The 56,020-nt window shown below is 67.8% G+C and carries 56 protein-coding genes (2 of these 56 running past the window's edge); 1 reads left to right on the forward strand and 55 read right to left on the reverse strand.

Annotated elements, in window-relative coordinates:
- The 55 genes from ACYKG1_RS09840 to ACYKG1_RS10110 form a co-directional block, all read right to left on the reverse strand.
- A protein-coding gene (locus tag ACYKG1_RS09840) for a methyl-accepting chemotaxis protein (protein ID WP_478472560.1) crosses the window boundary here: on the reverse strand, positions 1-492 show its 5' portion. 1,758 nt of this gene lie to the left of the window's left edge; only the first 492 of its 2,250 coding nucleotides appear in the window; the start codon lies at positions 490-492; its stop codon lies off the left edge, out of view.
- A gap of 391 nt (positions 493-883) precedes the next feature.
- A complete protein-coding gene (locus tag ACYKG1_RS09845; protein WP_478472562.1) occupies positions 884-2,872 on the reverse strand; it encodes a chemotaxis protein CheA in 1,989 nt (662 codons plus the stop codon).
- Positions 2,873-2,917: 45 nt separating this feature from the next.
- Complete coding sequence (locus ACYKG1_RS09850) at positions 2,918-3,283, reverse strand: response regulator (RefSeq protein WP_005409521.1); 366 nt, start codon at positions 3,281-3,283, stop codon at positions 2,918-2,920.
- Positions 3,280-3,588: an STAS domain-containing protein gene (locus ACYKG1_RS09855; RefSeq protein ID WP_014647026.1), complete on the reverse strand. Its 309-nt coding sequence runs from the start codon at positions 3,586-3,588 to the stop codon at positions 3,280-3,282. The genes ACYKG1_RS09850 and ACYKG1_RS09855 overlap by 4 nt, the downstream gene beginning before the upstream one ends.
- Before the next feature lie 300 nt (positions 3,589-3,888).
- Positions 3,889-5,148: a chemotaxis protein CheW gene (locus tag ACYKG1_RS09860; RefSeq protein WP_478472564.1), complete on the reverse strand. Its 1,260-nt coding sequence runs from the start codon at positions 5,146-5,148 to the stop codon at positions 3,889-3,891.
- Positions 5,145-5,927, reverse strand: coding sequence for a ParA family protein (locus tag ACYKG1_RS09865; protein WP_014037094.1), 783 nt, complete (start codon positions 5,925-5,927; stop codon positions 5,145-5,147). The genes ACYKG1_RS09860 and ACYKG1_RS09865 overlap by 4 nt, the downstream gene beginning before the upstream one ends.
- A gap of 4 nt (positions 5,928-5,931) precedes the next feature.
- Entirely contained in the window at positions 5,932-6,948 is a 1,017-nt protein-coding gene (gene motD, locus ACYKG1_RS09870) for a flagellar motor protein MotD (RefSeq protein WP_100472187.1), read from the reverse strand.
- Between the two features lies 1 nt (position 6,949).
- Positions 6,950-7,690 carry a flagellar motor protein gene (locus ACYKG1_RS09875; RefSeq protein WP_005409527.1) on the reverse strand — a complete coding sequence of 247 codons (741 nt, stop codon included), beginning with the start codon at positions 7,688-7,690 and terminating at the stop codon, positions 6,950-6,952.
- 90 nt (positions 7,691-7,780) lie between these two features.
- Positions 7,781-9,631, reverse strand: a complete 1,851-nt coding sequence (locus ACYKG1_RS09880; protein ID WP_478472566.1) for a chemotaxis protein CheA — start codon at positions 9,629-9,631, stop codon at positions 7,781-7,783.
- 2 nt (positions 9,632-9,633) lie between these two features.
- Positions 9,634-10,239, reverse strand: coding sequence for a protein phosphatase CheZ (locus ACYKG1_RS09885; protein ID WP_478472567.1), 606 nt, complete (start codon positions 10,237-10,239; stop codon positions 9,634-9,636).
- Entirely contained in the window at positions 10,239-10,631 is a 393-nt protein-coding gene (cheY, locus tag ACYKG1_RS09890) for a chemotaxis response regulator CheY (RefSeq protein WP_019659592.1), read from the reverse strand. The genes ACYKG1_RS09885 and cheY overlap by 1 nt, the downstream gene beginning before the upstream one ends.
- 57 nt (positions 10,632-10,688) lie before the next feature.
- Positions 10,689-11,432: an RNA polymerase sigma factor FliA gene (locus ACYKG1_RS09895; RefSeq protein ID WP_058980011.1), complete on the reverse strand. Its 744-nt coding sequence runs from the start codon at positions 11,430-11,432 to the stop codon at positions 10,689-10,691.
- Positions 11,429-12,316 (reverse strand): MinD/ParA family ATP-binding protein, encoded by an 888-nt coding sequence (locus ACYKG1_RS09900; RefSeq protein ID WP_262226489.1) that lies wholly within the window; start codon positions 12,314-12,316, stop codon positions 11,429-11,431. Before ACYKG1_RS09900 ends, ACYKG1_RS09895 begins: the two co-directional genes overlap by 4 nt.
- Positions 12,303-13,925 (reverse strand): flagellar biosynthesis GTPase FlhF, encoded by a 1,623-nt coding sequence (flhF, locus tag ACYKG1_RS09905; RefSeq protein WP_100472189.1) that lies wholly within the window; start codon positions 13,923-13,925, stop codon positions 12,303-12,305. Before flhF ends, ACYKG1_RS09900 begins: the two co-directional genes overlap by 14 nt.
- 145 nt (positions 13,926-14,070) lie before the next feature.
- Positions 14,071-16,131 carry a flagellar biosynthesis protein FlhA gene (flhA, locus tag ACYKG1_RS09910; RefSeq protein ID WP_478472729.1) on the reverse strand — a complete coding sequence of 687 codons (2,061 nt, stop codon included), beginning with the start codon at positions 16,129-16,131 and terminating at the stop codon, positions 14,071-14,073.
- A gap of 44 nt (positions 16,132-16,175) precedes the next feature.
- On the reverse strand, positions 16,176-17,306 hold the full coding sequence (gene flhB, locus ACYKG1_RS09915; protein ID WP_100472191.1) for a flagellar biosynthesis protein FlhB: 1,131 nt from the start codon (positions 17,304-17,306) through the stop codon (positions 16,176-16,178).
- A gap of 87 nt (positions 17,307-17,393) precedes the next feature.
- On the reverse strand, positions 17,394-19,529 hold the full coding sequence (locus ACYKG1_RS09920) for a putative bifunctional diguanylate cyclase/phosphodiesterase (protein WP_100472192.1): 2,136 nt from the start codon (positions 19,527-19,529) through the stop codon (positions 17,394-17,396).
- Between the two features lie 164 nt (positions 19,530-19,693).
- Positions 19,694-20,485: a flagellar biosynthetic protein FliR gene (gene fliR / locus ACYKG1_RS09925; protein ID WP_049397365.1), complete on the reverse strand. Its 792-nt coding sequence runs from the start codon at positions 20,483-20,485 to the stop codon at positions 19,694-19,696.
- A 14-nt stretch (positions 20,486-20,499) separates the two neighbouring features.
- Entirely contained in the window at positions 20,500-20,769 is a 270-nt protein-coding gene (locus tag ACYKG1_RS09930) for a flagellar biosynthetic protein FliQ (protein WP_100472194.1), read from the reverse strand.
- Between the two features lie 76 nt (positions 20,770-20,845).
- Positions 20,846-21,625, reverse strand: a complete 780-nt coding sequence (fliP, locus tag ACYKG1_RS09935; protein WP_100472195.1) for a flagellar type III secretion system pore protein FliP — start codon at positions 21,623-21,625, stop codon at positions 20,846-20,848.
- A gap of 1 nt (position 21,626) precedes the next feature.
- Positions 21,627-22,025 (reverse strand): flagellar biosynthetic protein FliO, encoded by a 399-nt coding sequence (fliO, locus tag ACYKG1_RS09940; protein WP_171956126.1) that lies wholly within the window; start codon positions 22,023-22,025, stop codon positions 21,627-21,629.
- Between the two features lie 17 nt (positions 22,026-22,042).
- Positions 22,043-22,378: a flagellar motor switch protein FliN gene (gene fliN, locus ACYKG1_RS09945; RefSeq protein WP_005409543.1), complete on the reverse strand. Its 336-nt coding sequence runs from the start codon at positions 22,376-22,378 to the stop codon at positions 22,043-22,045.
- Positions 22,375-23,379 (reverse strand): flagellar motor switch protein FliM, encoded by a 1,005-nt coding sequence (gene fliM / locus ACYKG1_RS09950; protein ID WP_014037106.1) that lies wholly within the window; start codon positions 23,377-23,379, stop codon positions 22,375-22,377. Before fliM ends, fliN begins: the two co-directional genes overlap by 4 nt.
- A 10-nt stretch (positions 23,380-23,389) precedes the next feature.
- A complete protein-coding gene (locus ACYKG1_RS09955; RefSeq protein ID WP_005416435.1) occupies positions 23,390-23,905 on the reverse strand; it encodes a flagellar basal body-associated FliL family protein in 516 nt (171 codons plus the stop codon).
- Between the two features lie 223 nt (positions 23,906-24,128).
- Positions 24,129-25,304, reverse strand: a complete 1,176-nt coding sequence (locus ACYKG1_RS09960) for a flagellar hook-length control protein FliK (RefSeq protein WP_478472569.1) — start codon at positions 25,302-25,304, stop codon at positions 24,129-24,131.
- Positions 25,304-25,771: a flagellar export protein FliJ gene (fliJ, locus tag ACYKG1_RS09965; RefSeq protein ID WP_100472198.1), complete on the reverse strand. Its 468-nt coding sequence runs from the start codon at positions 25,769-25,771 to the stop codon at positions 25,304-25,306. The genes ACYKG1_RS09960 and fliJ overlap by 1 nt, the downstream gene beginning before the upstream one ends.
- A gap of 3 nt (positions 25,772-25,774) precedes the next feature.
- Positions 25,775-27,169: a FliI/YscN family ATPase gene (locus ACYKG1_RS09970; RefSeq protein ID WP_087922476.1), complete on the reverse strand. Its 1,395-nt coding sequence runs from the start codon at positions 27,167-27,169 to the stop codon at positions 25,775-25,777.
- A complete protein-coding gene (locus ACYKG1_RS09975; RefSeq protein ID WP_087922477.1) occupies positions 27,166-27,807 on the reverse strand; it encodes a FliH/SctL family protein in 642 nt (213 codons plus the stop codon). The genes ACYKG1_RS09970 and ACYKG1_RS09975 overlap by 4 nt, the downstream gene beginning before the upstream one ends.
- Positions 27,804-28,790: a flagellar motor switch protein FliG gene (gene fliG / locus ACYKG1_RS09980; RefSeq protein ID WP_024958226.1), complete on the reverse strand. Its 987-nt coding sequence runs from the start codon at positions 28,788-28,790 to the stop codon at positions 27,804-27,806. The genes ACYKG1_RS09975 and fliG overlap by 4 nt, the downstream gene beginning before the upstream one ends.
- Positions 28,791-28,797: 7 nt before the next feature.
- Positions 28,798-30,444, reverse strand: a complete 1,647-nt coding sequence (fliF, locus tag ACYKG1_RS09985; RefSeq protein WP_100472199.1) for a flagellar basal-body MS-ring/collar protein FliF — start codon at positions 30,442-30,444, stop codon at positions 28,798-28,800.
- Between the two features lie 13 nt (positions 30,445-30,457).
- Positions 30,458-30,823, reverse strand: a complete 366-nt coding sequence (fliE, locus tag ACYKG1_RS09990) for a flagellar hook-basal body complex protein FliE (protein ID WP_014037113.1) — start codon at positions 30,821-30,823, stop codon at positions 30,458-30,460.
- Positions 30,824-30,900: 77 nt separating this feature from the next.
- A complete protein-coding gene (locus ACYKG1_RS09995; RefSeq protein WP_478472572.1) occupies positions 30,901-31,629 on the reverse strand; it encodes a hypothetical protein in 729 nt (242 codons plus the stop codon).
- Positions 31,630-31,814: 185 nt separating this feature from the next.
- Positions 31,815-33,320: a sigma-54 dependent transcriptional regulator gene (locus tag ACYKG1_RS10000; RefSeq protein ID WP_478472574.1), complete on the reverse strand. Its 1,506-nt coding sequence runs from the start codon at positions 33,318-33,320 to the stop codon at positions 31,815-31,817.
- Positions 33,317-33,694 (reverse strand): response regulator, encoded by a 378-nt coding sequence (locus tag ACYKG1_RS10005; RefSeq protein ID WP_010485922.1) that lies wholly within the window; start codon positions 33,692-33,694, stop codon positions 33,317-33,319. The genes ACYKG1_RS10000 and ACYKG1_RS10005 overlap by 4 nt, the downstream gene beginning before the upstream one ends.
- Positions 33,695-33,708: 14 nt before the next feature.
- The gene (rpoN, locus tag ACYKG1_RS10010; RefSeq protein WP_478472575.1) at positions 33,709-35,118 is read right to left on the reverse strand and encodes an RNA polymerase factor sigma-54; all 1,410 of its coding nucleotides are present in this window, start codon (positions 35,116-35,118) and stop codon (positions 33,709-33,711) included.
- A gap of 321 nt (positions 35,119-35,439) precedes the next feature.
- Positions 35,440-36,072 carry a response regulator gene (locus ACYKG1_RS10015; RefSeq protein WP_005413261.1) on the reverse strand — a complete coding sequence of 211 codons (633 nt, stop codon included), beginning with the start codon at positions 36,070-36,072 and terminating at the stop codon, positions 35,440-35,442.
- Positions 36,073-36,164: 92 nt separating this feature from the next.
- Positions 36,165-36,743 (reverse strand): PilZ domain-containing protein, encoded by a 579-nt coding sequence (locus ACYKG1_RS10020; protein WP_478472577.1) that lies wholly within the window; start codon positions 36,741-36,743, stop codon positions 36,165-36,167.
- Positions 36,740-37,033 carry a hypothetical protein gene (locus ACYKG1_RS10025; RefSeq protein ID WP_100472204.1) on the reverse strand — a complete coding sequence of 98 codons (294 nt, stop codon included), beginning with the start codon at positions 37,031-37,033 and terminating at the stop codon, positions 36,740-36,742. The genes ACYKG1_RS10020 and ACYKG1_RS10025 overlap by 4 nt, the downstream gene beginning before the upstream one ends.
- On the reverse strand, positions 37,030-37,446 hold the full coding sequence (gene fliS / locus ACYKG1_RS10030) for a flagellar export chaperone FliS (protein ID WP_005416447.1): 417 nt from the start codon (positions 37,444-37,446) through the stop codon (positions 37,030-37,032). The genes ACYKG1_RS10025 and fliS overlap by 4 nt, the downstream gene beginning before the upstream one ends.
- A 127-nt stretch (positions 37,447-37,573) precedes the next feature.
- Entirely contained in the window at positions 37,574-38,992 is a 1,419-nt protein-coding gene (fliD, locus tag ACYKG1_RS10035; RefSeq protein WP_100472205.1) for a flagellar filament capping protein FliD, read from the reverse strand.
- Positions 38,993-39,432: 440 nt separating this feature from the next.
- Positions 39,433-40,611 (reverse strand): flagellin, encoded by a 1,179-nt coding sequence (locus tag ACYKG1_RS10040; RefSeq protein WP_100472206.1) that lies wholly within the window; start codon positions 40,609-40,611, stop codon positions 39,433-39,435.
- Positions 40,612-40,696: 85 nt separating this feature from the next.
- Positions 40,697-41,887: a flagellin gene (locus tag ACYKG1_RS10045; protein WP_100472207.1), complete on the reverse strand. Its 1,191-nt coding sequence runs from the start codon at positions 41,885-41,887 to the stop codon at positions 40,697-40,699.
- Positions 41,888-41,959: 72 nt separating this feature from the next.
- Positions 41,960-43,180: a flagellin gene (locus tag ACYKG1_RS10050; RefSeq protein WP_478472580.1), complete on the reverse strand. Its 1,221-nt coding sequence runs from the start codon at positions 43,178-43,180 to the stop codon at positions 41,960-41,962.
- 418 nt (positions 43,181-43,598) lie between these two features.
- Complete coding sequence (flgL, locus tag ACYKG1_RS10055; RefSeq protein WP_478472581.1) at positions 43,599-44,801, reverse strand: flagellar hook-associated protein FlgL; 1,203 nt, start codon at positions 44,799-44,801, stop codon at positions 43,599-43,601.
- A complete protein-coding gene (gene flgK, locus ACYKG1_RS10060) occupies positions 44,798-46,678 on the reverse strand; it encodes a flagellar hook-associated protein FlgK (protein ID WP_478472582.1) in 1,881 nt (626 codons plus the stop codon). The genes flgL and flgK overlap by 4 nt, the downstream gene beginning before the upstream one ends.
- An 8-nt stretch (positions 46,679-46,686) precedes the next feature.
- Positions 46,687-47,886, reverse strand: a complete 1,200-nt coding sequence (flgJ, locus tag ACYKG1_RS10065; RefSeq protein ID WP_478472583.1) for a flagellar assembly peptidoglycan hydrolase FlgJ — start codon at positions 47,884-47,886, stop codon at positions 46,687-46,689.
- A gap of 1 nt (position 47,887) precedes the next feature.
- Entirely contained in the window at positions 47,888-49,024 is a 1,137-nt protein-coding gene (locus ACYKG1_RS10070) for a flagellar basal body P-ring protein FlgI (protein ID WP_100472211.1), read from the reverse strand.
- 2 nt (positions 49,025-49,026) lie between these two features.
- The gene (gene flgH, locus ACYKG1_RS10075) at positions 49,027-49,719 is read right to left on the reverse strand and encodes a flagellar basal body L-ring protein FlgH (protein WP_087922490.1); all 693 of its coding nucleotides are present in this window, start codon (positions 49,717-49,719) and stop codon (positions 49,027-49,029) included.
- Positions 49,720-49,741: 22 nt separating this feature from the next.
- Entirely contained in the window at positions 49,742-50,527 is a 786-nt protein-coding gene (gene flgG / locus ACYKG1_RS10080; RefSeq protein WP_087922491.1) for a flagellar basal-body rod protein FlgG, read from the reverse strand.
- Positions 50,528-50,630: 103 nt separating this feature from the next.
- On the reverse strand, positions 50,631-51,380 hold the full coding sequence (locus ACYKG1_RS10085) for a flagellar basal body rod protein FlgF (protein WP_087922492.1): 750 nt from the start codon (positions 51,378-51,380) through the stop codon (positions 50,631-50,633).
- Positions 51,381-51,412: 32 nt separating this feature from the next.
- A complete protein-coding gene (flgE, locus tag ACYKG1_RS10090; protein WP_087922493.1) occupies positions 51,413-52,636 on the reverse strand; it encodes a flagellar hook protein FlgE in 1,224 nt (407 codons plus the stop codon).
- Between the two features lie 32 nt (positions 52,637-52,668).
- On the reverse strand, positions 52,669-53,352 hold the full coding sequence (locus ACYKG1_RS10095; protein ID WP_087922494.1) for a flagellar hook assembly protein FlgD: 684 nt from the start codon (positions 53,350-53,352) through the stop codon (positions 52,669-52,671).
- Between the two features lie 23 nt (positions 53,353-53,375).
- Positions 53,376-53,783, reverse strand: coding sequence for a flagellar basal body rod protein FlgC (gene flgC / locus ACYKG1_RS10100; RefSeq protein WP_478472584.1), 408 nt, complete (start codon positions 53,781-53,783; stop codon positions 53,376-53,378).
- Positions 53,784-53,786: 3 nt separating this feature from the next.
- Entirely contained in the window at positions 53,787-54,182 is a 396-nt protein-coding gene (flgB, locus tag ACYKG1_RS10105; protein WP_005409576.1) for a flagellar basal body rod protein FlgB, read from the reverse strand.
- A 150-nt stretch (positions 54,183-54,332) separates the two neighbouring features.
- Positions 54,333-55,277: a chemotaxis protein gene (locus tag ACYKG1_RS10110; RefSeq protein ID WP_014037130.1), complete on the reverse strand. Its 945-nt coding sequence runs from the start codon at positions 55,275-55,277 to the stop codon at positions 54,333-54,335.
- A 143-nt stretch (positions 55,278-55,420) separates the two neighbouring features.
- On the opposite strand from ACYKG1_RS10110, the gene flgA reads away from it, so the two are divergent.
- Positions 55,421-56,020, forward strand: partial view of a flagellar basal body P-ring formation chaperone FlgA gene (gene flgA / locus ACYKG1_RS10115; protein WP_478472585.1) — the 5' portion only. The gene runs 57 nt beyond the window's last position; 600 of the gene's 657 nt are visible here — the first part of the coding sequence; the start codon lies at positions 55,421-55,423; the stop codon falls past the right edge of the window.

Here is a 56,020-nt window from a genome sequence, read left to right on the forward strand (position 1 = left end):
GTCTTCAAAGGCCTTGCGGCGCAGCGGACGCGACTGGTCGTCGGAGATCTGGCGTGCGACGACGCCATCACCGGCGGTGGCCGCTTCGCGCAGCTTGGCATTGGCTGCAAAGTAGCCATCGATGTCGGCCTGCACGGCGCGGTAGAGCTCCCGCTCCTTGGCACCGGCCGGCAGTTTGGCGTACGCGGCCAGCTGCTCGCGCACGACGGCGGCAGTGTCGTCCATTCGCTTGTTGTAGTCGGCCACCTTCTCGGGTTGGTCCAGCATGCTCAGCTGGGCCAGCTCATAGGTGCGGAACTCACCCAGCTGCGAGCGGACTTCGCCGAGGTACTGCACGGACGGAATATCGTTGGACGCCATGGCACTGAGCTGCGCGTTGGCCTCGCTCAGGCGCAGCAGGGCGAATGCGCCCAGCACGACGGTCATCAGGGTGGTGAGAGTAAACCCCACGGCCAGCTTGCGGGCGATGGGCAGATCGTGGAACCACTTCATGCAGGGTGCTCCAGGTGGGCAGGGCGCCGGCGTCGTTGCGTCGGCTGGGGGTGGTTGCAGAGCGAACGGGGGTGCCCGGTGGGGTTCGGTGACGGCCGTCAAAGCGAAATAGCGGCGCGGTTCGGATGGACTTTATGGACGCAGTTCACATTCGGATGCGTAGGGAGTGCAGCGCGAAAGTGCTGCAATGGCGGGCTGTCCGCTTCGGTGGCGTGGTTGCGAACGAAACCAGCGCGGCGACGGAGATCACGGAATGGGTTCGGGCGCGGATTGGGGTCAGATCCCTTTTGAAAGAAAAGGGATCTGACCCCAGCCACACATGGCCGGAGGGCGCGCAAACAAAAACCGCCGCCCCGAAGGGCGGCGGTCCAGTGCACGCATGCAGCGTGGATCAGGCGGCCTGCGGCATCCGCAGCGAACGCACCAGCCCGCCGATGTCGACGATCAGGGCCACGCGGCCATCGCCGAGGATGGTGGCACCGGATACCCCGCCGATGCGGCGGTAGTTGTTCTCGATGTTCTTCACCACCACCTGCTGCTGGCCGACCAGCTCGTCCACTTCCAGCGCGATCTTCTGGCCATCGCCTTCGACCACCACCACCAGCGATTCGCTGCCGGGTGCGCGGATGCCGTAGCCGTAGTACTCGCTCAGCGACAGGATCGGCAGGTACTCGCCACGCACGCGCAGCACGCGGCCTTCGCCGGCCATGCTGCGGATGTCCTCGGCCTGCGGCTGCAGCGCCTCAAGCACATAAGCAAGCGGCAGGATCAGGGTTTCACCCGCCACCGCCACGGTCATGCCATCGAGGATGGCCAGGGTCAGTGGCAGGCGGATCAGCGTGCGGGTGCCGGCGCCGAGGCTGCTTTCGATCTGCACCTCGCCCCCCAGTGCCTGGATGTTGCGGCGGACCACGTCCATGCCGACGCCACGCCCGGACAGGTCGGTCACTGCATCGGCAGTGGAGAAGCCCGGCTGGAAGATCAGGTCCCAGACCTGCGAATCGGTCGGGTTGTCCGGCACCGCCAGGCCGCGTTCGTGGGCCTTGGCCAGGATCTTGCCGCGGTCCAGGCCGCGACCGTCGTCGCTGACTTCGATGACGATGTGGCCGCCCTGGTGCGAGGCCGCCAGGGTGATCGTGCCGGTTTCGTCCTTGCCCGCACCGCGACGCACGTCGGGCATTTCCAGGCCGTGGTCGATCGAGTTGCGCACCAGGTGCACCAGCGGATCGGCGATCTTCTCGATCAGGCCCTTGTCCAGTTCGGTGCCTTCGCCGACGGTGCGCAGGCGCACCTGCTTGCCGAGGCGGCTGGACAGGTCGCGGACCAGGCGCGGGAAGCGGCGGAACACTGCATCGACCGGCAGCATGCGCACGCCGATCACCGCTTCCTGCAGGTCGCGGGTGTTGCGTTCAAGCTGGTCCAGGCCGGCGAACAGGCTCTCGGCGTGGACCGGATCCAGCGCGTGCGAGACCTGCTTGAGCATGGCCTGGGTGATGACCAGCTCGCCGACCAGATTGATCAGCGCATCGACCTTGTCGACGCTGACGCGAATGGAGGTTTCCGCTTCCTGGGCGGCGCCACCGCTGGCGGCAGGCGCGGCGGGAGCCGGCGGTGCTGCTGCCGCCGGAGCGGGAGCTGCTGTGGCCGGGGCCTGGGTAGCCAGGCTCGGTGGCGCGGCCGGACGGATGTCCAGCTCGCAGTCGTCCAGCACCCAGGCGAACGTGTCTTCGATCTTGCTGCGCGGCACCTTGCCGACCAGGCCCAGGTCCCACGCCAGGTGGGCTTCGAGTGGATCGAGCTGGGCGAAGCCCGGCAGGCGTTCCATGCGCGCGGCGACCTGCAGCGAACCGAGGTGTTCCAGTTCGCGGATGATGCGCAGCGGGTCGTTGCCGCTCATGAACAATGACGGCGCCGGGGTGAAGCCGATCTGCCAGGCTTCCGGGGTGTCGTCCAGCTTGGCTGCGGCGGCGGTCGGGACGCTGGTGGCGGCCTGGCCGGAGAGCACGGCTTCCAGGCGGGCCTTCACCGCAGCGACTGCGGCGGGATCGGCGGCCTGGCCATGTTCGGCTTCGCGCAGCAGGGCACGCAGCACGTCCACCGAGGACAGCATGGCGTCGACGGCGTGGCCTTCCAGTGCCCGCTTACCGGCGCGCAGCTCATCGAGCAACGTCTCCAGTACGTGGGTCAGGCCGGCGATCGCGTCGAAGCCGAAGGTGCCGGCGCCGCCCTTGATCGAGTGGGCAGCGCGGAACACCGAATTGATGATCTCCGCGTCCTGCTGCCCCGATTCCAGGGCCAGCAGGCCAGCCTCCATCGCGTCGAGGCCTTCGCGGCTCTCCTCGAAGAAGGTGGCGTGGAAGCGTTGCAGGTCCATGCTCATGGCAGTGGTGGTCCGGAAGCGAAGAGGGGGAGCGGTGCCGGGCGATCAGCCCAGCACTTTCTGCACGGTGGCGACCAGCTGTTCGGGATTGAACGGCTTGACCAGCCAGCCGGTGGCGCCGGCGGCCTTGCCTTCGGACTTCTTGTCGGCGGCCGATTCGGTGGTCAGCATCAGCAGCGGAGTGAACTTGTAGTCCGGCAGCTGGCGCAGTTCGCGGATCAGCGCGATGCCGTCCATGTTCGGCATGTTGACGTCGGTGACCACCGCATTGAAGCGTTGGCCCTTGGCACGACCGAGCGCGACCGCGCCGTCTTCGGCTTCTTCGACGGCAAAACCGGCCGAGGTGAGGGCGAAGGACACCATCTGGCGCATCGACGCCGAATCGTCCACCACCAAGATACGTGCGCTCATGCAGCGTTCTCCACAGATTTCAGGTTGTCATGGGTTACGTCCAGGCCCAGGGCCTGGGTGACGCCCAGCAGGCGCGCGGCGTCACGGAAGGTTGCGGTGCAACCGTGGAAGCCGGTGCCCAGGCCTGCCTCGCGGCGCGCCTGCACGAACGCACACAGCACCTGCACGGCGGCGGTGTGGATGCGGGCCACCTGGCTGGCATCCAGGGTCAGCTCGCCTGCCTGCTCCACCAGTGGGGCGAGGCGGTTCTTGAGCTCGGTAGTGCTCTCGATGCCGAGATCCCCACCCAGTTCGACAGTGCTCATCGTTGCTCCGGACAAACGGTTCCGTGATCCATAACGGCACCCCGGTGGGGTTCTTTAGGGGAATCGACGCGGTGCGCCGATGCGGTGCTGTTCGGGTCGCCGTTGAAAAGGGGACGGAGGGGATTAAGTCGCAACTGGCTCGGCGCTTTGCGCCGACGCGGTGCCTGTCGGGGACGCAAGGAGTTGATCCGTTGGATCAACACCTTACGTCCCCACTGCGCGGTCGCCGTTGCCGAGGGGGCTGCAGTAGAGCCAGGTCGATTACGACTTAATCCCCTCCGTCCCCTTTTTCTTTGCGGCTCAGCTCAGCAGCCGGGTGGCGTCGAGCAGGATCATCGGGCGCTGGCTGACCCGGGCCACGCCACGGAACAGATCATTGGAGATCTGGCAGATGCGTGCGGTATCGGGCGGTTCGATCTGCGAATCGGTGAGGTTGGCGACGTCTTCCACTGCAGACACGCGCAGGCCGATGGTCTCGCCGTTTTCTTCCAGGACCACGATACGGGTCTGGGCGTCGTCCTCGGCAGCCGCCGCGCCCAGGTGCAGGCCCAGGTCCATCACCGGGACGACCTGGCCGCGCAGGTTCATGATGCCCAGCATGGCTGCGGCGGTGCCACGCAATGGCAGCAGTGGCACCGGCAGCACGACCTCCTGGACCTTCAGCAGTTCCAGGGCATAGGCCTGGGTGCCGCAGCGCAGGCGCAGCCAGCGCGACGTGCGTTCGCCGGCGCGACGGTTCTGCGGATGCGGGCTGCGGGCCGGTTGCTGGGCTTGCGCCTGCAGTTCCTGCCAGGTGCCGGGGCGGTTGCCTGCGGGGGCGTCGACGGCGACGCGCGGCGCCGGTGTGGCGGCGGCGCGTGCGGCCGGGGCCGGTGCAGGACGTGCCGCCGGTGGTGCCACCGGCGCTGCGACCACGGCAGGCGGCGGCGTGGGGACGTCTTCGCCGCCGGCAGCCGCCTCGAACGCGGCCTGCAGCCCGGGGCTGTCGGTGTGGGCGAGGCGCTGGCTGTCAGCCGGATCGGTCTCGTAGATCACTTCGTCCGGCAGATCGTCCCAGGTGGGCTCCGGGCCGGTGCCTGCAGCGGGGGCCGGCGCGGGCTCGTGGATGACGTCGTCAGGCAGGTCATCCCAGGTCGGCTCGCGTTCTGGGGCTGCGGTGCTGGCCGGTGCGGCGGCGGCCTCGAAGGCAGCCTCCAGCGCGGCGCCATCGTCGGCCGGGACTGCGACGAGGGCGTCCGTTTCGTAGATCACTTCGGCGGGCAGGTCGTCCCACGTCGGTTCGCGTTCTGCATCGATCACGCTGACAGGCGCGGAGGCGGCCTCGAAGGCGGCCTCCAGTGAGGCGTTGTCCACGGAAGCGGAAGCGGCAGCGGCGATGGTCTCGGTTTCGTAGATCACCTCGGCCGGCAGGTCATCCCAGGTCGGCTCGCGTTCGGCAGAGGCTTGGCTGGGCTGGTCCGGGGCGGCGCTGACCGGCGCGGGCAGGGGAACGGCGGCCGGGGCGATCGCCTCGCCGAGCAGTTCGTCCAGGTAGTCGTCGAGGATGCCGGTACTGTTCATGCGGCCTGCTCCAGGGCACGGGCATCCTCGCCGAGGATCCAGTTCAACGCGCGACGGTAGGCGGCGAGGCCACGGCCCGGGTAGTCCTCGCCGACGCTCGGCAGGGTCAGGCCGGCGGCGTTGCTGATGCGGGTGTCGATCGGAATCGCGTCTTCCCATACGCGGCTGCCGTGGCGGTCCTGCATGGTGCGCAGCGACTCGTTGCCTGCGCGGGTGCGGCGATCGAACAGGGTCGGCAGGATCGAGATCGGCAGCGGTCGGCGACGCGAACGCTCGACCATCTCACCGGTGCGGACCATGCCGTCCAGGCCGTGCAGGGCCAGCGGCTCGGCCTGGGTCGGGATGATCAGGCGGTCGGCGGCGGCCAGTGCGTTGATCATCAGCAGGCCAAGGGTCGGCGCGCAGTCCAGCAGGATGTAGTCGTGCTGACCCTGGTGGCGCGCCAGCGCGTTCTGCAGGGCCAGGCCGAGTCCAGGCTGGTTGGCGCTGCGGCGTTCCAGCGTGGCCAGCGCGGACTGTGCGCAGACGTAGTCCAGGCCATGGATGTTGCTGGCATGGCACAGGCTGGCAAGGTCGGCCGGCGGGGCGCCGAACAGTTCCAGCACGCCGGCCGGCGGCGGATCCACCGGCACGCCGAAGGCGCGGCTGAGCGAGGCATGCGGATCGAGGTCGATCAGCAGCACGCGATGGCCGAGCGCGGCCAGCCCGCGGCCGAGGGCGAGGGTGGTGGTGGTCTTGCCGACACCGCCCTTCTGGTTGGCGACTGCCCAGATGCGCATCGGGTTACTCCTTCATTGCCGGGGGAACGGCGGCGCCGACGCGGCTGCCAGCCGGCACCGGCGGCAACGTCACCGGTGCGATGGGGGAGGTGGGAGCGCGGGCCGGCGTTGCGGCGGCCTGTTCGGTGGCGGTGCTGTCAGTGGCGCCGGAGGCCGCGTTCAGGCGTTGCCCAAGCGGATCCACCGAGTGCGAGGTGTCGGCCAGGATGATGACCATCACCCGGCGGTTGCGGTTTCGGCCCTGCGCGCTGTCGTTTTCTTCGCGCGGGCGGAACTGGCCATAGCCGACCATCGCCAGGCGCGATGGCTGCACGCCCTGGTCGGCGAACAGGTGCACCACGCTGGCGGCGCGTCCGGCCGACAGCTCCCAGTTGGACGGGAAGGTGGCAGTGGCGATCGGCACGTTGTCGGTGTGGCCTTCCACGCGCACGCTGTTGGGTACGTCGCGCAGTACTTCAGCCAGGCTGGCCAGGGTTCGCCGCGCGTGCACGTCCAGCGCGGCCGAGCCGGTGGGGAACAGGATGTCGCTGTTGATCTCGACTTCGATCCACAGCTCGGTGCGGCGCACGCTGATCATGCCGCGGTCGATCAGCGGCGCCAGCGCGGCGGTGAGGCGGTCGGCGATGCTGTTGAGCTGGCGCTCGGCGCGCGCGATCTGTTCCTGGTTGTGTACCGAAACCGGCATGCGCATCTGCGAGGCCATCGACGGCAGCAGGGTCGGGTCGTGCGAGGGTGCCGGTGCGGACGGACCGATCTTGGTGCCGGACTTGATCACCGAGGGGCTGTCCCAGCCGCCGCCCTGCACCTGCTTGTTGCCGACCTGCACCGGATTGATCGTGCGCGGCGCGCCACCGAAGGCATCGGTGAGTGCGTCGGCCATGATCCGGTACTTGCCCTCGTTGACCGAGGAAATTGCGTACATGACCACGAAGAAGGCGAGCAGCAGCGTCATCAGGTCGGCATAGGGGATCGCCCATGCTTCGTGGTTGGCATGCTCTTCGTGGTGCTTGCGGCGGGCCATGTCAGTGCAGGAAGCCGGAAAGGTTGGTTTCGATGTTGCGCGGGTTTTCGCCCTGGGCGATCGAGATCAGGCCTTCGATGACCATTTCGCGGTCGCGCGTGTTGTGCGAGATCACACTCTTGAGCTTGGCGGCGATCGGCAGGAACAGCAGGTTGGCCGAGGCGATGCCATAGATCGTTGCGGTGAACGCGGCGGCGATGCCGTGGCCGAGCTTGCTCGGGTCGGCCAGGTTCTTCATCACCGCGATCAGGCCCAGCACGGCGCCGATGATGCCCAGCGTCGGTGCATAGATGCCCATCGCCTCGAACACCTTGGCGCCGGCCTGGTCCTGGTGTTCCTGGCTGCCCAGTTCGATTTCCAGCATGTGCCGCATCGATTCGGGCTCGACGCCGTCCACCAGCAGCTGCAGGCCCTTGCGCAGGAACGGGTCCTGCTGTGCTTCCACCTGCGATTCCAGGCCCAGCAGGCCCTGGCGGCGGGCGATGTTGCTCCACTCGACGATCTGCTGGATCAGCTCGCGGCGATCACTGTGGGGCGGGCGAACCACCCAGCGCACGATCTTGAACGCATGCTTGAACACCGCCGGCGAGGTATGCAGCAGGATCGCGGCAACAGTGCCGACGATGACGATCACGAACGCCGCAGGCGACCACAACGACGCCAGGCCGGCGCCCTTGAGGATGCTGCCGCCGACCAGCGAGGCCAGGGCGAGAAAGAGTCCAATGAGGCTGAGTCTATCCATGGATCCGGTATCGGCTTGTATGAATGGGACTTGAGACACCGGTACGGGCTACTGGTGCGACTTCACAGTTTTTCGGGTTCAGCAAACGGGTCAATCGTGCGGGCTGCGCAGGCCATCGACATCCAGGATCAGGGCCATGCGACCATCGCCGATCAAGGTTGCACCGGCATAACCGCGCAGGCCGCGCAGCGCTTTCGGCAGTGGCTTGATGACCACTTCCTCGCGCCCACGCACCTGGTCCACCACCAGGCCGAAGCGCGCTTCGCCGGCCTGCAGCACCACGATCGTCAGCAGGGTCGACGCAGCAGGCGTCACATCCAGCCACTGGCGCAGATCGACCAGCGGCAGCGTGTGCGAACGGCGATCGAGCACGGCGCGGCCATCGAACCAGCCCAGCGAGGTGCGCGGTGCGTGCAGCACTTCCATCACGCGCGCCAGCGGCAGCGCGTAGACGTCCTCGCCGGCCTGCACCAGCAGGGTCGGCAGGATCGCCAGGGTGAGCGGCACGCGGATCAGGAAGCGGCTGCCGCGGCCCAGCTCCGACTGGATCTGGATCTGGCCGCTGAGTTCGCGGATGCGCGACTGCACCACGTCCATGCCAACGCCGCGGCCGGAAATATCCGTGACCTGCTGCTTGGTCGAGAAGCCGGGCAGGAACACCAGGTGCAGGCACTCCTCGCTGCTCAGGCGGGCAGCCGCTTCCGGATCGATCAGGCCCTTCTCGCGTGCCTTCGCGCGCAGCTTTTCCGGATCGATGCCGGCACCATCGTCCTGCACCTCGATGCTGACGTAGTCACCTTCCTGCTGTGCCGACAGCCGCACATGGCCCATCCGCGGCTTGCCTTGTGCTTCGCGCAGGTCGGGCATTTCCACGCCATGGTCGATGGCGTTGCGGACCAGGTGCACCAGCGGGTCGGCCAGCGCTTCGACCAGGTTGCGGTCGAGCTCGGTCTCGGCGCCGATCAGCTCCAGGTCCACTTCCTTCTTCAGCGAGCGGGCGACGTCGCGGGCGACCTTGGGGAAGCGCGAGAACACCTTGCCCACCGGCTGCATGCGGGTGCGCATCACCGCTGACTGCAGGCGCGCGGTGGCGATGTCGAGGGTGGACACCGCACGGTCCAGCTCCTCGTCGCGCAGGCGTGCACGCAGGGTCTTGAGCCGGTTGCGCGACAGCACCAGTTCGCCGATCAGGTTGACGATCGCATCCAGGCGCTTGGTGTCCACGCGCACGGTGTGTTCGGCTTCGGCCAGCGGCTTGGCGGCCGGCTTGGCCGCCGGTGCCGGTGCCGGTGCGGCCACCGGGCGCGGGGCGGCGATCGGTGCCGGCGCCACCGCAGCCACGGGCTTGGCGCCGGGTGCGGCGCCACCATGCAGCTGGTCGAGCAGGGCTTCGAACTCGTCTTCGCTGATCAGCCCGTCGTCGGCCTTCCTTGCCGGCGCCACTGCGGTCGGTGCGTTGCCGCCGTGCAGCTGGTCGAGCAGCGCTTCGAATTCGTCGTCGGTAATCAGGTCGCTGCCACCCGCAGCGGGTGCTGCTGCGGCGGCGGGTGCGGCCACAGCACTGCCATGCACGTCGAACTGAGCGATCAGGTCCGGCGGCGCATAGCCCGGCTCGGTGCCGGAAGACACCGCATCCAGCATCGACTGCAGGTAATCCAGCGATTGCTGGGCGGCGTCGAAGTGATGGGCCTGCAGCACGGCCTGGCCGGCACGCGCGGCGCCCAGCGCTTCCTCAGCGGCATGGCACAGCTCGACCATGGCGGTGACACCCAGGAAGCCGGCGCCGCCCTTCAGCGTGTGGTAGCCCCGGAACACCGCATTGAGCTGTTCGGCGTCCTGCGGTGCCTGCTCCAGCGACACCAGCTGTTCGCCGAGGCGATCCAGGATCTCCTGTGCCTCGATGATGAAATCGGCAGTGATGTCGTCGGATACAGCGCTCATGCTTACAGCCCCAGATCCGACAACAGGTCGTCGGCGTCGTTCTGCGAGACCGCGTGGCGGTCCAGTCCCTTCAGTGCCGGCCCGGCCAGTTCCGGGTCGGTGCGATGCTGTTCCGGCGGCAGGCCGAGCGCGCCGAAGCCTTCGTGCACGCGGCGGACGATGCCGACCACGCGACGGATGATCTGCCCGGTCAGGTCCTGGTAGCTCTGGGTCAGGGCGATCTCGGTGAGGTTGTGGCGGATGCGCTCGAGCTGCGCGTCCTGGCCCGGCTGCAGGCCTTCGGCGCGCAGCTGTTCGGTCAGGCTGCGGCATTCCTCGGCCAGGTCCAGGGTACGGTGGGTGGCCTGTTCGGTCATCGTCACCACGTGGTCCAGCCGTGCGCAGGCATCGTCCAGTTCCCCGGCTTCGCTGGGCACGGTCGGCAGTTCACCCAGTGCCTGTCCCAGCTCGCGGGCCAGCCGCGACAGGCCACTCATCATCGGCTGCGTGCGCAGCGCGACCAGCCCATCGATGCGCTGCCGCCACGCGGCTTCGTCACCGGACTCCAGTGCGTCCAGGGCTTCCTGCAGGCGCAGGGCGAGGGCGTTCTTGTCGACCGTGGTATCCATCAGGCGCTGGCTGCCAGGCGTTCGAAGATCTTGCCGAGCTTCTCTTCCAGCGTCTGCGCGGTGAACGGCTTGATGATGTAACCGTTCACGCCGTTCTGGGCCGCTTCGATGATCTGCTCGCGCTTGGCTTCAGCGGTGACCATCAGCACCGGCAGGGTCTTCAGCTTGGCGTCGGCACGGATCGCCTTGAGCAGCTCGATACCGGTCATCACCGGCATGTTCCAGTCGGTGACCACGAAATCGAACGACTGGCTCTGCAGCAGCGACAGCGCGGCATGCCCGTCCTCGGCTTCGGCGGTGTTGGTGAAGCCCAGATCGCCCAGCAGGTTCTTGACGATTCGACGCATGGTCGAGAAATCGTCGACGATCAGGATGCGCATGTTCTTGTTCAAAGCAGAGTTCCTTTGTTGTTCATTCCGGGCGGCCGGGGGCAGACGCCTCGGGGATGTTCATTCTTCGAGGCCGGCATCGGCGGCCTCGAATATCTTCAGCCGGCCGCGCAGGCGCAGCACGGCCTGGCCGTGGATCTGGCAGACCCGCGACTCGCTCACGCCGAGCACGGCGCCGATCTCCTTCAGGTTCAGCTCCTGCTCGTAGTAGAGCGAAAGCACCAGCTGTTCGCGCTCGGGCAGGTGGCCGATCGCCTTGCCCAGCTCGCGGCCGAATTCGCCGCGCTCCAGGACCTGCTGCGGGGTCGGGCCGCCCTGGGCGACGGTGTCCAGTTCGCCCTGGTCTTCGATGCGCGATTCCAGGCTCAGCACCTGGCCACGTGCGGCGTCTTCCATCAGCCGCAGGTACTCGGGCAGCGGCATCTCCATCGCGGCGGCGACTTCGGTGGCGCTGGCAGCACGGCCCGTGCTCTGTTCCAGGCGGCGGATGGTGGCGGCGGCGTCGCGTGCACGACGGTGCACCGAGCGCGGCACCCAGTCGCCACGGCGGATCTCGTCGATCATCGAGCCGCGGATGCGGATCGAGGCATAGGTTTCGAACGAGGCGCCCTGGTCGGCGTCGTAGCTGCGCGAGGCTTCGATCAGGCCCATCATGCCGGCCTGGATCAGATCGTCGACTTCGACGCTGGCCGGCAGGCGTGCGGCCAGGTGGTGGGCGATGCGCCTCACCAGGTCCGAGTGCTGGGCGATGACCTCGTTGGCCGCCGAGCGCTGGACTTCCCTGTACTGGGCTGCGCCTTTCATGCGGCCACCCCGCGCTGTTTGAGAATGCGCTCGAGGAAGAACTCGACACCGCCACGCGGTTCGGTCGGTGCCTGCCAGCGCGCGGTGCGGCGTGCGATCTCGGTGATGGCCAGCGCCGATGGGCTGGACGGGTAGGCCTTCACCACCGGCTGCTGGCGCTGCACCGACAGGCGCAGCCAATCATCCTGCGGCACGCAACCCAGGTAGTTCAGCGAGACATCGGCGAGGAACTTCTCGCAGACGCGGGTCAACTTTTCGTACAGCACGCGACCCTCGTTCGGGTCGCGCACCATGTTGGCCACCACCTGGATACGGTCCACGCCGCGCTCGCGCGACAGCACCTTGATCAGTGCGTAGGCGTCGGTGATCGAGGCCGGCTCATCGCAGACCACCACCACGGTGTCCTGCGCGGCCTGGCAGAAGGTCAGTACGCCATCGGTGATGCCGGCAGCGGTATCGACCACCATGATGTCCAGCTCGCGTTCCAGCTCGGAGAACACATTGACCAGGCCGACATGTTCGGCCGGGGCCAGCTCGGCCATGTGCCGGCGGCCGGAGGCGGCCGGGACCACCAGCACGCCGTTCGGGCCTTCAACGATGACGTCATCCAGCGTGCAGCGGCCGGCAACCAGGTCGGCCAACGTAAAGGTGGGGTTCAGCCCCAGGATCACGTCGATGTTGGCCAGGCCGAGGTCGGCGTCCAGCAGCAGCGTGCGCTTGCCCATGCCGGCCAGCGCCACGGCCAGGTTGGCCGACACGTTGGTCTTGCCCACGCCGCCCTTGCCGCCGGTCACGGCAATGGTGCGCACAGGGCCCAGCGGCTCGCTGCGGGTGGCCGACAGCGGGAAGGTCTTGGTCAGCTTGGCGTACTCACGCGACGGCATGGTTCAACTCCGGGTTGCAGGGCATATCGGCCGCTCGGCGCAAATCTTCAAGGCGAAGTACAAGATTGGCTGCACTGGCCCGGTGCAGGTCTTCCGGGACGTCCTGGCCGTCGGTCACCCAGGTGATCGGCAGGGCGTGGTCCACGGCCACCGACAGGGCGTTGCCGAAGCGGCCGGTCTCGTCCAGCTTGCTCAGCACCAGGCCCTGCAGGTTGGCCGCACCGAAGCGGCGGACCACCTCGTCCATGTCGCCGAAGCTGGTGTTGGCCGGCAGCACCAGCAGCGTGCGCACCTGGCGGGCGGCGCGCAGCCACTGCAGCTGGGCAGCCAGGGCGCGGTCGCGCGGGCCCAGGCCGGCGGTGTCGATCAGCACCAGCTTGTAGTCCTTCAGGCGTTCCAGCAGCTGGTCCAGGTCGGTGCCGCTGTTGGCTTCGTGCACGGCGATGCCGAGCTGGCGGCCGTAGCCATACAACTGTTCGCGGGCGCCGATGCGGGTGGTGTCGGTGGTGACCAGGGCGACGTCACGCGGCGCGTGCTTCTCGGCGAAGCGCGAGGCCAGCTTGGCGATGGTGGTGGTCTTGCCGGCGCCGGTGGGGCCGACCAGGGCGATCACACCGCCTTCTTCCAGCGGGTCGACCGGGGCGATCGGCAGCTTGCGCGAGATCAGCCCCAGCATCAGGCCGCGGCCGCGGTGGGCCTCGGTCTCCAGCGGGATCTGCATGGCCACGTCGCGGGCCAGGCCGGCATCGAAGCCGTATTCGTCCATCAGGTCCAGCGCGGTGGCGCGCACCGGGCAGCCACGCAGGCGCTCGTCGGTGAAGCGGTTCATCTCGCGCTCGATCACCTGGCGCATGCCGGCCACTTCCTGGCGCAGCTGGCGGATCTCGGCGTCGTCCTGGGCGACCACGGTCAGCGTCGGTGCCGGGGCCAGCATGGGGGCCGGGCTGGCGTCGACGGCGGCTTCGGCCGCTGCCGGTTCGCTGCGGGCGATCTCGGGCTGCGCATCGGTCACGGCAGCGGTCGGCAGCGGCGGTGGCTGAACGGCCGGTGCGGCGCTTTCGTGATGCGCCTCGTGCGGCGGATCGATCTGGAAGCGGGCGCGGTTGGCCGGCGTGGCGCTGGTGGCCGCCGGTGCGACGATGGCTTCGGCAAACGGGGCGTAACTCTGTTCCGGCAGTGCCGGTTCGTTGACGGCGGCGCGCGCCAGGGTGGCGGCGAAGCCGGTGCTGCCGCGGGTCGGCACGATTTCGTCGGCGCTGTCCAGGGTGCGGCCGGTGGCACCGACGGCGGCACGGGCGAGGGCGGCGACGGCCGAGGTGGTGGCGGCGACCGGTTCCGGCGCCGGGGTGCTGCTGCGGCGGCGGGTGACCGCGGCGATCACCGCGTCGGCGGCGGTGCGCGGCCTGGGTGCCGGCGGCGGGGCCACGTCGCGGCGCGAGGCTTCCAGTGCACGCTGCACGGCGCTCTCGTCGTAGTTGGCGGCGGCGACGATCTCGATGCCTTCCTCGATCCGGCGGTTGGACAGGATCACGGCGTCAGGACCATGTTCCTTGCGCACCAGGTTCATGGCCGAGCGCATGTCGGCGGCGACGAATCGTTTGATTTTCATGCTGTGGTCACGGGACGAAGACGGCGGGGTGGCGGTCGGGGAACTCGGGTGGTCGGTGGTCTGCACGGTGCGGGTTCCCCTTGGTATCTGTCTGGTGCGTGGGTTCGAAAGTGGTGTCTGTTTTCTGGCGCATCGGAGGGCGGCGTCAGCTGATCGTTCCGACCAGCTTCAGGCGCTTGTCCTCCGGCACCTCGCTGTAGGCCAGGACCGACAGCGACGGAACGCTGTGGCGGACCAGGCGGGCCAGCGCGGCGCGCACCGGGCCAGGTACCAGCACGACCGCGGGCTCGTTGCGGGCTTCCTGCTTGCTGACACATTCGGCCAGGCTCTGGTGCAGTCGCTCAGCGAGTCCGGGTTCCAGCGCGGCGCCGTTGCCCTGCGTGGACTCCTGCAAGACACGTTCCAATTGCGGGTTGAGGGTGAACACCGGCAGCTCCGCCGACATTCCGGCGATCTCCTGCACGATGAAGCGGCCCAGCGCGGTGCGCACGGCGGCGGTCAGCACGGCCGGGTCCTGGCTGCTGGGCGCATGTTCGACCAGCGCTTCGGCGATCTTGCGCAGCTGGCGGATCGGAATGCGCTCGACCAGCAGGTTCTGCAGCACGCGCACCACCGCCGACAGCGGCAGCGCCTTTGGCGTCAGATCTTCGACGAGCTTGGGCGCGCTCTTGGCCAGGTTGGCCAGCAGGTGCTGCACTTCCTCGTGGCCGAGCAGTTCCGGCGCGTGTTCGCGGATCAGGTGCGAGAGGTGGGTGGCGACCACGGTGGCCGGGTCGACCACGGTGTAGCCCAGCGTTTCGGCCTGGGCGCGCTGGTGCGGCTGGATCCAGGTGGCATCCAGGCCGAACGCGGGGTCCTTGCCGGCGATGCCTTCCAGTGCGCCGAGGGCGCTGCCTGGGTCCAGGGCCAGCTCGCGGTCGGGGTGGATCTCGGCGGTGGCCACCGGTACGCCGTGCACCAGCACGCGGTAACCGTTGGCCGGCAGTTCCAGGTTGTCGCGGATGTGCACCGACGGGATCAGGAAACCGACATCCTGGGTCAGCTTGCGGCGCACGCCCTTGATGCGTGCCATCAGTTCGCCGCCCTGGTTGCTGTCTACCAGCGGAATCAGCCGGTAGCCGACCTCCAGGCCCAGCGGATCGACCGGGCGCAGTTCGTCCCAGCTCAGTTCGGCGGTCGGTGCCGGTGCCGCCGGGCGGCCGAGTGCGTTGAGTGCGGCAGCATCGGTGCCACCGCCTGCCGCGTCCGCAGCCGGGGCCTTGCCCTTGCGGTACACCTTCCAGGCGATGAAGCCGAGGATCGCCGCCAGCGTCAGGAAAGCGACGTTGGGCATGCCCGGCACCAGGCCGACCACGCCGATGATGCCGGCGGTGATCGCCAGCGCGCGGTACTGGCCGAACACCTGGCCGGTCATGGCCTGGGCCATGTCCTGCGAGCGCGATGCGCGGGTCACCAGCATCGCCACGGCGCTGGAGACCAGCAGGGCCGGCAGCTGCGCCACCAGTCCGTCACCGATCGACAGCAGGGTGTAGGTGGCAGCGGCGTCGCCGAACGGCATGCCATGCTGCAGCACGCCCACGGCCAGGCCGCCGAGCATGTTGATGAACAGGATCAGGATGCCGGCGATGGCGTCGCCGCGGATGAATTTGCTGGCACCGTCCATTGCGCCGTAGAAGTCGGCTTCCTCGCGCACCTCCTCGCGGCGCAGCTTGGCTTCTTCGCGCGTCAGCAAACCGGCGTTGAGGTCGGCGTCGATCGCCATCTGCTTGCCGGGCATCGCGTCCAGGATGAAGCGCGCGGTCACCTCCGAGACGCGGCCGGCGCCCTTGGTGATCACCACGAAGTTGATGATGGTGAGGATCGCGAAGACCACGATGCCGACCGCGTAGTTGCCGCCGATCACGAATTCGCCGAAGGCAGCGATGACCTTGCCCGCGGCGTCGTGGCCGTTCTGGCCGTTGAGCAGGATCACGCGGGTGGAGGCCACGTTCAGGGCCAGCCGCAGCATGGTGGTGATCAGCAGCACAATCGGGAAGATCGTGAAGTCCAGCGGGCGCTTCACGTAGACCACCGCCAGCAGCACCATCAGCGAGATGGCGATGTTGAAGGTGAACAGCGCATCGAGCACCGGCGCGGCCAGCGGCACCACGACCATGGCCAGCAGGGCCAGCACGATCAGCGGCGCGCCAAGGCCCTGGCGGATCATTTCCAGGGCGCGGCGGGTGTTGAAACCGGTGGCGGGCTGGGCGCTCACGGGCGGCCTCCCTTGCCGAATTCATCCACCTGGATGTGCGGGGCGTCCGGCATCGGGCCAGTGCGCCAGGCGCGCAGCTGGTAGACGTAGGACAGGACCTGGGCGACGGCCGAATACAGTCTCACGGGGATTTCCTTTCCGAGTTGGCCTTCCCGATACAAGGCGCGTGCCAAAGGCGGCGCGGAGACGATCGCCACCTTGTTGCCGTCGGCCACTTCACGGATGCGCAGGGCGGTCTCGTCCACGCCCAGGGCGACTACGGTGGGGGCGTTCATGGCGCCTCCCTCGTACTTCAGGGCCACCGCGTAGTGGGTGGGGTTGACCACCACCACGTCGGCGGTGGGCACCGCCTCCATCATCCGGCGGTTGGCCATCTGCTGCTGCAGCTGGCGGATGCGGCCCTTCACCTCGGGGCTACCCTCGCTTTCCTTCATTTCCCGGCGCAGCTCTTCACGGGTCATCTTCAGCTTGCGCATCCAGTTCCAGCGCTGGTAGGGCGCATCGATGGCGGCCAGCACCAGCATCGCGCCGGCGGTGGCCAGCAGCAGGCGCAGGGTGAAGCCCAGGCCATCGGTGATGGCGGTCTCCAGCGGGTGGTGGATCAGCCCGCGCAGGGTGTCGAAGCCGCTCCACACCACCAGCCCGGCGGCGACGCCGACGAAGGCCACGCGCAGCAGCGATTTGGTGAACTCGGCAATGGCTTCGGGGCCATACAGGCGCTTGAGCCCGCTCATCGGGTTCAGGCGGTTGATGTCGGGCAGCAACGCCTTCTGCGACCAGCGCAGGCCGCCCATCACCAGCGGGGCGACGAAGCTGGCCAGCAGGCAGACCAGCACCAGCGGCGCGATCACCAGCATGAACTGCAGCAGCAGGTCGCCGAAGTGGCCGAACAGTGCCTTCGGGTTCTGCCGCAGGCTCTGTTCCGGGCTGAGCGCGTGCTTCATCCAGGCCGTGGCGCCACGGCCGATCGAGCCGCTCATGGCCATCACCGCCAGCACGCCGGCGCCGAACACGGCGGCGGTGCCGAGTTCGCGCGAGCGCGGCAGGTTGCCCTGTTCACGGGCGTCGCGCAGGCGTTTTTCGGTTGGTTGTTCGGTCTTTTCGCCGGCGGATTCGTTCTCGGACATCACGGGCACTGCGGCAGGGGATGCCGGGGTGCGTGCAAGAAGTGTTCCGTAGCGGGATGGTCCGGCCCATCCGCGCATGGCGGGGAGCTACCGGGGGGCGCTATCGCTGGGCGGTGGGCTCTGCGCCAGCTCCACCCGCGGCCGCGGCAGGTCGTGGAGCTGCATGAAGCGCGCCGCATCGACCGGGCGGCCCAGCAGGTAGCCCTGCAGGTAGTCGCAGCCCAGCCGCTCCAGGTAGGCGCGCTGGGCGGCGGTTTCCACGCCCTCGGCCACGATGTCCATGTCCAGCGCATGGCCCAGTGCCACGATCGCCGAGACGATCACCACGTCCTCGGCGCTGTGTTCCAGGTCGCGCACGAACGCGTGGTCGATCTTGATTTCGGTGGACGGCAGCCGTTTCAGGTAGAGCAGGCTGGAATAGCCGGTTCCGAAATCATCGATGGAGATGCCCACGCCCAGCGCCGACAGTGCCTGCAGCAGGCGAAGGCTGGTGTCGGTGTCGCGCATCACCGTGCTTTCGGTGATCTCCAGTACCAGCTGCCGGGGTGCGATGCCATGGCGTTCGATCACCGCGCGCACGTCCTGCAGCAGGTGTGGCGAACTGAACTGCACCGGCGACAGGTTCACCGACATCGACCAGCCTTCGTGGCCGGCATCGTGCCAGCGCCGCAGCTGCTGGCAGGCCTGGTCGAGCGCCCAGCGGCCGATGTCGTTGATTGCGCCGCTGCGCTCGGCCAGGCGGATGAAGCGGTCGGGCGGGATCAAGCCGTGTTCCGGATGGCGCCAGCGGATCAACGCCTCGGCGCCGGCCACTTTCTGCGTGGCCACGCGGATCTTCGGCTGATAGTGCAGGAACAGCTGGTCGCTGCCGATGGCGCGGCGCAGGTCGGCCAGCAGCCGGAACTGCTGCTCGGCGCTGTCGTTCATCCAGTCGGCGAACAGCACGAAGGCGTTGCGTCCGGATTCCTTGGCCTGGTACATCGCCGCGTCGGCGAAGGCCATCAGCTGGCGTTCGCTGGCGGCGTGGTCCGGGCAGATCGCCACGCCGATGCTGGCGGTCACCTGCAGCTCGTTGTCCGGCAGCAGCGGGCCGCTGCCCACAGCCTGCAGGATGCGCCGGGCCAGGGTCGGCAGGTCCTCGTCGTGCTCGATGCGCACCACCAGTACGAACTCGTCACCGCCCAGCCGGGCCAGCAGGTCGTGCGGGCGCAGCAGCTGGCGGGTGCGCTCGGCCACCGCCACCAGCAGGGCGTCACCGGCCTGGTGGCCATAGGCATCGTTGACCTGCTTGAAGCCGTCCAGGTCCATGAACATCACCGCGAAGCGGTTGCCGCCCTGTTCGGCCTCGGCCAGGGCCTGCACGATGCGCCGCTGCAGCAGCAGGCGGTTGGGCAGGCGCGTGAGCGGATCGTGCAGCGCGGCCTGGGTCAGTTCCTGCTGGGCATCGGTCAACGAGGTGCTCAGCATCGAGTTGCGCAGCCGCAGCAGCTGCGCCTCCACCCGCTGGTCCAGCCACGAGACCACCAGCACCACGGCCAGGATCGCCACGGTCAGCACCACCACCAGCATGGCCAGCCACTCGTTCTGCAGGCCATCGCCGACCGCCGCCCCGCAGATGCTGCCCTCCGGGAAGCGCGCGGCGGCCATGCCGGTGTAGTGCATGCCGACGATGGCCAGTCCGAGCAGGCCCGCCGCTGCCAGGCGATCACCGATGCGGGTGCGCTGGGCGCGCAGGCGGAAGGCCACGTACAGCGCGGTCCACGAGGCGGCCACGGCAACCATCAGCGAGAACAGCAGCCAGCCCGGGTCATAGTCGATGCCCGGCTGCATGCGCATGGCGGCCATGCCGACGTAGTGCATGCCAGCGATGCCGGTGCCCATCAGGAGCGCGCCGCCGGCCAGCCGCGAATGGGGCAGGGTGCGCAGCGAGACCAGCCACAGTGCGAACACCGACGAGGCGATGGCAAGGGCAAGCGAGAGCAGGGTGATGGGGAGGTCGTAGCCCAACGGAATGGGCAGGTCGAAGGCCAGCATGCCGATGAAGTGCATCGACCAGATGCCCAGGCCCATGGCGAATCCGCCCCCCAGGCGCCACCACCAGGCCGCGCCCCTGCCCGGGGCGGTCACCGTGCGCCCGGCCATCGCCAGCGCGGTGTACGAAGCCATCACGGCGACCAGCAGCGAGATCGCCACCAGCCATGGGTTGTACGTGCCTACCAGCATTCGTCAGTCTCCCGGACCTGCCTGTCGACGGAAACCACGGTGGGGCATGCATGAGGCAGGCCGACGCAGGGCGCCGGCCACGTGCGGCATCCCCCCGGTTGCCGCGCATTCACTCTAACGCGCTGACCGGGGGGGACTTCAAGCGGCAATTCGTGATGATCGGCTCAGTGTGTGACCGCGTCCGCAGCCTGGAAGGCGGCGTCGAACAGGCGCTGTACCGGCGGCCCCATTTCCCCGGCCAGCAGGGCCAGCAGGAACAGGCCCAGCAGCAGCGAGACCGGCAGGCCCAGCTGGATCGGATTCAGCGCAGGCGCGGCGCGCGCCAGCACGCCGAAGGCCAGGTTCACGGCCAGCATCGCCACAGTCAGCGGAATGGCCAGCGTCAGTGCGCCGCGCAGCACGGTCAGCAGGAAGGTCGGGGCGATGCTGAAGAAGGCATGCGGGTCGGGCAGTGGCGCACCGATGGGCAGCGCGCGGTAGCTGTCCACCAGCAGCGAGATCAACGCGAGGTGGCCGTTGGCGGTGAAGAACAGCAGGCCGAACAGCAGGTAGAACCACTGGCCGATCACGCCCGAAGTGCCACCGCGCAGCGGATCGCTCATCTGCGCGAAGGCCAGGCCGGTGCCCTGGGCGATCAGTTCGCCGGCCATCGCACCGGCTTCGAACACCAGCCGCAGCAGAAAGCCGATGGAAACGCCGATGGCCAGTTCGCGGGCGATGGTCAGCACGGTGGCGGCATCGAAGCCGGTCCAGTCCGGTACCGGTGGCAGCAGCGGCGCCAGCGCGATGGCCAGCGTGCCGGCCAGTACCACGCGTACCCGCGAGGGTACCGCGCGGGTACCGACCATGGGCATGGCCATGGCCACCGCGCCGATGCGCAGCATGGTCCACAGCACGGTGCCGATCATGCCGAAGGCCTGCAGGCCGTCGGCAGCCATCTGGGTGGCGGCGTCCATCGAGGCGCGTATCCCTAGCCGATCAGGTGCGGAATGCGCTGGAACAGCAGCGTGGTGAATTCAACCAGGTGGCCGATCAGCAGGCTGCCCAGCGCGAACAGCACCGCGGTCAGCGCCGCCGCCTTGGCGACGAAGGCGATGGTTGGTTCATTGAGCTGGGTGGCGGCCTGCACGACACCGACCACCACGCCCACCACCAGTACGGTGAGCAGCAACGGGCCGGCCACCCACAACACGGCGATCAGGCCGCCACGCAGTTCGGTCAAGGCAAGTTCGGGAGACATCGTTCTTCCATCGATAGCGCCAGGCCATGCCCGGCGATGCTTTTGTAGAGCCGAGCCATGCCCGGCTGCCTCCCGGTCACGCCGGATTGAAGCTCGCTGCCAACGTGCCGACAGTCAGCACCCAGCCATCCACCAGCACGAACAGCAGGATCTTGAACGGTGCCGACACCAGCATCGGCGACAGCATCATCATGCCCATCGACATCAGCACGCTGGCCACCACCAGGTCGATGATCACGAACGGGATGAAGATCAGGAAGCCGATCTCGAAAGCGGTCTTCAGTTCACTGGTGACGAACGAGGCGACCAGCACCGGGAACGGGATCGCATCGGGGCTGGCGTAGGTGCCGTGCCCGGCGATGCCGGCGAAGGTCATCAGGTCGGTTTCGCGGATCTGCGCCAGCATGAATCCGCGCAGCGGCTGCGTGGTCAATGTCCAGGCGGTCTGGAAGTCGATGTCACCGTTGAGATAGGGCGCCATGCCCGCGCTCCACGCCTTGTCCCAGGTCGGCATCATCACCATCGCGGTGAGGAACAGGGCCAGGCCCAGCAGTACCTGGTTGGACGGCGTCTGCCCGGTACCCAGCGCCTGGCGCAGCAGGCCCAGCACGATGATGATGCGGGTGAACGAGGTCAGCACCAGCAGCATCGACGGGATCAGGGTGATCGCCGTCATCAGCAGCAGGGTCTGCAGCGGCAGGCTGACCGGCGCACCCCCGATCTTGCCGACGTTGATGTCCGGCAGCGGGGTGGTCGGTGCGCCGGGCGCGGCGAACGCCAGTGCCGGCAACAGGCACAGGGCGAGCATCAGCAGCCACGGCATCAGGGTGGCAAGACGGGTACGGGTGACACGCATGTCAGGGATCCTTGCGCAGCCGCTGCTGCAGCAGCTGGGCGAAATTCGGCAGGTTCTTGAAGTCCGGCACGCGCACCGGCGCCGGTGGCGGCAACGGTTCGGGCAGGGTATGCAGGGTGTTGATGCCGCCGGCAGTGACGCCCAGCAGCAGTTGCTGGCCGTTGACCTCCACCACCACCACGCGCTCCTTGGCGCCGACGCTGAGGCTGGCCACCAGCTTCATGCCTTCGGCCGGGCGGAAGCCGCTGCCGGGCATGCGCTTGAGCAACCAGCCCAGGCCGATCACCAGCGCCAGCACCGCCAACAACGCCAGCACCGCACCGAACAGGCTGGGTGCAGCGGCCGCGTGCTGGCCGACCTGTGGGCCGATCGGCGCGGCGGCCTTGCCGACCGCCAGCAGGGTGGAGGCCAGCAGGTTCAACGCAGTCTCCGGATCCGCTCGCTCGGGCTGACCACGTCGGTCAGGCGCACGCCGAAGCGGTCATTGATCACCACCACTTCGCCGTGGGCGATAAGGGTGCCGTTGACGAACACGTCCAGCGATTCGCCGGCTCCGCGCTCCAGCTCCACCACCGAACCCTGGTTGAGCTGCAGCAGGTTGCGGATCGGCAGCCGGGCACGACCGACTTCCAGCGACAGGGTCACCGGCACGTCGAGGATCACGTCCAGGTTCAGGTCCGGGCCGTTCGCCTCATCGGCCTGCAGGCTGCTGAACTGGGCCGGGGTCGGTTCGAGGGCGTCGATATCGTTCATTGCGGGTCTTCCTGGATGACGGGTACGCGCGGGCGGGTGCCCGGCGGATGGGTAGCGGTGATCTTCACGGCGTTCATGCCGTTGGCGATGCCGAACTCGCCGGTGAATACCGGGATGTTCTCCACGCACAGCGGCACCTGCGGGCTCAGGTCGATCGGCAGGATGTCGCCGACCTTCAGCTGGGTCAGGTCGCGCAGGGTCATGCGCTTGCTGGCCAGTACGCTGGACAGGGTGACTTCGGCGATGTTGAGCTGTTCACGCAGGGTCTTGCCCCAGCTCTCGTCGCGGTCGTTGCGGTCGCTCTGGATGCCGGCGTCGAGCAGTTCGCGGATCGGTTCCAGCATCGAGTACGGCAGGGTGACGTGGATGTCGCCGCCACCGCCGTCGAGCTCGACGTGCAGGCGGCACACCACCACGTACTCGCGCGGCGTCACGATGTTGGCGAAATGCGGGTTGATCTCCGAATTGATGTACTCGAAGTCGACGTCCATCACCGGTGCCCACGCTTCGCGCAGGTCGGCGAAGGTCTGCTTCAGCAGCAGGTGGATCACCCGCATTTCGGTGGCCGTGAACTCGCGGCCTTCGATGCGGGTGGGGTAGCGCCCGTCGCCGCCGAAGAAGTTGTCGACGATGGCGAACACCAGGGTCGGCTCGAACACGATCAGGCCGGTGCCGCGCAGTGGCTTGAAGCGGATCAGGTTCAGGTTGGTCGGTACATACAGCGAGTGCATGTAATCGTTGAACTTGATCAGTTCGATGCCGCGCACCGACAGCTCGGCCGAGCGGCGGATCAGATTGAACAGGCCGATCCGCCACAGGCGTGCGAAGCGCTCGTGGACCATTTCCAGGGTCGGCATGCGACCACGGATGATGCGGTCCTGGCTGGCGAAGTCGTACGAACGCGCTTCGCCTGACGGGGGTTCCGCATCGGTCTCGACCGCGCCACTGTCCACGCCGTGGAGCAGGGCATCGATCTCGTCCTGGGACAGCAGATCATTCATCGGTGGGCCCTTACTGGGTCACGAAGCTGGTGAACAGCAGATCGTCGGCGCCGTTGCTGCCGGTCTCGGCCTTGAGCACCTTCTGCACCTCGGCCAGTGAGGCCGCCTGCAGCTTCTGCTTGCCGGCGACATCGGCGATCTGGTCCGGGCTGACCTGCGAGAACAGCATCAGCAGGCGCGCACGGATGGCCGGGGCATGGGTCTTGATCGCCTCCAGCGCGGCCGGGTCGCGGGTCATCAGCTGCACTTCCAGCTGCAGGTAGCGCGGGCCGTCGACCGGGCCGTTGAGGTTGACCACGAACGCCGGGTCCAGCGCGAAGTACTGTGCCGGGGCCGGGGTGGCGCTCTTCTTTGGGGCCTGCGCGGTCTTCTCTTCGTGCTTGGACTGGGTGAAGAACCACACGCCGCCACCAGCGGCAGCGGCGGCCAGTACGGCCACCAGTGCGGTGATCAGGATCGGACTACGCGGCTTGGCGGCCTTGTCCTTCTCGGCGGTCTTCTTGGTTTTGTCAGCGGCTGCGGCCACGGGGTGAAGCTCCTGAGGGTTGCTTCACCGGGATATGCAAGGGGTGTGCCGAAGGCGGGGCAGTGGGGTGCGACGGAATTCCGTCGGGGTGCCGGTGGGGCCGTGCGGAGCAGGCTCCGCACCCACCAGCGCGATACTGGCAGGTGCGACTCTACTGCCCCGGTTCCCTGGCGGGTGCCAACCGCCCCGCTCTGGTGGGTGCCAACCTTGGTTGGCACGCCTGTCAGGCGTAGGCGTCCAGCAACCCGCGCTGGCGGATCAACTGTGCGGACGACACGCTGGCGTCGCCCGGCGTCGGTTCTCCGTCGCCGGCCATGCCGCCGCCACCGGGCTGACCCGATGCAGTGCCGCCACCACCGGGCGCCTGGTGGCCGACATCGGCGTGGGCCAGCTGGAAGCCCTGTTCGCCCAGCAGCTCGCGCAGGCGCGGCAGGCTGCTCTCCAGTGCCTGGCGCACGTCCACGTGCGGGCTGCTGAAGCTGGCATGCACCTTGTCGCCGTTCAACTGCAGGCGCACATCGACCGGTCCCATGTCGTCGGGGCTCAGGCGGATGTGGGCGTGGCCGATCTTCTGGTCGGCCAGCCAGCCCAGGCGCGCGCCGATGGCCTGATCGAAGCCGTCATCACCCAGCACGGGCTTCGGCGTGGGTTCGCCATCGAAGATCGCATTGCCGGTGGCGAGCGCGGCCTTCAGGTCCTGCACGGCGGCGGTGGCCAGTCCATGCAGCAGCGGTGCGCTGGCGCGGTCGCCAAGGGGCGCCACGTCGCTGCTTTCGCCACGCTCGCTGCGCTTGCCGGGCAGGATGATCTCCGGCAGTGGCAGCGCGGTGGCGTCGTCAGCGTTGCTCGCCGCCGGCCTGTTGTCGGTCGCCGCTGGGGCTGCGGCCGCCGCCGCTGCCGGGTTGGCTGCAGGCAGTGCCGGGTTCGCGGCCGGGGTAGCGGGCAACGCCGGGCCGTTGCTGGCAGGCAGGGGCGCAGCTGCGCTGGGCAGCGCGGCGGCCGGATCGGCAGGCGCCGGCATCGCCAGCACCAGGCCGGCCAGGCCGAGCGGTGGCCACGGCGCATCGTCGGTCGCGGCGGGCTTGTCCTTGTCGGTACCGGGACCCGCAGGGGCCGCGGCAGCGGGCGGTTGCGGCGGCGTTTCTACGGTTGTCGCTTCGGCGTCCGCGTTGCGTTCACCCGGTGCCTGGCCCTTGCTGTCGGCGGTCGACGGCTGGCCCGGCGTGGATGGCGTCGTCGCCGGCGTGGTGGCGCTGCCGGCAGGGGCGGGTGCCGACGCGGCGCCGCTCTGCAGCAGCTGGCTGAAGTCCTTTCCGCCTTCGCTGCGCGAGGCGCGCGCGGCACTGTTGCTGGTGGTGGGCGTGGCCGGGTTGGCACTGCTGGCGAGCGGAGCGGGCATCACGAGCGGCCTCCCTGCTCGGCGCCGTCCTGGTCTTCGGCCTGCACCAGGCGTGCACGCCGCGCACCAATGTCGTCCATCTCGCGCTGGTCGCGGCGGTCGGTCACCACCTTTTCCTGCGCGCGGTAGCTGGCGGCCAGCTGCTCCAGCACCGCCTTGTCACGGCTGGCCAGGATCAGGCGGGCGCGCTCGGCCTCTACTTTTTCGCGGTTGCCGTCGACCGTGGCCTGCTGCTGTTCGACCGCGCTGTCCAGGCGATCAAGGAAGGCGCGACGGTTCAGCAGCTGCGCCGGGCTGGTCGCGGCCATCTGCGCGTTCGCATACTCCTCGGCATAGCGGCGCAGTTCGTCCAGTCGCGATAGATGGGTGTCGAGCACGCGCTGGCGTTCGGCCAGGTCGCGGGCGACCGCGTCCTCGTGTTCCTGGGCCCGCTTGAGCAGGGGATCGATGCGCTTGGACTGGTTCATGGCTTAACTCTCTTGTTCCACCAGGCGCTGCAGCGCCGCCTGGCTGTGCGGGAGATCTGCGGCCTTGGCAACGTCCTGGCCGAGGAACTCCATGATTTCCGGCCAGCGTTCCAGGGCTTCGTCGGTGGCCGCGTCGTTACCACGCTGGTAGGCACCGATCGCGATCAGGTCACGGTTGGCCGAGTACGCCGAGACCAGTCGCTTCAACTTGCGGATGCGCAGGCGCCACGGTTCGTCGGCGATTTCCGTGACCACGCGGCTGACCGAGGATTCGACGTCGATGGCCGGGTACAGGCCGCTGTCGGCCACCCGGCGCGAGAGCAGGATGTGGCCATCGAGGATCGCGCGCGCGGCGTCGGCGATCGGATCCTGCGGATCATCGCCTTCGGTCAGCACCGTATAGAAGGCGGTGATCGAGCCACGGCCCTTGGCGCCGTTGCCGGCACGCTCGACCAGCGCCGGCAGCTTGGCGAACACCGACGGCGGGTAGCCGCGGGTGGTCGGCGGTTCGCCCACCGACAGGCCGATCTCGCGCTGCGCCTGGGCGAAGCGGGTCAGCGAGTCCATCAGCAGCAGTACGTTCAGGCCCTGGTCGCGGAACCACTCGGCGATGGCGGTGGCACGATAGGCGCCGTGCAGGCGCGCCAGCGGCGGCCGGTCGGCGGGGCTGGCGACCACCACGGCGCGGCGCAGGCCTTCCTCGCCCAGCGTGGTCTCGACGAAATCGCGGACTTCGCGGCCGCGTTCACCGATCAGGCCGACCACGATCACGTCGGCGGCGGTGTAGCGGGTCATCATGCCCAGCAGCGTCGACTTGCCGACGCCGGAACCGGCGAACAGGCCAACACGCTGGCCGCGTCCGATCGGCAGCAGCGCGTTGATCGCGCGCACGCCCACGTCCAGCGGCTGGGTGATCGGTTCGCGCGCCAGCGGGTTGATCGAGACGCCGGCCATGCCGACATGCCCTTCGGCGCGGATCGGGCCCTTGCCATCCAGCGGCACGCCGTCGCTGTCGATGACGCGGCCGAGCAGGCCTTCGCCGACTTCCACGCCACCGCGTCGCGCCGACGGTACCACCCGCGCGTTGGGCAGCAGCCCGTGCAGCTCGGCGCTGGGCATCAGATAGGTGCGCTCGCCGGCGAAACCGACCACTTCGGCATCGACCCAGCCACCATCGACCACTTCCACCTTGCAGCTGGCGCCCAGCGGCGCTTCGCAGCCGACCGCTTCCAGGGTGAGGCCGACCGCGCGGCGCAGTACGCCCTCGCGGATCAGGCCGCGACCATGCGCGGTATCCACGCGCAGGCCATCCAGGCGGCTGGCCAGGCGCAGGTTGCGGGCCACGGCCCAGTCGGCCGCTGGCGCCGGTTGCGGCGCGGCTTGCGATTCCGGGCTCATGCGCCTGCTCCGGTCTGGCGGATCACCGCGTCCAGCGCGCCGCGCAGGCGGGCTTCCAGGGTGCCGTCGATGCGCACCGCTTCAGCGTGCACGCGCAGGTCGCCACGGCTGAGGCTGGTATCGGGTACCAGACGCTGCGCCGGCGACAGGTTCAGCAGCGGGGCGAGGGCGGCGATGTCATCCGGGTGCAGCCGCACTTCCACCTCGCGGGTGCTGCCGCCGACCGCGTCGATCGCTTCACCGACCAGCTGTGCCAGCAGTGCCGGCTCGGCTTCGTAGGCGCGGCCGACCAGCGCGCCGGCGATGCGCACGGCCAGTTCGCCGAGTGCGCCGACCACTTCGTTCTCCAGCCGCACCAGCGGCCGGCTGAAGTTGTCCAGGATGCCTTCGATCTGCGCGGCGAGGCGACGCACCTCGGCCTGGCCCTGGCCGTAGCCGTCGGCATGGCCCTGGTCGAACCCTTCCTTCTCGGCGCTGTCCTGGATGGCCTGGATTTCTTCCAGGGTGGGCAGCTGCAGCGGCGGCTCCGGTTCGTGTTCCGGGTCCGGCTCGGTGAGTTCGAACGCATCCTCCTGATCCAGCGCCGGTTCGGGCTGGGCCAGCAGGTCCGGGGCAAGCCAGCGCACGACGTTGCTCACAGCATGGCCTCCGCGCTGCCACCGATGGTGACGGTGCCTTCATCGGCCATGCGCTTGACGATGGCCAGGATCTCGCGCTGCGCGCCTTCCACGTCGGACAGGCGCACAGGGCCGCGGGCTTCCATGTCTTCCAGCAGGATTTCGGCCGCGCGCTGCGACATGTTGCGGGTGATCTTGTCGCGCACCTTGATGTCGGCACCGCGCAGGGCCAGGCCCAGGCGTTCGCCGCTCACCTCGCGCAGCACCAGCTGCATCTCGCGGTCGTCCAGGTCGACCAGATCGTCGAACACGAACATCAGGTCCTGGATGCGGTTGCTCAACGGCGCGTCGATACGGGCGATCTCGCCCAGGATCGCCTGGTCCTGGCCGCTGTCCATGAAGTTCAGGATATTGGCCGCGCACTGCACGCCGCCGATGTTGGACGACTTCAGGTTCTGGTTGCCGGCGAACTGGCGCTCCATGATCTCGTTGAGTTCATTGAGCGCGTTCGGCGGAATGCCGTCGAGGGTGGCGATGCGCAGCAGCACGTCCACGCGGGTACGGTCGGGCAGCAGCTTCAGCGCGTCGGCGGCCTGGTCGGTTTCCAGATGCGCCATCACGATGGCGATGATCTGCGGGTGCTCGTTGCGCACCAGGTCGGCCACCGCACGCGGGTCCATCCACTTCAGTGCGTCCAGGCCGGTGGTGTTGCGGCCGAGCAGGATGCGGTCGATCAGGTTGCCGGCCTTCTCGCTGCCCAGCGCCTGCACCAGCATGTTGCGGATGTAGTCGTCCGAGCCCACGCCCAGCGAGGTCTTCGAGCCCAGCTCCTGGCCGAACTGGTCCATCACCCGTTCCACCTGCTCGCGGGTGATGTCGGTCATGGTGGCCATGGCGATGCCGATCTTCTGCACCTCCTTGGGTTCCATGTGGCGCAGCACTTCGGCCGCGTCCAGCTCACCCAGCGAAAGCAGCAGTACGGCGGCGCGCTGCACGCCAGTCAATGCGGCCTCAGTCATTGGCCACCCAACCCTTGACCACCTGGGCCACGCGCTTGGAGTCGGTCTTCACGGCTTCACGCGCCATCCGCAGTCGTTCCTCATATGAATCCACCGGCAGGGCCAGCGTATCCGGCCCGCCCAGGCTGGCCCGGTCGGCGCCCAGCGCCGGCAGCGGGATGCCATCGTCATCGACCAGCTGCACGTCCGCGGTGTGCGGTTCCAGTGCCTGTTCGTCGTTCTTCTTCCCCTGGCCGGTGATCGCGCGCAGCGCCGGGCGCAGCACGCCGAACAGCAGCGCCAGCACCACCACCGCGCCCAGCAGCATGCGGCCGGCATCGTGCACCCACGGCAGTTCCCACCAGGCCGGCCCTTCGACCGGCGTGGTGTCACGCACGAACGGGGCATTCATCACCGACACGGTGTCGCCACGCTCGGCGTTGAATCCGACGGCCTGCTTGACCAGCGCTTCGACGCGGGTCAGTTCGGCAGCCGACAGCGGCTGCGGGCTGACCTTGCCGTTGGCACCGGCGCGCGGCACGTTGTCCACCAGCACCGCCACCGAGACGCGCTTGATGCGGCCGGCCGGCTGGCGAGTGTGCTGCAGGGTGCGGTCCAGCTCGTAGTTGCGGGTCGCGTTCTTGCTGCTTTCGGTCGGGGCCTGCGCGGTGGCCGGCGCGGCCTGCTGGCCCGGCGGGCTGTTGCTGGTCGCGCCCGGCACACCCTGCGGACCCGGCGTGCTGGTGGTGTTCTCGCTCATCTGCTCGCTGCGCAGCTTCTGCGGCTCACCGTTGTAGAGTTCGCGGGCTTCCTCGGTCACCGAGAAATCCATGTCCACACTGACTTCCGGATTGACGCGGCCCGGGCCTGTCATCGGTTCCAGCAGTTCGCGGATGCGCTGGTTGAACGAGGTTTCCTGGCGTCGCACCTGCTCGAACTGGGCGGCGTTGACCGCCGCCTCGCTGTTCGGATCGGTGATGCTGAGCATGCGCCCGCTCTGGTCGACCACGGTCACCCGTTCCGGGGCAAGGTCCGGAATGCTGGCCGCGACCATGTGCACGATGGCGTCCACCTGGCTGCGTTCCAGCTGCTGGCCGCCACGCAGTTCCAGCGTCACCGAGGCGCTGGCCACGTCACGCTGGCGGGTGAAGGCGCTGGGCTTGGGAATGGCCAGGTGCACGCGCGAATCACGCACCGGGCGCAGCGTGTTGATGGTGCGCGACAGCTCGGTTTCCAGCGCATGCTGGTAGCGCGCGCTTTCCACGAACTGGCTGACGCCGAAGCCCGGGTCGCGTTCCATCAGTTCGAAGCCGAGCTTGCCGCTGTCGGTCAGGCCCGAGCCAGCCAGCTTCAGGCGGGCGTCGTGCAGGTTCTTTTCCGGCACGGTGATGCCACCGGTGGCCGGGTCGAGCGCGAACGGAATCTGCGCGGCGCGCAGCAGGTCGGTCGCTTCAGCGGTCGCCTTCTGGTCCAGGCCGGTGTACAGCGGGACCATGCCCGGCTTCTGCGACCAGAAGAACACGGACAGGCCTGCCGCCACCGCCACTGCGATCATCGCCATCAGGCCCAGCCGACGGGTGATCTGCAGACTCTGCAGGCGGTCGAACCATTGCCCGGCCTTCTCGGCGTTCAGGCTGTCCTTGGAGAGCGTCAGTGCCATGCGTCAACGTTCCTTACAGCGGCATGTTCATCACGTCCTGGTAAGCCTGGACGAGACGGTTGCGGACTTCCACGGTGGCGCGGAAGGCGATCTGGGACTGCTGCGAGGCGACCATCACCTTGGCCAGGTCGGCGCTGGGGTCGCCCATTTCGAAGGCCTTGGCGAGGGCGCCGGATTTCTGTTGCGCGTCGTTGACGCCGGCAATCGCACCACGCAGGGTTTCGGTGAAGCTGGCCGGCTGCACCTGCGGCGCATCCAGCACCGTGCCCGGCAGGGCATTGCTGCGCGGCGTTTCGCCCAGCGGGTTGAGCGCCGGCTGTCCCATCTGGGTCTGATAGGAGCGGATCTGCGAAAGGATCGAGGTGACGGAGTGGGACATCTGCAACGGTTCCAGATACAGGGATGGGGTTGTCTGCTGGAACCAGTGCAAGTGCCGTGCCGAAACCGGTTTTCGATTCAGTGAAGTGAGGAGGTTGGGAGCGTGCTGGCGGGGCTGCGCCCTGCACCCGCAGAGGCAACGGCAACGTCAAAGGCGGGCTGTCCGTGGGGTGGCGGAGTGGGTCCGGTTGCGGGGGACGCCGTAAATCCGTCCCTGGAGGCTCGGTCGCGCCATCCATGGCGCTCACGCCCCCGTAACCGGACCCACCCCGCCTTCGACAGTTGGCCGCGATCTGTTGGAACCTGTTGCTGATGGTGGGTGCCGACCGTTGGCCGGCACGGGCGCTTACCGCATTGGCGGCGCCATTTATCCGGCGTCGGTTTTCCGGCCTGCGGCTGCAGGGTCCAGCGGCCGGAATTCTGGCGCTGGCGCGGCGCGATGGGGCCGTCGTGCTGGGTGTAGATGAAGCGGCCCTGGTGGTCGGTCTGGCAGGTCAACAGCAGGCTGTAATGGGCGCGGCCGGCCGGGTGGGCTTCGGTCATCCGGATTTCGGCGATATGCGGGGCCAGGCGCTGGTAGCGGTAGCTGCCGCCGATGCGCAGCTCGGTGCCGAGGATGTCCAGCACGTACTGGTTGCCGGCAAAGCTGACCTGCACCATGCGCCCGGCATTCGGGTTGTCGGGTGCGTACAGCGGATCGCTGAGGTTGGTGAACTGGCGTTGGTCCAGCGTGGCGGGCACGGTGCAGTTGGCAGCGATGGCAATGCCGGGGCTGAGCAGGACGGCAAGCAGGGGGATGCGGTGCATGGTAGGGCCTCCTTGGGGTGTCCTTGCCATGCTCCGCAGCGCGGCGGCGTTGTCTCTAGGAAAACGTGCAAATGAAACGGGGTCAGATCCCTTTCCTGCGGAAAGGCATCTGACCCCAGGCACTGGAAACACCAACGCCCGGGCAAGCCCAGGCGTTCGTGCCCCCTTCATGCTGGTAACGCGGTTCAGCCGGCCAGTTCGGCCTGCTCGCGTTCGATGCCGTACTTGCGCAGCTTTTCCACCAGTGTGGTGCGGCGCAGGCCGAGCAGTTGCGCGGCGTGGGCGACCACGCCCTGGGTGCGCTCCAGAGCTTCGTTGATCAGGCCCAGTTCGATGCTGGCCATGTGGTTGCGCAGGTCCAGGCCGTCATCGGGCAGTGCCGCCGGGGTGGCAGCGCGATTGACCGCGATGCCGTGCTCCAGTGCCGGCTGGCTGCCGCTGCCCGGGGTGTGGAACGAGAAGCTGCGCAGGTCCAGGCGTTCTTCGCTGGCAACCGGCGCTGCCGGTGCCGGTGCGGCCACCGCTGCCAGTGCCGCATCGCCGCGGTAGCGGGCCGGCAGGTCCTGCACGCGCACCGAGCCACCCGGATGCAGCACCGCCAGGCGCTCGACCAGGTTGGTCAGCTCGCGCACGTTGCCCGGCCATTCGTAACCGGCCAGGGCCTGCAGGGCTTCCGGGGTGAAGCGCACTTCGCCACGGCCGGTGCGGGCCAGCTGCGCGGCGATGGTTTCCACCAGCGCCGGCAGGTCCTCGCGGCGCTCGCGCAGGGCGGGCACGTCGATCGGGAACACATTGAGGCGATAGAACAGGTCCTCGCGGAACTTGCCTTCGGCGATGCGGGTTTCCAGGTCGCGATGGGTCGCGGCCACGACGCGCACGTTGCAGCGGATGGTCTGGTTGCCACCAACGCGCTCGAAGCTGCGTTCCTGCAGAACGCGCAGCAGCTTCACCTGCATTGGCAGGCTCATGTCGCCGATTTCGTCGAGCAGCAGGGTGCCGCCCTCGGCCATTTCGAAACGGCCCTTGCGGGCGGTCAGCGCACCGGTGAAGGCGCCCTTTTCGTGTCCGAACAATTCGCTTTCCAGCAGGTCGGCCGGAATGGCGCCGCAGTTGATCGCCACGAACGGGCCATCGCGGCGCGGCGAGCGCTGGTGGATCGCGCGCGACACCACTTCCTTGCCGGTACCGGATTCGCCCAGCACCAGCACGGTGGTGTCGAACGCGGCCACCTGTTCGATCATGGTGCGCAGTTCGGTCACCGCCGGGCCGTTGCCGGTCGGGCCCTGGTCCTGCGCGGCGCCGGCCTGGTGCTCGGCATCCAGGCGCTTGAGGCTGGCGCGGCGCAGCAGGGCTTCCATCTGCGCATGGCGCAGCGGCGTTTCCAGCGGCCAGATGTTGGCTTCGTGCAGGCCGTGCTGCTGGGCAAACGCAGTGGCATCACCATCGGCCAGCAGCACCGGCGGCGGCAGGCTGCTGCCGCCCAGCCAGTGGTACAGCGCGGTGCTGGCGGCGCTGTCGTCCAGGCTGCCGACGATCACGGCCATCCAGTCGTTCTGGCGCTGGCGGCCCAGGTCGAAGTCGGCCGCGTCGGAAACCCAGCGCGGGTTGAAGTCCATGAATTCCAGCAGGGCAACGGTGCGCTCTGCGCGCACGGCGTCGTTGTCCAGCACCAGGATGCGCGATTCGCTCACGATCGATCCTCCCTGAGGCCTTCCAGGATCGGCATGACTTCCTGGATGTAGGACAGCTTGCTGACAAAATTGTCGGCGCCGGCACGCAATGCGTGTTCGCGGTGCTCGGCGTCGTCGAAGTGGCTGGCGATCACGATGTACGGTGCATCGTCCTGCGACTTGATCAGGCGGGTGGCCTGCAGGCCGCCCATTTCCGGCATCGCAAGGTCCATCAGCACCACCTGCGGGCGCAGTGTTTCCGAGCGTTCGATCGCTTCCAGGCCGTTGCCGGCACTGCCGACGATCTGCAGCCAGTCGATCTTGCGGAAATGGCGCATCGCCGCGTTGATGAAGCCCTCGTGGTCATCGACCAGCAGGACCGTGAGCTTGTTCATGTCCAACATCCTTTTCAGCCCACCCGGGCCAGCTGGGGTTGCCTGGCGCTGAGCCGGCGCCGTTCGCGGGCCGGGGCGATATCCAGTTGTTCTCGGTATTTTGCGACGGTTCGGCGGGCAATGTTCACCCCCTGGCGTGACAGCAGGCCGGCAATGGCCTCGTCGGCCAGCGGCCGGCCGGCCGGTTCGGCGTCGATCAGGCGGCGGACCATGGCCTTCACCGCCTGGCCGGAGACGCTGGCGCCTTCCAGGCGCACGGCGAAGAAGTGCTTCAGTTCGAAGGTGCCGCGCGGGGTCTGCAGGAACTTGCCGGTGGTGATGCGCGAGACGGTGGACTCGTGCATGCCGATTTCCTCGGCCACTTCCTTCAGGGTCAGCGGGGCCATGGCCTCTTCGCCACGGACAAGGAAGGCGGCCTGGCGCTCGACGATCACCCGCGCGGTGCGCAGCAGGGTGTCGTAGCGCATCGACAGGCCGCGGCTGAACCAGCGCGCCTCCTGCAGCATCTCGCGCAGCGCCGGCGCGGCTTCGCTGGTTTCGGCCAAAGCCTGTTCGTACTGGCTGTTGATCGACACGCGGCGGCTGGTGGCCGGGTTCAGGGCGACCTTCCACTGCCCATCGGCATGCCAGGCGACCACGTCCGGCACCACCACGGCGTTGCGTTCCGGCAGCAGGCTGTCGCCGGGGCGCGGCTGCAGCGAGAGGATCAGGCGCACCGCTTCGCGCACGTCGTCGATCTCGGCGTCGTGCTGGCGGGCGAGGGCGGGGTAGTCGTGGGCGGCCAGCGCGTCGAGCGCGCCCTCCAGGATGCGGCCGGCAAGATGGCGGGCCGGCACCACGCCGTGCAGGCTGCGCAGCTGTGCCTGCAGGCCTTCGCGCAGGTCCTGCGCGGCCATGCCGGCGGGCTCGCCATGCAGCAGCTGCTGGCGGATGGCTTCCACGCCGTCAGCGGCGATGTCGAACTGGGCGCTGGCCAGCAGCTGCAGCTGGGCCAGCGGCGCCTGCAGGTAGCCGGCTTCATCGCAGTGGTCCAGCCAGAACGCGGCCACGGCCAGCTGGCGGTCGTCCATGTCCAGCGACAGGCGCTGCAGCACGCGAAGCTGCGGGTCGGTCGATTCGCCGGCGGCGATGCGTGCCATGCGGTCGTCGTCGCCGTCCTGCCAGCTGGCACCGGCCACGTCCCACATCGACGACTCGGGCAGCTCGTCGAAGGCGGCAGTGTCGAGGGTGGTGGCACTCGCTTCGGTGGCCTCGGCCGCGGGCGCTTCGGCCTCTTCGATCTCCAGCAGCGGGTTGGAGTCCAGCAGGCGCTGGATTTCCTGCTCCAGGTGCAGGCCATCGAGCTGCAGCAGCCGGATCGACTGCAGCAACTGCGGGGTGAGGTGAAGTTGTTGGCCCAGCTGGGTCGAGAGTGCTGCCTTCATCGTGGTTCCCCGGCACCGCTCCCCGGCGCCTTGTGGAACGCATCTTGCTTTTGATCCGGCGGGGGCGGAATCGGGGGGTTCCTGAGGGCTTTCGTGGATATCCCGACAGGATGTAAGGGTTTCCCCTACATCGGCGCGGGATGTTGACGAAGATCACCGCCAAGTTGTTGATTCGTGGTGCCGGATCGACCCTGTCCTGGGCGCGCCGTGTACGGATTCCTGTCAGGGCCTGTCAGGGTGACGGGAATTCGTCGCCGATGCAGGGTGTCGCGGGGTCAGATCCCTTTCCCGTGGAAAGGGATCTGACCCCGATACCGGCGCTTACTCGAGCTCGTGCTGGTGGCGCGCGGCCAGCAGCAACAGGTCATTGGCGCGCCGGCAGCCCAGCGACTCCATCATGCGTGCACGGTGGGTCTCCACCGTCTTGACGCTGATGCCGAGATCGGCGGCGATTTCCTTGTTGCTTTCACCCTTGCCGATGCGGCGCAGGATCTCGCGCTGGCGTGGCGACAGCGCGGCGATGCCGGTGGGCTTCTCGCGGCCCAGCATGGGTGCAAGCATCTTGGCCGAGATCTGCGGGCTCAGGAATACCTGGCCGGCATGCGCAGCGCGCAGCGCCAGTTCCAGCTCCTGCGGTGCCGCATCCTTGACCACGAATCCAACCGCGCCACGATCCAGCGCGTCGCGTACGTGCGCGGCATCGTCGTGCATGGTCATCATCACCACCCGGGTACCGGGCGCGCGCAGCCGGATGTCGCTGAGTGCTTCCAGGCCAGTGCGGCCGGGCAGCGAAAGATCCATCAACACCACGTCCGGTGCGTGCTGCAGGGCCAGCTGCAGTGCCTGTTCGGCGTTGCTGGCCTCGGCGACCAGCTGCACGTCGGCAAACCCCTGCAGCAGCCGCGCCAGGCCGGCGCGGACGAGGGTGTGATCGTCGACGATGAGAACTCGCACAGGCACGCAACGGATCCGTGTAGGGGAGTCCACCTTAACTTAGCTGAACGGGCGCGCCAAGGGTCGGCCGTGCAGTGCCGGGGTGGCGGGTTTCAACGCGCGCGGCGCGCCTCGGCCACCTGGCGGCGGTGCAGGCGGAACAGGTGCCGCTCCATCGCCATCTCCAGGCCATCGCCCAGGCGCTGGAAGCGCAGCCACAGGAAGTGGCCGCCACTGCCGTCGGCCGCCTCGGCGATGACTTCCACCGGCAGGTCGATATGGTCGGGCAGCCAGTCGCTGGGCTGCAGGCGCACCACGCCGGCCTGGCCGGGGGTGGCGCTACTGCGCGGGCCCAGCTGCAAGCGGATGCCACGGCGCGACCAGCGCACCGGGCGCAGGGTCAGCTCCTGGGCCTGCTGGCGAACCAGCCGGCCGAGCAGCACCATCGCCAGGTCCAGCTTGGCTTCCAGGCGCTGCAGCTGCAGGCTGGATTCGTTGCGTTCGTCGTGTTCGTCGACGCGGCTGTCCTCGACCAGCGCCAGGCTGCGCAGCAGGCCTTCGGCACTGCTGGTGCGGCCGGCCGCGCTGCCCGCCTGGAATTCGGCGGGCAGGGCCAGTTCGCAGCTGAGCGTCTCGTCGAACAGCTCGCTTTCGGCCGGGTGGTGCAGCGAGGTGGTCGGCAGCGAGGTCATGCCAGCGATTCTGCCTGCAGGTAGGCATGCGCCGCGCGAAGGGAGCGCTGGCCGTCGTTCATCAGTGCGGCCACGGCATCACGGCGCTGGCGCAGCAGGCCGAGCAGATTCTGCTGGCGCTCGAACAGGCCGGTCAGCGGAGCGTGGTCGGCGGCGGTCAGCGGCTGGCTGAGCAGGGCGTGCAGGGTGCTGTCGTGGCCGTCGAGCAGGCTGTCGGCCTGGTCGAGGGAGTCTTCGCCCAAGGCCTTCTCGAAGGCATCCAGCTGTGCATGCAGTTCGTGCAGGCTCATGGTGCCACCGCGGCCGGGCGGCGCTGTTCGTGCGGGATCGCATTCCAGGCGCTGTCGATCTCGCCCAGCAGCTGCAGTGATTCATCCAGCGCGGCACGGTCGTTGTGCAGGTTGGCCTCGGTCAGGCGCTGCAGCACGTAGTCATAGAGTGCTGACAGGTTGCCGGCGATCTCGCCGCCGGCCTCATGGTCCAGCGAGCCGTTGAGGTGGCCGACGATCGCGCAGACTTCGCCGATGGCCTTGCCCTTGCCGGCCTGGTCGCCACGCTCGAGGCTGGCCAGGGCGCGCCGCACGCGCTCCAGCGCACCGGCCAGCAGCATCGCCACCAGCTTGTGCGGATCGGCATCGGCGACCGCACTGGTCACTCCTACCTGGCGGTACTGCTCGGCATATTGACGGCTGGAACCGTACATTCGTGATTCTCCTTGCGCGGGGTGCCGCCGGTGATCGTGGGGATCGGTGCCGACGGCGCGGCGATGATTGCTGTTGCGTCCGTTATCGGTGCGTTGCGCGGCAAACTTGAGTGCCGCGCACGCATCGTCAGCGGTTCAACTGTGCCAGCTGCTGCTGCAGCGCGGTATTGCTCTGCTGCAGCTTGCCCATCAGGCTGTCCAGCGCCAGGAACTGTTTCTTGTAGCGCTCTTCCACGCTCTTCATGCGCGTGTCGAGGTCCTTGCGGCGCTTGTCGATGTTGTCCAGCGTGGTGTTCAGGCCCTTGGTACGGGCGACGAACGCGCCCTCCTTGCCGACCGTGGTGCTGACGTAGCCATCGACCATGGTGTAGAGCGTGCCCGCACCGCCGGTGTCGCCGGTAATCGCCGAGCGGATCTTTTCAGGCTGGCTGGCCAGTGCCGCGGCAAACTTGGTGGTGTCCAGCACCAGGGTGCCGTCGGCGTTGGGATAGCCGCGCGTCTGCAGGCCCAGCACCTTCGGGTCCAGGCCGTCGGCGGATAGTTCCTTCAACACGCCCGACATCACCGAGCGCAGCTGGCTGGAGGCGCCACGCATCTGCGCATCGCCGGTCAAGGTGGCCGCTTCCTTGGTCTTGGCGTCGTACTTGGTTTCGGTATTGATCGCCGCGATCGCCGCGTTGTAGGCGGTCACGAACTCCTGCATGACCTTGGTTGCGGCGGCCGTGTCGGTACTGATCACCACCGTGCTCTTGCCGGGAACCTTGAGGTTCAGGGTCAGGCCCGGCACGGCATCGGTCACCGTATTGCTGGCACTGACCACCTTCACGCCGTCGATGGTCAGTTCGGCGTCCGCTGCAGGCGTGTTCTCTTTCAGGCTGCCGACCAGCGCGCCCAGCTTGGGGTCACTGCCCGCATACTCCAGCTTGATTGCATTGGCGGCACCGGTCTTTTCCTGGGCGATCGACAGGTACTGGTTGTCGCCGGAGCTGATCAGCGTCGCCTGCACGCCTTCCTTGCGGCCCGCGGCATCGATCTTGTTGCGGATGGTGGTCAGCGTGTCGCCGTCCTCCACTGCCACGTTCATGGTCTTGGCCTTGTCGCCAACGCCAACGGTCAGCGTCAAGGTTCCGGCGCCGAAGGTGTCGGTCTTCGGGAACGAGGTGTCGGCAATCAGCTTGTGCGCGGTGGCGAGGGATTTCACTTCCACCTGGTGCGTGCCGTTGGAAGCCGCTGCCTTGGTCGTGCCGAGGTCGTACAGCGCTACCGACGCGGTCAGCACATCGTCGGCATTGTTGGGGCCGGACTTGCCGGTGGCGGTGACGGTGCGGGTGTCGAAGGCCGTGGTGGCCTTGAGCGCGGTCAGCGCGGTCTTCAGCTTGTCGAACGCCGCAGTGACGGTGCCGATCGACGACAGCTGCATCTTGGCCTTGGACTGCTGCAGGTTCAGCGCATTGTCGGCGGGCTTGCGGTCAGCTGCGACCAGCTGGTTGACGATGCTGGAAATATCCAGGCCCGAGCCAATGCCACCGTATCCAAAGTCTGCCACGTCGTTTCTCCTGGTATCCGGGCCTGGCCGCCATGCGGTGGCCCGTCGTCAACGAAAATAGCGGCCTGCGCCGCTGGGTCTTGAGGACTTCGTTGATGCATGTGCCGTGCCAGAGGTCTGGCGCAGGTTCTGGCACGCAGGTTGCAGGAGGGTTGGGGCAGGGTGCGGGTAGGTTCACCGCGGGCTGCCGGGAGTCTGCAAAAAGCCCTCCCCCAATGCAGGGGAGGGATCAGGCTACTGACAATCGGGGGGAGACGAAGCCGCCCGGTACGTACAGTCAAAGGTACAGCGCTGAAAGAGAGGTCCGCAGGAGCGGGCGATGCCAAGCCGGTTCGGGAGTGATCCCGGGCCGGGCATGGCCCGCGCCTTCGTGCATCGTGGCTTCCGGGTTGCCGCTACCGCCGGTTTGACCCGACGGTAGCGGCGCTTCTTGCCGTGGATCAGCGCAGCAGGCTGAGCACGCCCTGCGGCACCTGGTTGGCCTGGGCCAGCATGGCCGTACCGGCCTGCTGCAGGATCTGGGTGCGGGTCAGTTCGGCGGTTTCCTTGGCGAAGTCGGTGTCCTTGATGCGGCTGCGCGAAGCCGACAGGTTTTCCGACGAGGTCTGCAGGTTGGCCACGACCGAGGTGAAGCGGTTCTGGATCGCACCGAGGTCGGCGCGGGTGCTGTTGATCGCACCCAGGGCCTTGTCGACCACTTCCAGTGCCTGCTGGGCGCCGAGCACGGTGCTCACGTCCAGCTTCTGCACGTTGGCCGAGGTGTCGGTGCCGGCGGTGTAGGCGCCCGCAGCCGCCGCGGTGCCCCAGGTCTTGGCGGTCGCGTCGTAGTCGCTGCGCATCAGGGCGATATCGGCGGTGGCGACAGCCTTGCCTTCCTTCACCGAGCTCAGCTTCAGGGTGCCGTCGGCATTGGCTTCGGCGTAGATGCCGGCCTCGCCGATCTTGGCGTTGATGGCGGTGGCGACGGCCTTGGAGGCATCCGCCGTGGTGGCGCCGGCCTTCACTTCAACCGTGCCGATGTCCACGCCCATCACAGTACCGGAGAAGCGCGCACCATCGGTGCTGGCAGTCAGGGCGGCAGTGGCGCCGGTGGCGAAGGTCGAGGTGCCCAGCGAGCCGGCCTTGGCATCGATGGTCTTGTCGATGGCGATGGCCTGGCCGGCGTTGGCGCCCACCTGGAACAGCTGGCTGGAGAAGGTGCCGTCCAGCAGCTTGGTGCCGTTGAAGTCCGACTGCTTGGCGACGCGGTCGATTTCCGAGACCAGCTGGGTCACTTCGGCCTGCAGCGCCTTGCGGTCGCTGGCCGAGTTGGTGGCGTTGGAGGCCTGCACCGACAGCTCGCGGACGCGCTGCAGGTTGTTGCCGATTTCGGTCAGCGAGCCTTCGGCGACCTGGGCCAGCGAGATACCGTCGTTGGCATTGCGGATGGCGACGTCGGTACCGCGGATCTGCGTGCCGAAGCGCTCGGAGATCGCCAGGCCGGCGGCGTCGTCCTTGGCGCTGTTGATGCGCGAACCGGAGGACAGGCGCTGGATGGTGGTAGCCAGCGAGCTGCCGCTGGTGCTCAGGTTGCGCTGAGCATTCAGGGACATGGTGTTGGTGTTGATGACTTGTGCCATGGTGCTTTTCCTTTGGCGAAGGTGGAACGTGTTTCAGGATCCGGGCGCCGCGTCATGCGGCGCCCGGGGTCGATCAGTGAGCGGATCAGCGCAGCAGGCTGAGCACGCCCTGCGGCACCTGGTTGGCCTGGGCCAGCATGGCCGTACCGGCCTGCTGCAGGATCTGGGTGCGGGTCAGTTCGGCGGTTTCCTTGGCGAAGTCGGTGTCCTTGATGCGGCTGCGCGAAGCCGACAGGTTTTCCGACGAGGTCTGCAGGTTGGCCACGACCGAGGTGAAGCGGTTCTGGACCGCACCGAGGTCGGCGCGGGTGCTGTTGATCGCACCCAGGGCCTTGTCGACGATTTCCATCGCCTGCTGGGCGCCCTTCACGGTGCTGACGTCCAGGTTGCTGGCGTACTTCGCAGCCGGCGCTGCAGCAGCGGTGGTGGCGGTGAAGGTCGGCGCGGTGGCGCCGGTCCAGGTGCCCGGAGTCGCGGTGATGGCCTTGAACGAGCCATCGGCGTTGACGCTGTCCTTGACCGAGGTCAGGGTCACGCCGGTGGTGCCGTTCACTTCAGCGTAGACGCCGGTCTCGCCGATCTTGGCGTTGATCGCGGTCACCAGCGCTTCACGCGAGGCCTTGCCGGTGGCAGCAGCATCGGCGCCCTGCTTGACCGAGACGTCGGCAATGGCCACGCCGTTGATGGACAGGCCGCTGGTGCTGAAATCAGCGTTGGTGCCCGGGTCGGCCAGGGCCAGCGAGTTGGTGTCGAACTTGGCGCCACCCAGGGCATTGGCCTTGGCATCGATGGTCTTGTCGATGGCGATGGCCTGGCCGGCGTTGGCGCCGACCTGGAACAGCTGGCTGGAGAACGAACCGTCCAGCAGCTTGGTGCCGTTGAAGTCCGACTGCTTGGCGACGCGGTCGATTTCCGAGACCAGCTGGGTCACTTCGGCCTGCAGCGCCTTGCGGTCGCTGGCCGAGTTGGTGGCGTTGGAGGCCTGCACCGACAGCTCGCGGACGCGCTGCAGGTTGTTGCCGATTTCGGTCAGCGAGCCTTCGGCGACCTGGGCCAGCGAGATACCGTCGTTGGCATTGCGGATGGCGACGTCGGTACCGCGGATCTGCGTGCCGAAGCGCTCGGAGATCGCCAGGCCGGCGGCGTCGTCCTTGGCGCTGTTGATGCGCGAACCGGAGGACAGGCGCTGGATGGTGGTAGCCAGCGAGCTGCCGCTGGTGCTCAGGTTGCGCTGAGCATTCAACGACATCGTATTGGTGTTGATGACTTGTGCCATGAGGAGAGGTCCTTGAGCGGTTGCACGTGAGTTGGGTTAGACGCCCCCGACGTGCCCCGGGGGCGGCTCATGTCAGCGCTGCAACAGGCTGAGCACGTTCTGCGGTACCTGGTTGGCCTGGGCCAGCATGGCCGTGCCGGCCTGCTGCAGGATCTGGGTGCGGGTCAGTTCGGCGGTTTCCTTGGCGAAGTCGGTATCGCGGATGCGGCTGCGCGATGCGGACAGGTTCTCCGAGGAGGTCTGCAGGTTGGCCACCACCGAGGTGAAGCGGTTCTGGATCGCGCCGAGGTCGGCGCGGACGCTGTTGACCGATTCCAGGGCCTTGTCGACGATCGACATCGCCTTCTGTGCGCCTTCGGCGGTGGTGACGTTCAGGTCCTTGACGAAGCTGGCCGTTGCACCGGTCAGGGTGCCGCCGTTGGTGCTGGTCTCGGTCAGGCCCAGGCCGGCGATGGTCGCGGCGGTGACGCCGGCCGGCGGGGTCGCCGCGCTGACACCCAGCGCGAAGGTCTGGCCATCCTTGACCGAGGCCAGGCTGATGACGCCGGCATTGACCGAGGCAACCACGCCGGTTTCACCCAGCTTGTTGTTGATCGCCGCCGCGGTGGCCGAGGTGATCGACTCGCCGGCCTTCACGGTGAAGTCGCTGATGGTGACCGTGGTGGCGGTGCCGCCCGGCGGGGTCACCGAGACCTGCAGGCCGGAATAGGTGGTGTCGGCGGTGGCCTTGTCGGCCGCTGCCAGGCTGGTGCCGGTGTAGCCGTTGGCGAAGGTGGCCGCGCCCAGCGAATCGGCTTTTGCGTTGACCACGCTGTTGATGGCGATGGCCTGGCCGGCGTTGGCGCCCACCTGGAACAGCTGGCTGGTGAAGCTGCCGTCCAGCAGCTTGGTGCCGTTGAAGTCGGCCTGCTTGGCGACGCGGTCGATTTCCGAAACCAGCTGGGTCACTTCCGCCTGCAGGGCCTTGCGGTCGCTGGCCGAGTTGGTGGCGTTGGAGGCCTGCACACCCAGTTCGCGGATGCGCTGCAGGTTGTTGCCCACTTCGTTCAGCGAACCTTCTGCGACCTGGGCCAGCGAGATGCCGTCGTTGGCGTTGCGGATGGCCACGTCCAGACCGCGGATCTGGGTGGTGAAGCGCTCGCTGATGGCCAGGCCGGCCGCGTCGTCCTTCGCGCTGTTGATGCGCAGGCCGGACGAGAGGCGCTGGATGGTGGTAGCGAGCGAGCTGCCGCTGGTGCTCAGGTTGCGCTGAGCGTTGAGCGACATCGTATTGGTGTTGATTACCTGTGCCATGGGGTCGTCTCCTCTTATATGGAACCCGTTGGTGAATGAAACGAAGCGCCGCCTGTTTTTTTGTGTGGCTGTGTGCTTCGCCGTTGCCAAATGAATAACGGCGCTTTGTCAACAACCTTTAGACGTGAATTCCGCTGGAGCAAAAATTCGCTGCCGGAGGCTGTTTTTCCGGGGTTTTCCAGCCTTGGTCGGGCGTGAAGGCGACCCCGGAAGGGGCGGTTGGGCATGCCCAACCAGCGCTGATGAAGGTATCGGCGGGGCAGGGCCGGGCTTGATGGGAAATCACGGAAAATGCACCGGGGCACCTTTCCGGTAGCGCCGTGACACGCCCGGCGAGCGCGAGGGAATGGGCACGCAGGAACGAAAAAGGCCGCGATGCAGGGCATCGCGGCCTTCAGAGGGTGGCGCTTGGGAAGCGTCAGCGGAGCTTGTTGAACAGCGACATCGACTGCATCTGCGAGAAGATCGTCTGTGCCGCCTGCAGCGCGGTGCTCTGCAGCTGGTACTGGCTCAGCGCGTCGGCGTAATCCAGGTCGCGCATCTGCGACAGCGTGGTCTTCAGGGTCACGCCATTGGCCTCGCGCATGTCGGCCGCATTGTCCAGGGCCTTCAACTGCGCACCGCCGGCAGCGCGTGAATCGATCATCCGCTCGGAGGCGCGTGCCACGTCGCGCAGTGCACTCTGCAGCTGGTTCTGCTGCGCGGTCATCTGCGCGGTGGTGCCGGTGTCGGCACCCAGCGCTGCCACCAGGTTGTCCATGGTGGCGAAGATGTCGCGGCTGCTGGCGGCCTGCACGCTGAAGCTGTCGCCCGCCGCCGGTGCGCCGGTGATGCGAAGGCGGACACCATTCACTTCCAGATCGTCGCCGGCCTTGTAGGTGCCGGTGCCGGTCACGTTGCCTGCGCCGTCCACCACTTCGTACTGGTTGCCGGTGGTGAAACGGACGCTGAAGCCCTGGCCGTTCCAGCTGTCGCTGCCGTCGCGGGTGACGTTGGTCAGCACGCCGTTGCCGGTGTTGCCGGCCGCGGCGCTGCCGTCAACGAAGCCATCGCCGGTGGGAATGCGCATGAAGATCTCGCTGCCGGGCAGGGCATCGCGCACATAGGTATCGGGGCCGACTTCGATCTGGCGCTGGGTCTGGTCGCCGCGGTAGACGACCTTGCCGTTGATCTTGGCAAACGGCGGGTCGCCATCGTTGGTGCCGCCGAACACGAAGCGGCCGGTGCCATCGTCGGCGTTGGCCAGCGACAGCAGGCCGTCGCGGATCTGGTTGACCTCGGTGATCAGCGTCTTCTTATCGGCCGCGCTCAGCGCTGGATTGCTGGCCTGGATGGTCAGATCGTTGACGCGTGCCATCAGGTCGTTGACCTGCGCCAGGGTGTTTTCCTGTACCCCCAGGCGGTTCTGCACGTTGCCGGCGTTGAGCTTCATGCGATCCAGTGCGGCCAGGCTGCGGTCAAGGCCGACCGCGGTACCGGCGGCCACCGGGTCGTCCTTGGCGCTGACGATCTTGCTGCCGGTGGCGATCTGCTGCTCCAGGTGGCTGAGCTTGGCCTGCTTGGCCATCATCAGCGACACGGACTGGTTGAACATCATGCTGGTGGAGATGCGGCTGCTCATCGGCGGACGGCTCCCAGGATGGTCTGGAACATGCTGTCGGCGGTGGAGATCAGCTGCGAGGCGGCCTGGTAGGCCTGCTGCAGCCGCAGCATGTCGGCGGCTTCCTCGTCCAGGTTCACGCCGGACACTTCATCGCGGGCTTCCTGCGCCTTGTCATTGATCACCAGCTGCGCGTCGAGCGAGTACTCGGCCGAGCGCGCGGCGGCGCCAACCTGGGTGGTCAGGCCACCCAGTGCACCGTTCAGTGTCACCGTCCCGGCATTGAACGCCTTTGCGCTTTCCACCTTGGCCAGCTTGGAGGCGTTGCTGTTGTCCGATGAGCCGGCCGGGGTCGGGGTGATGTTGAAGGTATCGCCCACCTTCGGCGCGCCGTCCAGCACGAAGCTCCAGCCGTTGGCACTGATGGTCTGGCCGGGCGTGTAGGTCTGCGGCGGGCCACCGTCGATGGTGTAGGTGGTGGCCGAGGTGAACACGATCGCCGAGGGATTGCGCAGGTTGGCGTTGGTCGAATCGGTGACGGTAACACCGCTCAGTTTGCCTGTGCCGGTGTTGGCGGTGGCGGCCGCGCCCTTCACCGCAGCGGCCGCAGCGATGCGCGACGGATCGGTGATCGCCATTTCCAGGCTGCCGGCCACGCCGGCGGTCGGCTGCAGCAGGAAGCGGTCGTTTTCCGCCGGCGTTCCGCCCACCACCAGCTGCACACCGTTGATCACCAGCGGGTCGGCGGCGGTGCCGGTACCGGTCAGCGGAATGCTGGCGCCGGTGTCGGCACGGCTGGCCTTCCAGTTGGTGCCATCGAACTGCAGCACCACGTTCTGCGCATCCAGCTTGCCCAGGTCGCCATAGGTTGCGCTGAGGCTGGCGGTGCCGGCATTGCTGTTGTTGGCGGTGACACGCGGGTTGCCGATGTTGAAGAAGTCGCCGCCCATCTGGCCATACAGGTCCACGCCCTGGTGGTGCGCCTGGTTGAAGCTTTCGGCCAGGCCCACCGCCAGCTTGCCCAGTTCAGCCTGGGCAGGGGTCAGCACGGTGTCGCGGAACTCCAGCAGGCCGCCGATCTGGCCGCCGACCGCCTTCGGGTCGAGGCGGATGGTGTTGCCCTGGGTTTCCAGTGCCAGCTGCAGGCGCTCGGGCTGGTACGGATCGGCCACGGTGGTGACCTTGGTCGCCGTGGTACCCACCACCAGCGCGTTGCCGCCGGCGGTGTAGACATTCATGATGCCGCCGTCCTGGATCACCGCCGTGCCACCGGTGTAGCCGATCAGCTGGGTGATCAGCTGGTCGCGGCGGTCGAGCAGGTCGGGTGCAGCAGAGGCGATGTTGGTGCCGATGGCGCCGTTGATCTGCGCGATTTCCTGCGCCAGGCGGTTGACCTCGGTGGCACCGGCCAGCAGGCCGTTGTTGACCTCGCTGTTGAGGTTGTTCAGGTGCGTGTTGAGCTGTACGAAGCGGTTGGCCAGGGCCTTGCCGCCGTCGAGCATGTTCTGGCGGTCGGCGGTGCCGGCCGCGTTGGACGACAGTCCGCTGACCGAATCGAAGAAGTTCGACCAGACGCCGGCCACGTTGGTTGCCGCATCGGAGAACAGGGCATTGACCCGGTCGGCCATGCCCGATAGCTGCTTCAGGCGCGCCAGTTCACCGCTGCTGTCGAGCAGGCGCGAGATCGCCAGCTGGTCGGCCGTGCGGCGGATATCAGTGATGCGGGTGCCATTGCCGACCGTGCCATAGCCGTAGTTCTGTGGATCGGCGGTGGCGAAGTTGACCTTCTGCCGGCTGTAGCCGGGCGTATTGAGGTTGGCCACGTTGTGGCTGGTGGTCGCCAACGCACGCTGGAAGGCGAGCAGGGCACCGGTACCGGTGGAAAGTACGCTGGACATGGTGTTCCTCAACGACGAGTGATACCCAGCGCCGCGGTCGCGGTGCTGGCGAAGGTCTGGCCAAGGCGCGAGCCGGCGTCGGCCACGGCGGCGACGGCGCGCTCGATGGTCGGGCCACCGGCGATCGCGGCGATCTTGGCGGCGTAGCGCGGATCGGTGGCATAGCCGGCGCGCTGCAGGCCACGGGCGAAGCCCTGCACGTCGGTGCCGGCCTGCAGGGCCTGCTGGTAGCGCGGGCTGGTCTTCAGCAGGCGCACGTAGTCGGCGAAGCTTTCGGCCGGCGAGCTGTAGGCGCGGAAGCTGGCGGTCTCGTTGCGGCGCACGCCATCCACATACTCATGGGTGCCGGCCGTGGCGCGCTGGCCGTTCCAGCCATTGGCCTTGATGCCGAAGAGGTTGTGCGAGGTGCTGCCGTCGGCATGCTTGATGTGCCGCTTGCCCCAACCGGTTTCCAATGCCGCCTGGGCGACGAGCGCACGGGCGTCCACGCCCAGTTCCCTGGCCGCGCTCTGTGCGTGCTGCCAGATGCTGGCGACGAAACCTTCCGGCGTGTGCGCGCCCAGCTGGGCGACGGCGGTGCGGGTCGCCATCGCATCGGCCGGGCTCATGGCCGTACCGCGATTGCTGGCCGTCGCCGACCACTGGTCGCTGTTGGCGGACCAGTCCTCCCCCTGCAGGTTGCCGATGTATGGATCCTCGGTGCCCAGCGAGCGGTGCAGGCTGCTGCTTTCGCGGCCGGCGATCAGGTCCAGTGCCTGCTCCATCGGTGCCAGCGCGGCCTGTGCGCCGTGCTGTGCGCCGGCTGCCATCTGCTGCAGCATGCGCACGGCCTGGCTGCCATCTTCCAGCGGCAGCGACGGTGCGGGCTTTGCCGGCGCGTTGAGTTGATAGGCGCGGCTGGCCTTGGCCGGGTCCACGCGCGTGTCCAGCGCCGGGCCGTCGGCGGTCTGACCGGACAGCTGGCGGGTGATCATGCCGGACAGGCCCAGACCCTTGCCGCGGGTCATGGCCTCGGCGATCTTCTGGTCATACATGTCGCGGAACATCTTGTTCTCGCCGGGAAACAGCGAGTCGCCGAAGCTGGCATCGCGCATGCTCTTGACCAGCATCTGTGCGAACTGGCCTTCCAGCTGGCGCGCGACCTTGTCGATCCTGGCCGGGTCGTTCTGCTGCGCCGGGTGCAGATCAAATGCGGGATTGATGCGCATGTCAGATCACCTCGAGCTCGGCGCTCAGTGCACCGGCCTGCTTCAGGGCTTCCAGGATCGCGATCAGGTCGCCCGGTGCCGCGCCCACGGCGTTCACCGCGTGCACGATCTCGTCCAGGGTGGTGCCGCCGCTGAACTTGAACATGCGGCTGCCATCGTTGGTGGCGGTAATGGTCGACTGCGGGCTGGCCACGGTACGGCCGCCGGACAGGGCATTGGGCTGGCTGACGTTGGTGTTTTCCTGGATCGTCACCGTCAGCGAACCATGCGAGATGGCGGCCGGGCCGACCCGTACCTGCTGGCCGATGACCACGGTGCCGGTGCGCGAATTGACCACTACCTTGGCCGGGGCGCTGCCCGGGGTCAGCTCCAGGTTCTCGATGCGCGCCAGCAGGCCGATGCGTGCGCCGGGATCGGTCGGTGCAGTGACCGCCACGGTCACGCCGTCAACCGCGCGCGCGGCGCCTTCGCCGAACGCGTTGTTGAGCGCGGCGACCATGCGCGAGACTGTAGTGAAATCGTTGTTGTGCAGGTTCAGGGTGATGTCGCCGCCATTGGCGAGCGGATCGGGCAGGGCACGTTCAACCGTGGCGCCATTGGGGATGCGACCGACGCTGGGCACGTTCACCGAGACGCGCGAGCCATCCTTGCCCTGCGCGCCAAAGCCGCCCACGATCAGGTTGCCCTGCGCGATGGCATAGATCTGCCCGTCGGCGCCGCGCAGCGGGGCCATCAGCAGCGAGCCGCCGCGCAGTGACACCGCGTTGCCGATCGAGGATACGGTGATGTCGATCGGCTGGCCCGGCTTGGCGAACGGCGGCAGCTCGGCATGGATCGCCACGGCTGCCACGTTCTTCAGCTGCGGGTTGACGTTCGCTGGCACGTTCACGCCCAGCTCGCCGAGCAGGTTCTTCAGGCTCTGCACGGTGAAGGGTGCCTGGCTGGTGCGGTCGCCGCTGCCGTCCAGGCCGACCACCAGGCCGTAGCCCACCAGTGCATTGCCGCGCACGCCACCGACCTGGGCCAGGTCCTTGATGCGCTCGGCGCTGGCCGGGGCTGCCATTGCCAGCAGCATCAGTGCGACGAACGACGCCACGCGGCGCTGCCAGGAAGAAGAGAGGAAGAGTTTCATGGCCATGCTCAGAACGGCGTCAGGCCGGAGTTGAAGAAGCGGCTCAGCCAGCCCATTGCGTTGGACTGCGCGACCGGGCCGCGGCCGCCATAGACGATGCGGGCTTCGGCCACGCGGCTGGAAGGAATGGTGTTGTCCTGGCTGATGTCACCGGGGCGCACGATGCCCTGCACCTGCACCAGTTCATCGCCCTGGTTCAGGCGCAGGTTCTTCTGCCCCTGTACCACCAGGTTGCCGTTGGGCAGGCGCTGGATCACCGTGACCGTGACGTTGCCCTGCAGGCGGTTGCTCTGCGCGCTGTTGCCCTTGCCGGTGAAGTCACGCGCGCCCTTGGCCGTGGCACTCAGGATGTCCTTGCCGCCCAGGGTGACCGGGGCGCCGAGGATGGACGGGGTGCCCAGGCTCAGGTTGGATTCCTTGTTGGTGGCGGTGTTGGCACTGGTCTGCGCGGTGGTGTTTTCCAGCAGGGTGATGGTCAGCAGGTCGCCGACGTCGCGCGCGCGGCGGTCCGAGTACAGCTGCAGGGTCGGGCCGGCGGCGTAGATCGCGCCGGCGGTCGGCGCGGCCTGCGGCGGCATGATCGGCTGGATCGGCGCCATCGCCGGATAGGGGCGCACGTCGCCCGCGATCACGCAGCCACCGAGCAGGGCGGGCACGACGCAGGCAAGGGCAGTGCGGGTGAGTTTGAAGAAGGGCGACATGGCGGGTTCCCGGTTGGGCCGGTCAGATCTTGTTGTTGAGGTAGCCGAGCATCGAGTCGGTGGTGGAGATCGCCTTGGCATTCATCTCGTAGGCGCGCTGGGTTTCGATCATCGACACCAGCTCTTCGACCACATTGACGTTGCTGCCTTCCAGCGCACCCTGTACCACGGTGCCGAGGCCGTTCAGTCCGGGGTTGCCGTTCTGCGCCGGGCCCGATGCGGTGGTTTCCAGGAACAGGTTCTCGCCACGTGCCTGCAGGCCGGCCGGGTTCACGAAGTCGGTCAGGGTCAGCGCGCCCACTTCCACCGATGCGGCGTCGTCGGCCATCTTCACGCTGATGGTGCCGTCGCTGCCGATGGTGACCGACTGCGCGCCCTCGGGAATCTGGATGCCCGGCTGCACCGGGTAGCCGCTGTTGGTGACCAGCTCGCTGTCCTGGTTGATCTTGAACGAGCCATCACGGGTATAGGCCGAGCTGCCATCCGGCATCTGCACTTCGAAGAAGCCGCGGCCGTTGACCATCACGTCCAGCGCGCGGCCGGTCTGCTGCTGGCCACCCTGTTCGAAATTCTTGGCGGTGGCGACCACGCGCACACCGGTACCCAGCTGCAGGCCGGTCGGCAGCTGGGTCTGCGCCGACGAAGAGCCGCCGGGCTGGCGCACCTGCTGGTACAGCAGGTCCTCGAAGCTGGCACGGTCCTGCTTGAAGCCGGTGGTGTTGGTGTTGGCGAGGTTGTTGGAAACCACCGACATGCGCATCTGCTGCGCATCCAGTCCGGTTTTCGCGATCCACAATGCCTGGTTCATCTTCGGTGTCCTGTCTGGGTGAAGCCGGCCGCGCGATGCGGCCCTTGGTAGCGGGTGTGCAAGCGGTGTGCCAGCGCCGCGCCCGGGCGGCGCCGGAATTCCGTCAGCTGCCCAGGCGCAGCAGGCTGTTGGCACTGCGCGCGTTGTCGTCGCCGTGCTTGATCACCTGCACCTGCATTTCGTACTGGCGCTGCAGCTGGATCATCTGCACCAGTGCACCGGCGGCATCGACGTTGCTGCCTTCCAGCTGGCCGCTGTGCACGGCGGTGCCCTGCGCCGGGGCGAACGGCTGGCGCGGGTCGGTGTTGCGGAACAGGCCATCCAGGCCACGCTCGAGGCGCTCGTCCGGTGCCTGCACCACCTTGATCCGGCCGATCTGCGCCATCGTCTGCGGGCCTTCGCCCTGCGGGATGATCGAGATCGTACCGTCGCCGCCGATCTCCATCGCCTGGTAGGGCGGAATGGCGATCGGGTTGTTGTTGTCATCCAGTACCGTGCGGCCGCCGGAGGTCACCAGCTGGCCGTTGGGTGTCACCGACAGCGCCGCGCCGCGCGTGTACGCTTCGCTGCCGTCGCTTGCCTGCACCGCCAGCCAGGTGCCGCTCTGCAGGGCAAGGTCCAGCGGCTTGCCGGTGATGTGCTGCGCGCCGGGCCGGCGGTTGAAGCCGGCGTCGACGTGCAGCGCATCCACCCGCGAGGCAAAGCCCGGGCCCTTGATCGGGAAGGCTTCGGTGTTGGCCAGCGCTTCCTTGAAGCCAGGGGTGTCCGAGTTGGCGAGGTTGTGGCTGAGCGTTCCCTGCGCCTGCAGGGAGGCGCGGGCACCGGTCATCGCCACGTAAAGGGCTTTATCCATGCGGGGAGTTCCGTGACAGGGTCAGCCGCTCATCAACGGATGTTGATGACGGTCTGGGTGATCTGGTCCTGGGTGGTGATCATCTGCGCGTTGGCCTGGAAGTTGCGCTGCGCGGTGATCATGTTGACCAGCTGCTCGGTGAGATCGACGGTGGACGCTTCCAGCGAGCCGGCCTGGATCTTGCCGAGGTTGGAGGTGTCCGGCATGCCGGTGCGCGGCGTGCCCGATTCGAAGGTCTCCACCCACAGGTTGTTGCCCTTCGATTCCAGGCCCTGCGTGTTGTTGAAGGTGGTCAGTGCGACCTGGCCCAGCGGCTTGTCGTCGCCGTTGGAATAGCGGGCGTAGACCACGCCGGATTCGGACACGGTCACTTCGTTGAGCTTGCCCGCGGCGTAGCCGTCCTGCTGGGTGTTGCGCAGCGCGAACTTCTCGCCGTACTGGGTCGAGCCACTGATATCCAGCGTCATGTTCAACTGGCCGGCACCGGTGGTCGGGGTGAAGGTGCCGAGGCTGACCTTGCCGTCGGCCGGTGCGACCAGCTTGCCGCTGTTGTCGAAGGTGACCGGGGTGGGTGCGCCTGCCGGCTGGCCATCGACGTAATTGCGCACGGTCCATTCGTTGGGGTTGGCGCCTTTCACGAAGTACGAGACCTGGATGTGGCTCACGCCCAGCGAGTCGTACACGGTAATGCCACCGCTGGAGTGGTTGTAGCTGTTCGAATCGGTCGGGTCGAAGGTCGCCACCGTCGGTTGCTTGGCGTTGGCCGGCAGGGTGAAGCCAACCTTCACTTCGCTGGTCTGCTTCGGCGGGCTGTCGGTGGTCAGCAGCTGCAGGTCGACCAGCCGGCCGGCATCGAAGTTGGTGCCATCGGCGTTCGGCGCGAACACCTGCAGGCGCGCACCCTGCGGGTTCACAACATAGCCGGCCGAGTCGGTCTGGAAGTTGCCGGCACGCGAGTACACGCGCGAACCATTCATGTTCATGGTGAAGAAGCCTTCACCGGAAATGGCCATGTCCAGGCTGCGCCCGGTCTGCTCGTTGTGGCCCTGGATGAACTGCTGGGCGACGTTGGAAACACGCACGCCCGATCCGGTCTGGTTCTTCGACAGGCCGTAGCTGGTCGAAGCGAACAGATCGGCGAACTCCGCGCGCGACTGCTTGAAGCCGGTGGTGTTTACATTGGCGACGTTGTTGGCGGTGACGCTCAGGTCGGTGTTGGCGGCATTGATGCCGGACAGCGAGACATTGAAGCCCATGGGATGCTCCTTGTTGATGCGGAATGTGCGGCTCAGCTGACGCGGAGCACGTAGTCGATCGGGGCCGTGCCCAGGCCCTTGAGGTTCAGGTACAGGCCGTCGGAACCGACGGTCACGCTTTCCACCGGCGCCTGCACGTAGGTGGACAGCTTGGTGCTCTTGCCAGCGGTGTCGACGTGGTTGGCGACGATGGAATACTTGCCCGGTTCCATGCGCTTGCCGTTGGCATCCTTGCCATCCCACTGGAAGGCGGTCTCGCCGGCGGCCTTGGCCTCCACGCTCAGCGAGGTGACCTTGGCGCCGTTGGCATCGGTGATGTCCACGGTGATGATGCCGGCCGACGGCGCGGCCACCGTGCCTTCAACGCTGCCTTCCTTCTCCAGCACCAGTTTCTCCGAAGGCACCAGCACCTGGTGGCCGACCAGCGCCGCACCACGCAGCACCTGGTCGCTGGCCATCGATTCCTGGAAGCCCTTCACCGTCTTGTTCAGATCGGTGATGCCTTGCACAGTGGACATCTGCGCCATCTGCGCGACCATCTGCGTGTTGTCCATCGGCTTCAGCGGATCCTGGTGCTGCAGCTGCTCGGTCATCAGGCGCAGGAAGTCGGCCTGGTCAAGCGTGTTCTTCTTTTTCGTGGCATTGCTGTTGGGGGCATTCAGGCCCAGCGCGGAATAGACGTCCTGGCTGGTCTGGTTGTTGACGGCGGTGGTCATGGCGGTGTCCGGTGCTGCGGGCCTCAGCGGCCCATGGTCAGGGTGGCCAAGGCCAGTTCCTTGGCGGTGGTCAACATCTCCACGCCGGCCTGGTAATTGCGCGAGGTCGAGATCAGGTTGACCATCTGCGCCACCGGATCGACGTCGGGCTGGTAGATGTAGCCATCGGCGTCGGCCAGCGGATGACCCGGCTCGTAGCGCTTGATCGGCGCGGCCTCGCTCTGGCTGATCTCCTTCACCTTCACCGAGGTGACGTTCGGATCGTTCCTGCTGGTGACGGCCTGGAAAATCGGTTCCAGCGGCTTGTACACGGCGTCGGCGGAACCGGCGACGGTGTCGGCGTTGGAGAGGTTGGAGGCGATGGTGCTCATGCGCACCGACTGCGCCTGCAGTGCGGAGCCGGCGATATCGAAGATCGGCAGGTTGCTCATGGCTTATTGCCCCGTGATCGCGGTCAGCATGGAGCGCACCTTGCTCTCGACGAAGCTGAGCGAGGCGCGGTATTCCAGTGCGGCGCGACCATAGGCGGCACGCTCGGCATCGGGGTCGACGGTGTTGCCGTCCAGGCTGGGCTGCACGCCTTCGCGCGCGATCTGGAACGGGTTCAGGCCACTACTGATCTCGTAGTGCTGCTCATGGGTGGTGGCCATCAGGCCGTTGGCATCCTGCCCCTGGGCGTGGCGCAGGGCGGCATCGAAGTCCAGGTCCTGGGCCTTGTAGCCGGGCGTGTCGGCATTGCCGAGGTTGCTGGCGATCAGCTTCATCCGCTGTTCGCGCAACGGCATGGCCTGGGCGTGGACGCCCAGGTAGTCGGTAATCAGGTTGCGCACGGTGCACTCCCACGGGAACGTTGCCCGGGAAGCTGCAAGGGGTGTGCCAAAGGCGTGGGGTCAGATCCCCGCAGGGGCTCTGACCCCGTGGTCGACACGTTGCGATGCGGGATCGGAGCCCGTTCCGGGTTCCGACCCCCGCGGCCGGCCCTACGCCGCCAGCGCCACCTTGCGCAGGCGGTCCAGCACGAAATCAGCCAGTTCGTGCGGCGAGTACTTGGCGACGAAGGCATTGGCGCCGACGCGCTCGACCATGGCGTTGTTGAAGACGCCCGACAGCGAGGTGTGCAGCAGCACGTACAGGCCGGCCAGGCCCGGGTGGCGCCGGATTTCCGTCGTCAGCGTGTAGCCATCCATGGCCGGCATCTCGATGTCGGAGATGACCATGGCGTAGCGCTCGGCCGGGTTCTCGCCCGAGGCGTGGACCTGCAGCAGGTGGTCCAGCGCCTGCTTGCCGTCGGAAAGCAGGGTGGCACCCACGCCCAGCTGGTCCAGCACGCTGCGGATCTGCTGCCGGGCCACGCGCGAGTCGTCCACCACCAGCACCTGCAGCTGCGGGCCGTCGGCGGGCATGGCCATCGCCGGGTCGAGTACCGCTTCACCGCGCACCTGGGCGATATCGGCCAGCACGCTTTCAACGTCGATCACCTGGATCAGCTCACCCTGGAAGCGGGTCACCGCGGTCAGGTAGCTCGACTCGGCGCCCAACTCCGGCGGCGGGTGGATGTCTTCCACCGCGATGTTGACGATGCGCTCCACGCCGCTGACCAGGAACCCCTGGATCGAACGGTTGAATTCGGTGACCACCAGGTAGCCCGGCGAGGTGTCCGCATCGGGCTCGCGCTCGGGGTGGCCGATCGCCAGGCCCAGGTCCAGCACCGGTACCGAGCGGCCGCGCACGTCGGCCACGCCGGAGAACTGGCTGGGCAGCCCGGGCACCTGGAACAGTTCGGGCCGCCGCAGGACTTCCTGAACCTTGAAGACATTGACGCCAAAAAGCTGACGTCCGCCGAGACGGAACAGCAGCAGCGCCAGGCGGTTGTGGCCGGCCAGTCGGGTCCGCTGGTCGATCCGGTTGAGCAGGTCATGGGACATGGCTGCTGTATCGGCGTGGGGGGGGCGGAACTTGAGCGCTTTTGTGGTGTCGAGCATGGCTCGACTCCACAAAAGGCCGTCCCTCGGTCTGGCACACCCCTTGCACGCACCAGGGCCAGGTCTTGCCGATTGAAGGAGGCGCCATGCGCCGGGTCACATCTCTATTCGCCATCGCGCTCGCCGTGGCTGCGCCATGGGCGAGCGCTGCGGACTGGCAGCCGGTGGCCGGCATCCGCACCGCGGCGCTGTCGACGCTGCCGGCGGGCAGTGAAGGCGAAGCGCAGGTGGCCGATGCGCTGCGCCTGCCGAAATGTGGCGGCGCGTTGCAGGTGCAACCCACCGCCAACACCACGGTGGAGGTCAGCTGTCCCGATGCGGGCGGCTGGCGCCTGTTCGTGCCGGTGAAGGTACGACGCAACCAGACCGTGCTGGTGCTCAACCGTGGAATCGGTACTGGAGAAACCCTCACTGCCGCCGATATCACCACTGCCCAGCGTGACGCCGCCCGGATTGCCGGCGCGGTGCTGGCCGATCCCAATGCAGCGATCGGCCGCATCGCCCGCCGTCCGTTGCAGGCCGGAGCCCTGCTGTCGAACAACGACCTGGTGGTCCAGCGTCTCATCAAGCGAGGAGACAATGTGGCCCTGGTGTCGCGTCGCGGCTCGGTCGAGGTCCGCATCGCCGGTCGTGCGATGGGTGATGCAGGTGAGAACGAACGGGTCTCGGTCGAGAACCTTTCCTCG

The sequence above is a fragment of the Stenotrophomonas sp. 85239_Sma genome (genome assembly GCF_056481725.1).

Excerpts from the sequence above, each read along its gene's own strand:
- ACYKG1_RS09845 (WP_478472562.1), bottom strand. The coding sequence starts at position 2,872 with ATGAGCATGGACCTGCAACGCTTCCACGCCACCTTCTTCGAGGAGAGC.
- ACYKG1_RS09850 (WP_005409521.1), bottom strand. The coding sequence starts at position 3,283 with ATGAGCGCACGTATCTTGGTGGTGGACGATTCGGCGTCGATGCGCCAG.
- ACYKG1_RS09855 (WP_014647026.1), bottom strand. The coding sequence starts at position 3,588 with ATGAGCACTGTCGAACTGGGTGGGGATCTCGGCATCGAGAGCACTACC.
- ACYKG1_RS09860 (WP_478472564.1), bottom strand. The coding sequence starts at position 5,148 with ATGAACAGTACCGGCATCCTCGACGACTACCTGGACGAACTGCTCGGC.
- ACYKG1_RS09865 (WP_014037094.1), bottom strand. The coding sequence starts at position 5,927 with ATGCGCATCTGGGCAGTCGCCAACCAGAAGGGCGGTGTCGGCAAGACC.
- motD (WP_100472187.1), bottom strand. The coding sequence starts at position 6,948 with ATGGCCCGCCGCAAGCACCACGAAGAGCATGCCAACCACGAAGCATGG.
- ACYKG1_RS09875 (WP_005409527.1), bottom strand. The coding sequence starts at position 7,690 with ATGGATAGACTCAGCCTCATTGGACTCTTTCTCGCCCTGGCCTCGCTG.
- ACYKG1_RS09880 (WP_478472566.1), bottom strand. The coding sequence starts at position 9,631 with ATGAGCGCTGTATCCGACGACATCACTGCCGATTTCATCATCGAGGCA.
- ACYKG1_RS09885 (WP_478472567.1), bottom strand. The coding sequence starts at position 10,239 with ATGGATACCACGGTCGACAAGAACGCCCTCGCCCTGCGCCTGCAGGAA.
- ACYKG1_RS09895 (WP_058980011.1), bottom strand. The coding sequence starts at position 11,432 with ATGAAAGGCGCAGCCCAGTACAGGGAAGTCCAGCGCTCGGCGGCCAAC.
- ACYKG1_RS09900 (WP_262226489.1), bottom strand. The coding sequence starts at position 12,316 with ATGCCGTCGCGTGAGTACGCCAAGCTGACCAAGACCTTCCCGCTGTCG.
- flhF (WP_100472189.1), bottom strand. The coding sequence starts at position 13,925 with ATGAAAATCAAACGATTCGTCGCCGCCGACATGCGCTCGGCCATGAAC.
- flhA (WP_478472729.1), bottom strand. The coding sequence starts at position 16,131 with ATGATCCGCCAGGGCCTTGGCGCGCCGCTGATCGTGCTGGCCCTGCTG.
- flhB (WP_100472191.1), bottom strand. The coding sequence starts at position 17,306 with ATGTCCGAGAACGAATCCGCCGGCGAAAAGACCGAACAACCAACCGAA.
- ACYKG1_RS09920 (WP_100472192.1), bottom strand. The coding sequence starts at position 19,529 with ATGCTGGTAGGCACGTACAACCCATGGCTGGTGGCGATCTCGCTGCTG.
- fliR (WP_049397365.1), bottom strand. The coding sequence starts at position 20,485 with ATGGACGCCGCCACCCAGATGGCTGCCGACGGCCTGCAGGCCTTCGGC.
- ACYKG1_RS09930 (WP_100472194.1), bottom strand. The coding sequence starts at position 20,769 with ATGTCTCCCGAACTTGCCTTGACCGAACTGCGTGGCGGCCTGATCGCC.
- fliP (WP_100472195.1), bottom strand. The coding sequence starts at position 21,625 with ATGCGTGTCACCCGTACCCGTCTTGCCACCCTGATGCCGTGGCTGCTG.
- fliN (WP_005409543.1), bottom strand. The coding sequence starts at position 22,378 with ATGAACGATATCGACGCCCTCGAACCGACCCCGGCCCAGTTCAGCAGC.
- fliM (WP_014037106.1), bottom strand. The coding sequence starts at position 23,379 with ATGAATGATCTGCTGTCCCAGGACGAGATCGATGCCCTGCTCCACGGC.
- ACYKG1_RS09960 (WP_478472569.1), bottom strand. The coding sequence starts at position 25,304 with ATGCCCGCTCCGCTCGCCAGCAGTGCCAACCCGGCCACGCCCACCACC.
- fliJ (WP_100472198.1), bottom strand. The coding sequence starts at position 25,771 with ATGAACCAGTCCAAGCGCATCGATCCCCTGCTCAAGCGGGCCCAGGAA.
- ACYKG1_RS09970 (WP_087922476.1), bottom strand. The coding sequence starts at position 27,169 with ATGAGCCCGGAATCGCAAGCCGCGCCGCAACCGGCGCCAGCGGCCGAC.
- fliF (WP_100472199.1), bottom strand. The coding sequence starts at position 30,444 with ATGGCACTGACGCTCTCCAAGGACAGCCTGAACGCCGAGAAGGCCGGG.
- fliE (WP_014037113.1), bottom strand. The coding sequence starts at position 30,823 with ATGTCCCACTCCGTCACCTCGATCCTTTCGCAGATCCGCTCCTATCAG.
- ACYKG1_RS09995 (WP_478472572.1), bottom strand. The coding sequence starts at position 31,629 with ATGCACCGCATCCCCCTGCTTGCCGTCCTGCTCAGCCCCGGCATTGCC.
- ACYKG1_RS10005 (WP_010485922.1), bottom strand. The coding sequence starts at position 33,694 with ATGAACAAGCTCACGGTCCTGCTGGTCGATGACCACGAGGGCTTCATC.
- rpoN (WP_478472575.1), bottom strand. The coding sequence starts at position 35,118 with ATGAAGGCAGCACTCTCGACCCAGCTGGGCCAACAACTTCACCTCACC.
- ACYKG1_RS10020 (WP_478472577.1), bottom strand. The coding sequence starts at position 36,743 with ATGACCTCGCTGCCGACCACCTCGCTGCACCACCCGGCCGAAAGCGAG.
- ACYKG1_RS10025 (WP_100472204.1), bottom strand. The coding sequence starts at position 37,033 with ATGAGCCTGCACGAACTGCATGCACAGCTGGATGCCTTCGAGAAGGCC.
- fliS (WP_005416447.1), bottom strand. The coding sequence starts at position 37,446 with ATGTACGGTTCCAGCCGTCAATATGCCGAGCAGTACCGCCAGGTAGGA.
- ACYKG1_RS10040 (WP_100472206.1), bottom strand. The coding sequence starts at position 40,611 with ATGGCACAAGTCATCAACACCAACACCATGTCCCTGAATGCTCAGCGC.
- ACYKG1_RS10045 (WP_100472207.1), bottom strand. The coding sequence starts at position 41,887 with ATGGCACAAGTCATCAACACCAATACGATGTCGTTGAATGCTCAGCGC.
- ACYKG1_RS10050 (WP_478472580.1), bottom strand. The coding sequence starts at position 43,180 with ATGGCACAGGTAATCAACACCAATACGATGTCGCTCAACGCTCAGCGC.
- flgL (WP_478472581.1), bottom strand. The coding sequence starts at position 44,801 with ATGAGCAGCCGCATCTCCACCAGCATGATGTTCAACCAGTCCGTGTCG.
- flgK (WP_478472582.1), bottom strand. The coding sequence starts at position 46,678 with ATGTCCAGCGTACTTTCCACCGGTACCGGTGCCCTGCTCGCCTTCCAG.
- flgJ (WP_478472583.1), bottom strand. The coding sequence starts at position 47,886 with ATGCGCATCAATCCCGCATTTGATCTGCACCCGGCGCAGCAGAACGAC.
- ACYKG1_RS10070 (WP_100472211.1), bottom strand. The coding sequence starts at position 49,024 with ATGGCCATGAAACTCTTCCTCTCTTCTTCCTGGCAGCGCCGCGTGGCG.
- flgH (WP_087922490.1), bottom strand. The coding sequence starts at position 49,719 with ATGTCGCCCTTCTTCAAACTCACCCGCACTGCCCTTGCCTGCGTCGTG.
- flgG (WP_087922491.1), bottom strand. The coding sequence starts at position 50,527 with ATGAACCAGGCATTGTGGATCGCGAAAACCGGACTGGATGCGCAGCAG.
- ACYKG1_RS10085 (WP_087922492.1), bottom strand. The coding sequence starts at position 51,380 with ATGGATAAAGCCCTTTACGTGGCGATGACCGGTGCCCGCGCCTCCCTG.
- flgE (WP_087922493.1), bottom strand. The coding sequence starts at position 52,636 with ATGGGCTTCAATGTCTCGCTGTCCGGCATCAATGCCGCCAACACCGAC.
- ACYKG1_RS10095 (WP_087922494.1), bottom strand. The coding sequence starts at position 53,352 with ATGACCACCGCCGTCAACAACCAGACCAGCCAGGACGTCTATTCCGCG.
- flgC (WP_478472584.1), bottom strand. The coding sequence starts at position 53,783 with ATGAGCAACCTGCCGATCTTCGATATCGCCGGCTCCGCACTGCAGGCG.
- ACYKG1_RS10110 (WP_014037130.1), bottom strand. The coding sequence starts at position 55,277 with ATGTCCCATGACCTGCTCAACCGGATCGACCAGCGGACCCGACTGGCC.